This is a genomic window from Lewinella sp. W8, from assembly GCF_004375085.3.
Classification (GTDB): Bacteria; Bacteroidota; Bacteroidia; order Chitinophagales; family Saprospiraceae; genus Neolewinella.
In genome coordinates this window covers 1-57,671 of record NZ_SNAQ03000018.1, presented here as the reverse complement: position 1 = coordinate 57,671, position 57,671 = coordinate 1, and the positions used below count along the sequence as shown (strand labels likewise).

Sequence of the window (57,671 nt, the reverse complement as noted above, 5' to 3'; positions counted from 1 at the left end):
TTGACCGGATAATATCCCTAGCGAAAAAAGAACTACCCAGCCAAGAGACCTTTATGGCTTCTTACCTACCCGTCAAAAGCGAAGAGCTTTACGAGGTCGACTTCCGTGGTAACGAAGGCGAGGAGGTGACCGCCGCCGTCGCTGATGCTTCCGTTTGCACCGTCATTGGTCGTACCCGTAGCGTGGATAAAGTGTTTCTGGTCGAGATTAAGCAGCCTCAACGACCCTGCCGGGTAAACTTGAGTTTAACCTTTGGCCTACAAAAATCCATCGTTATCCCCGCGACACAAAACCCAACTCGTGAAAGTGAGGAGGATGAGGTTCCGCTACCTCCAACGCCACAGAGGGATTCCATCTCGGTGGATATTTCTACGGATACTGCTTCTGGCGCACCCGTACTCGGCGGTCTTCTGCTGAAAATCCTTTTTGGTCTGGGCGTGGTGGCTGCGGTGCTGTATGGCGTTTATCGGTATACTAAAATCTGAGAATGATTGCTAAATTTAATTTAGATATGGTAAAGTTGAAAATGCCTTTATTGCTGCTTTTTGCGTTAGGACTGTTTGGCTTATCCGCACAAAGTGATAACTCTCAAAAAATTTATCAACCGATAGCAGGGAATGAATTTCAGGTCAAGTATATGTTAGTGCCTGATAATGGAGGTGTGGCGACGTCTCTCAGTAGATTTAATGGCGAGGTTGATTTAAGTCTTTATCCGAATGCCGAGATTCACATAAGAGTTGATGCACTTGAGCTTATGCCTGGTCACACTATCAAGATATGTAATAGTTGCTACGGAAGTGAGCCAAATGTTGGACCAACTAGGACAGTAAACTTGACGCTTAGACGGGAAGGAAAGCACGGCTCAATAATCTTTGGCCCCTTGAATAACGTATCCGGTCAAATTACTTTGAAAGTAGATGTGCAACTTTATAAAGGGGCAACTAAAGTGGGCAGGGAGATTCATTCCGATTATCACTTTAAGATAAAAGAGACCGGTGGCGGTTCTACCATTAAAGACATCGCTACTGGAGGAACTGAGGTAGCCGACCCACCTGTAATCGATGATTCTATAGGGTCCACCCCTGATCCTATGGACGACCTTGAAAAAAAGAAAAAAGAGGCCAATGACTACTGGAAAGAATATTATCTTGAGGGGGAAGTAGTTTTCAACAGAGAAAGCAACCAGAAGGACATTGATGGCCTCAGAAGACACCGGAAACGTTATAAAAGCTATCTGAAAAACTTTAAGGGCATCAATCCGGAGCGGGATGCTCAAGCGGAGAAAACGCTTCAAAAGACAATTGAACGTCTGACGGTATTGTTGGGCGAAAATGATGAGCATCAAAAACTAGCCGACAACATCCGTCGCAACTTTAGGCTCCTACCAACAAAAATTCTTCAACAGGGCGAGAGGTATGAAGTAGGATACAAGGGTAATGCTGGGAAAGAAGTCTCCGCGGTTTCGAGAAACAATAGAGCGTGTCAGGTGGCAAAGCAAAACATTGGTGCTGTTGAAGTGAAGATAAATGACCGGAATATTCCTTGCCGGATAATCCTCACGGTAGTCGAGTATGACGTCGAGGACGAGGTTGAGATCGATGCGAAAGCTTTACCGCCAGTAGTAGAGTTCCGACATAGTAACGATTCCATGCGAATTGTACACAAAAGCGGGGGCGAAGGACCATTCAATCTGGTTTTTTCTGATAAAGAGATTCCTGAAATTGCCACGATAACGGTACCGTTTTCCGAACTTAAGCCAAATAAAAATGGCGAGGTGGTTCTGAGCACTCTGCCCGAAAAGTATACTGCTGGCCTAGTTCCCGGCAAAGAGTACATCGTAGATTTTGTCGATAACAACAACTTTTCTGAGAGTTCGGAGAATAGCCAAGTGTATTACCGGCATACTGGACGTAGTAGTATTTGGGTATTCCTTCTTATTGGCCTAATCACCCTACTGATCGCCGGCTTAACCTACTATTTTTACCTCCAAACCCGGACTGGTAACCAACTTACTCCCGAAGAACAAGCTGCACTCGAAGAGCGCGGCGTTAGAATAGATGTACCCGAAGAATCAGGCGCAGCATCTACCAATCCTAAACGCCCCCAAATCATTATTGGTGGTAAAAAGAGTGCGGCCTTGGCCAAGCCCGCCCTTGCTGTGGCTGCAACTACGGGCGCCAACGCTTTCGCTGCTGTGGGAACAAGTGAAGTGGTGGACAAACTGCTCATCAGCAGTCGGAGTGACTACAAACTTGTGGACTTGAAAAATTTCTGGGGCAAGGACAAGACTATCGTGGATGAAATCTATCTGCGTAACCTTTTCGTCCGTTCCGTCCACGAGTTCGTTTTCGACCACCGGGAAATCCTCCAGGGGCGGGGCGATCAAGTACCGGAAATTGGCGGCTTCATCCTAGGACGTCATCAACAGAAGACTGAGAATGGTCATTACCGGCTGACGTTCGAGCGCTTCGTTCCCGTGGAAAAGGACGTCAATAATTCTACTACCCAACTCGTATTCGACAGCAAAGCCTGGGACGCTTTGGAGACGGCCAAAGATTACTACGGTCACCAGCAGTTGGAGATGGTTGGTTGGTTCCACACCCACCCTGGCTGGGGTGTATTCCTCTCCGGGGAGGACATCAACACCCACGAGACAATTTTCGTCAAAAAGTCTTTCTATGTAGCCATGGAACTTGAAAGCCTCAAGTCCCCCTATGACGTTGGCTTCTTCACCCGATACCAAAAAGGGAATGAATTTAAGCTGAATACCCGCAGCGACAACTATCACTCCTGGAAAAAACTAGCTGCCTGGATAGGGAAACGTCTAGAATAGTATGAAGGACCGACCGCACATCATTATAAAACAGCGCCGTTCCACTTTGGAAAGAACCCCTCCCCTTTCTTCTGAAGAGTACCGGTGCGTCAATCTCCGCTCGCGCTGGCAAAGTACTTACGTGACTGCTTGTCATTTTACCAACGAAGCGGCGCATGCCATTGGTGACTGGGCGGCGCAAAGTGTCCGGGAAGACGGGGCCTCGCCGGAAGTGGGTGGGCTCTTGCTAGGCTACGTTGCAACTAGCGATGACTGCGTGGTGTACGTGGACCGCTTTCAGCCCTTCAGAGAGGTCGATTTTGCCAACAATTCCCTTTTGGTCGTTAGCGACGCAATACGTCAGGCCTATGAGGCAGGAACTTCCGATCGGCCTGGACTCATCGTCGGGTGGTTTCATACACACCCCGGTCATGGACCATATTTGTCCACAACCGACGTAAACCGCACGCATCTGCCATTTTTTCGTCATCCGTACCAGATAGCGCTCGTATTGGATCCACATACCCCTCGTTGGGATACGGGAATTTTTTCCACACTGGCCGACCAAACCGGCTTGAACACCGGGCGAGATACTGCTCAATTTTATTCCTCCAAAGAAGTTGCAACGGGTGCGGCCGTAAGTGCCGTATTTTCCTGGAAAGACCTGCTAGCTTTCTTCTCTTGAATCAATTTATTATGGGACATTTCAGAAGCCATTTTCGTCTAAGCTTTTTAGTACTCATTATATGGACCATCGCCGCTGGTCCTCGTTTGTCCGCCCAGAGCGATACCCTTGAGATCATCAAAATTACCCCACACGAAGAAAATAGAACCTTACAACTCGACCTGCGCGCATTCGATAAGGACGGGTTCAATCTATTTAAAACAATGCCACAGGTAGGGAAGACGGACAGTTTTTTATCAGTGGTTTTTAGCGAAACAGGAACTGTTGACTACCACCGTGCTAAATGGCAGTCTCGTAACTTGCAGGCAATTGACGCCACCGGTGAGGCGGAAATCAGTGGCTCCAAAAAGGAGGCACCCCTTACGGTACTTTTCTTACTCGACCTCAGTGGCAGTATGCACTCCCAGCCCCTGGAGGAGGCAAAAGCTGCCATGGAAGCTGTATTGAAAAAGGATTTTCTGCAAAATGCGGATACGCGTTACGCTTTCTTCCATGATAGCGTCTTTGCCACCCAACCGGTGACAAAGTATAATTTCAAAGCCCGTATCGGCCCGGTAAAGGCCATGCTGCCAAACGGGACATCCTTCGATACCGATCTTTACCGGGCTGTAGTGGAAAAAACTACGGAATTGGGAGAGCTTCCGGGTCAAAAGGTATTGGTACTACTGACCGACGGTAAGAACGATGTGAAACGCAGTAACACCAACTACTATGGCAATAACCCTATTTACAGTCTGCTTTCAGCGCAAGAGGTGTATGACCACGTAGCGAGATACGATTCTACCTTGCAGATATATCCCGTGGGATTCGGTCAGGGAGTTGATCGTCATTTTTTGCGAGAACTAGCCAGCGCAACCACCAACCAAGATGACGCCAGTATGTATGGTGAGTTACCCTCTTCCATCACTCGCATGTTTGAGGCCGTGGCCCGCAGAATATCCGGACCAAATTATTCACTTACTGTGTCTCCAAACTATCTTTTTGGACCGGAGAAAATAACCTTCAGGGTAACGGACACCCGGAATGGAGCAAATAAAATTTTTGCCACGAAGGATATCGTTCTGGGGTCTTCCATCAAGCCGCTCGATTTGCGGAATAAGCAAAATCAAACTCAGTCTTCTAGTTTTACGGTTGGCTTACTGATTGGCCTGGCCATCCTAGTGCTAATTTTCATGGTTATTTCCTTCCTGATCCCGATTTTGAACAACTTGAGTTTTAAGCGAAAACACATTCGACCCTACCATACGGTCAAACAAGAAAATCGGGTAATGCGAGACCCGCTAACCCACGACGAATACGAGGACCATGATATGGTCGTCATCAACGAAAAAGGTGACAAGATGATGAGCCTTCAGTCGTGGAAATATTATAACGCCACCGAAGCCCGACGGGGGCACGTAGCCGAATACGCCGAGCTGTTCCAGCTACAAACCAAAGCTGGGAACATGTTTGCCTCCAGCTTTAATTTCCCCAAAATGCGGTGGTTGTGGTTCGGGGCTTTCGGGGGCTTTCTGGCGTGGTTATTTCAGGCATATCTCACTTCCTTCGATCTAAGTAGTTACACCGACTTCATCGTTGGGGTGCTGGATAAGGACCAGGATTACTCCATCGCCAACTCAGTGGTTAACCAGACGAAAGTGGGGGTTTGTCTCGGCGTAGGAATCATCGGAGCCCTGGCAACCGTGGAAGAAATGGGCCAGTCTCGTAAATTCAATCTTGGCCGGATTCTTATTCGGGTATTGATCGGGATGGTCTTGAGTTACCTGATATTCTTTGTCGAGTCTACCTTAATTGCTAAGTTCATTCCCATCAAATACATCGGAGAACTGGTGAGCTGGATGATTTTCGGTACTATGATGGGGCTAGTGGTCAGCCTTTTCTCCAGTATCGAACTTATGGGCGGAATCCTGGGTGGGGCTCTGGCAAGTGTTGTGGCCTTTCACGTTTATTTTGCCATCCGTACTTTTTTGCCGGAATCTTTTCCGGCAGACTTGATTTTGGTGATCAGCTACGTATGCTATGGAGCCATCCTTGGCTATACTTTATTTGCGGTGGTTAGCCACCTGAGTTCCTATGAGTTACAGTGTCTCGCTCCAGCCAAATTTTCGGCCTGGGTGAGTCCACTAAGCAAATGGCTCAAAGACTCTAATATCGACTATATCCTGATCGGTAGCCACCCGAAAAACCGAGTGTACATCAAGTGGAGCTACCAGGACAATTCCATCATGGAGCACCACGCCCGGCTATACTCGGAAAGGGGAAAAGTGTATATTGATCCACAGGATGGCGATGTGCAGGTCGAAGGACGCTGGATTACTGGCCCGGCAGCTCTCCGCAACGGCAACGATATCGTACTAGGTAAAAACAACTTCACTCGCCTACGCTTCGTGTCTAAAACCGAAGAAGAAGAGGCCTCCGGTAATATCACCATCAATAAACCGGGGGCGAAGAAGGTTACCCGATCGGCCCAAGAAACAGCCAAAATTCGTAACCAAATCACCATCACTCGGAAATAAATAAGGACAATGATTTATGTTAAACAGCTCCACTTTAGTTGGGTATTGATCTTATTAGTTGGCTGTCTGACCCCGGCACCTGCTTTTGCCTCGTTTACTGTACCGCGAGATTCGGTGCCGGTCGATACCCTTGTCCATCAGGAAAAAGCACTAAAGCCGAGTTCCTCTGAGCAGGAACAGCTGGATGCAAAGCGAAAAAGAAAAGCCAGGCAGGCGGATAAGTCAGAGAATAAGCTTTCCGCAAAGGGGGCAGACGTTGAAACAGAGGTGGTCAAACCTGTCTCTCCTAACGGTTACTCCTTTCCTCAATTCTACAGCATCAGTCTTAAAGACCCAAGCGATACTCAAAATGGAGTTGAAATTGACGAATTTGTCGCACGAATAGGCAAACTAATCAACCATCTGAATAACCCAGATTACTTCCAGGTCATGGCTATTTCCGTCAATTGTCGAATCGACGAAAGTCGATTGAGGAGACAACCAGCCAACTTTAAGGTGACAGGTTTAAAAAAGGACATTATTCTTCGTTACACCTACAACGGAATTGATATTGAGGAAAGAAAGTTTGGCGTGGACGAAGTATTGGAAACTAGACTAGACGAGTCATTGTACCGGCTGGCCCGCATTCAGGATAGATTAGCCAATCACGATAGTGGTCTGTTTAACCAAGGCACTGCGAGAGTATTATTTAACTTTCAAGAAGTTAAGAATAATACCGGTCCTCCAGGGCCACTTTTGGAGTATAAAATTTCACTCGACTTTCCCGAGAACTACTTGCAAGTATTCGACGTGATGCCAGAAATTAATGACAAGATAATCCGCTTCGGGAAGGATGAAGAGTGGAACGATTTACTTGGGGTAAAAGCCGTAAAAATGGAGGACGGAAATGTGCGCTTTTCTTTTACTGACTACGGCTATGACTATTTAATGGAGAATGCCCCAGAGGTTCAGCGGTTTACGCATCTGGTAAGTGATATTCTGGTCCCATTACTCAAAGAGCAAAAGGTCGAGCACGTCACCCTGCGCCACACGACTTACGAGGAGATCTCCTATTGGTCAGAAAACATCAGTACTGAGTTTGTTGCTGATAAAAAGCTTACGCTGGAATACTACGATGGTACCGGCCAAAGAAGCCAGCGAAACCCACCTAAAAAGGAAGTGATTGAGTCGGGGCAAATGACCACGCGCAAACTGGAACTAGCTAAACTGAAGGCCATCAGTGATGCGCTGGGCTTACAACAGGCGGAATTTTCTTTCGAAATCATCAACGATCCTAACGTTGAAGACCTGCGCACGGACGTTATCGTACGACTTAAAAATTAGACCACTATCTATGAAGCACCACTTAGGAAAAAGTTATATGCTGGTCATCGCTATTGATCGTTACCGTGATCATAGGGTGACGCCATTGCGAGATACGGTGCAAAACGTAAAAAAGCTTGTTAATTTTATCACCAAGCACTATACTTTCAACGATGCTGACATTACGGAGCTTTACAACGAAGACGCTACCGAAGAAGCCATTGATCAGGCTTTTCTCCAGTTGCGTAATCGGCTTAAGGCGGAGGACAGTTTGTTGATTATTTTCAGTGGGCAGAGTTTTTACCGCGAGGTCAATAACGAATCTTACCTGATCCCATACGATGGTTCTAGTGAAGGGATTAGCCATAACATTAGTAGCACCAACCTGGCCACTATTTATCTGCGGGATTTGAAGGCTGAAAACGTCTGCTTGCTGGCAAACGCCATTATTACCCCCTCCATCATTCAACAGCTCCGTAGTTACCAGGATAACGGTATCAATACTTTTCAACTCCTGACCACTGGGTATAGCCATGGTTCCCAAACCGACGAAGAAAAAGCCTCCCATCATTTCGTAGACCCGCTGATTGATTATCTGAAACGCCACGCCCGTGAACGACTTAGCATGCGGGAATTGCTCCAAAGTGGGGTGGATTACCTGGGGCAATACTACCGAGAGCTGAAACCTGTCTATTTCGAGCTCAACGATAACGACTGGATCATTGAGGGGGTGACGGAAGAAGATTTGATGTGGCAGCACATTTCTGCTAAACCTACCAAGGCGTCCTTGCTTAAGTATATGCTCGATTTTCCTGACGGTAAATACGCCAGTACGGCTCACATGATACATTCCACGCTTCTTTCCGAAGCTGCATGGCATGATGCCCAGGCTGAAGACACGATCAGAGCATACCGGAACTTTATCATTCTTCATGAGACCAGCGCCTACGTTGAACAGGCTAACCAACGTATCGAGGCCATTCGCCAGGCTGCAGATCGGAAGACTAAAGGGGGCGGAGAAAGCACCATCATTAGCCTTCCCGACACTTCTAATATTCCCACCTCTAAATCTCCGTCAAAAAGAAGGCTTGTCATTCAACCCGATGCAAAGGATTTATCTAAAGAAGACATTCGATCCCAGATTATTATTAATAAGCCGAAGACGGCCAAACCTCTTTATATGCAGGAGCCCAATGGGGGAGATGATAATGACGAATTGTTGAACGGAAAGTTACTTTGCCAGATTCCTCGTCGCATGCAAATTGGCCAAGGCTACACCTGTGAAATAAGAATTGCTCCGTATGAGCTGAAACAAGAAATTCTCTCGGTGGGAATGGATCTCGAGTCTTCTGACAGCCACGACATCAAAATTAGTCGAGTTATGGTTGTTGCTTTAGAAGAAGTAGGCGGGGGTAGTAATTTCAAAATCACTTCAGAAACAATGGTCGAACAGTTGATCGCAACCCGGGACTATACTTTCTGGCGATACAATATTGTTCCCCAAAGAATCGGGCAGTATAAGCTACTCGTGAAAGTGACGGCCAAAATTAATACCGAGAATTTTGGTGAACGGCAAAAATCGATCTGTGTATGGGATAAGGAAGTGCAAGTAAAGAACGAGAATGTTGAGATAGAGAACGTTTTCGATATTGTAAAAATGAACGACTCCCACGAAACTATAGATTTGGAACGCATGCGAGAACTTCTTGCCGAAGATCGGATACAAGAAGTCATGGACGAGTTAAAATCCTTTCTTAAAGGATTTGATCTGAATCTCAATAGCCAATTAGTGCTAATAATGCAGAGGTTCCGTGCCATCAAAAACCAATATGTTGGTGGAATTATCCAACCCGAACGCTACTCTACCGCACGGACCTACATTACACATCAATTGATTGGCCTCATAGATCAAATATCGGTCAAGGACCAAACAATTGTTTTTGCCGGAGTTAACGCGGATGGCCGGGGTCAGGTTTTCGATCGGATCAAAGATTATTTAGATGATTTAGTGTAATTCGGCTTTAAAACTAAAACTTCTTGAATATGAACGGAAAGAATTACCTTCTTATCATCGCTATTGATCAGTACGAGCATCATCCGCGACTAAATAATTCAGTCCGTGACGCAGAAGAAGTAGTAGATGTATTGACTACTCTTTATCAATTTAATGCGGACTGCGTTCATCGGGTCATCAACGGTGAGGCGACCGAGGAAGGTATCGATGCTAAGTTTGTTGAATTAATCAAAACTATCGAAAAGGAGGACAACCTGATAGTTTATTATTCTGGCCACGGTTACTACCGAGAAGAAGTTAAGGAAGGCTACTGGGTGACGGTAGACGGAAGAATGGGAAAGGTCACAGATTATATCTCTAACTCTAATCTGATTAAGTATATGCATCAAATCAAGGCGCACCATCTCTTTTTGATGGTGGACTCTTGTTTCTCCGGGGCCTTAGTAGAACAGATTAGAGGTGAAGGGCACGGATATGCTTATCCTTCGCGGCGTGTTTTCACCTCCGGACGAATTGAAAATGTCGTCGATGGCCCGCAAGGAGAGAATAGTCCTTTTGCCAAGGGAGTTATTGATTTTCTTAAAGGGAATATGGAAGAAGAAGTAAGCGCAACCGCAATGATTGCTGACGTAAGTAGGACGGTTCGTCACTTGGGTAAGCAACAGGAGCCGATGGAGGGTCGGTTGCGCAATTCTCGAGACAATGGTGGAGAATTTTACTTTCGCCGGAAACTCAGCGAAGAGGATCTTTGGAATGGAGCTCTAGCTAAGGGTGAAATTGAGGACTTGGAGGAATACATTAAAGTATACCCCAACGGGAATTTTATAGCCGACGCTCGGGAAGCAATTAGAAGAGTGCGCGCCCGGAAAGCTTGGAATGTTGCTCGCCGAAGAAATACGCTAGACGATTACGAAATATTCATCACCCATCACGGAGAGAGCGAATTCGCCAATAATGCCCGAGCCAGAATCCGGCAAATCCTTAATCGGCAAAAAGAAGAACTGGAGGACCGAAAAAAACGTGCAGAGCACGAAGAAATGGTTGATGAATGCCGTATGAATTATGCTGCTGCCTACAATAAAGCGATTACGCTGTTGCGTAAAGAAAAATACAGACAAGCGCAAGTTGAGTTGAGGAAGTGTCAGCATAACTATATCCCTAAACATCCCAACTTCATCCCAACAATCGAAGAGATTGAAAAGCAAATTGATATTTGTAACCGAAAATTGAACTTTAACTCTTTCCTGAATTTGGGGAAGGAAGCCTACAGGATTCGGGATTATCGTACCGCTATTACTCAACTAGCCCAGGCTCACCTACTGGATGCGGAAAACCAAGAGGTAAAACGATTACTCTCGGCAGCCAAAACTGCGGAAGAATCTGGGCGAGTAGTAAAAATTCCAGATTCCAAAAAGAGAACCAATGACCCACCACCACAAAAAAAGCAATCTACTGTAGAAGTAGTGAAGGGGCCGGAAGACAGAAATAAGATCGTCATTAAACCAAGTAAGAAGAAGGTTTCGCCCGGGGTTCAACACACCGGTAGTCGCAAAAAAGCAACGGTAGTTCTTACTACTAATACTAAAAAACTGGAAAAAAATGTCAACTTCGACAAGAAAAAAGTTACAGTAACATCACCGTCACCATCGGTGAAGAGAAAAATCAGTGATAAAGAAAAGCGGGAAAAGCGAAAAGTTGCTATCCTTGCTACCATAGGTATGGTACTGCTTTACATTTTTTTATGCTTTTTGTTTGGTGTTTTCTAGCCAAGATTAATTACATCCATCGCATTCATAGAAACCTTCAGAACGTGTCAATATCCCGAAAACGTCTAATTTGAGACTGTCTAAAGTTAGGGAAGGCTACATCAGGATATAGCCATTCTCGCGCACTTTCTATACCTCCCGACTTTTTTTGTCGATACGAGAGTGCAGATTACCATAGTGGGAGCACTGATCTACTCACGTGCCTCCCGAAGACCATTCAGGCTCCGGGCCAGCCCCCCGCCTCATCAAACATCGCCCTACCCATAACCACCGCACCTGCGCCCCCGCCAAAATTTTCGGACTACTGGTCGTTGGTTGTCCTTCCCCTCCGAAATCAGCGGACCTGCGAAGACACCCAAAACCATATCCACTCCCCACCCGTTTCCATGGCACAACCCCCAAGTGCATGATCGGCTGGCGTTTCAGACATTATTTACCCGGCGAAGGAGAAGAAACTACCTTCGATAAACTGCTGCAACTTTTCCAGGAGTTGGTGACCCACACGAGTGGCAACGTAGGCGAAGCCCTGCAGTGGCTGACCCAGCTCGACCGTCAGTACGAATTGACGAACGACGATTACTCCATCGCGGATTTTATCCAGGAGTTGATCGACAAGAACTACATCCAGCCGGGGGACGGCCCCGGCCAGCCTCCCTACGTGCCCACCGCCAAGATGGAGGGCGAACTGCGGCAAAAGGCCCTGAAGGACATCTTCGGGGAGATCAAAAAGTCCAAGCGGGGCAACCACAGCACCCGCTACTCCGGCCGGGGAGACGAGCACACGAGTGAACGCCGGCCCTTCGAGTTCGGGGACAGCCTGGACAAACTGGCGGTTTCCGAATCCCTGCGCAACGCCCAGATCAACCACGGCATCGACGGCTTCAAACTGACCCATGACGACCTGGAGGTCTACGAAACCCACTACCAGGCCCAGATGAGCACGGTGCTGATGATCGACATCAGCCACTCCATGATCCTCTACGGGGAAGACCGCATCACGCCGGCCAAAAAGGTGGCCATGGCCCTGAGTGAGTACATTACGACCCGCTTCCCCAAGGACACGCTGGACATCATCGTTTTCGGCAATGACGCCTGGCCGGTGGAGATCAAGGACTTGCCCTACCTGCAGGTCGGGCCCTACCACACCAATACGGTGGCCGGCCTCGAACTGGCCATGGACATCCTGCGGCGGCGGCGGAACCCGAACAAGCAGATTTTCATGATCACGGACGGCAAGCCCACCTGCATCAAGCGGGGCAAACGCTACATCAAGAACAGCATGGGGCTGGACCGGACGATCGTCAACCGCACGCTGAACCTCGCCGGTCGGCTGCGGAAGTTGTCGATCCCGGTGACGACCTTCATGATCGCCCGCGACCCCTACCTGGTGAAGTTCGTCGAGGCCTTTACGGAAACCAACCAGGGCAAGGCCTACTACAGCGGCGTGCAGGGACTGGGCGACTTCGTGTTCCGGGACTACAAGAACAACAAAAAGAAACGGTGATGAGCGGACGATTCCTCCTGAAGTGGTGCCTCCTCGCGGGGCTATTGATCGTTTTGGGCGCGGACGCAGGTGCCCAGTCCTTCGGTCGGGCCCGGCAATCCACGTTCGGACAGGAAGTCCCCCCCTTCCTGCGGGAAGCGCCTCCCGCCCAGCGGGTGATGGTGGACGGCCAGGAGCGACCGATTCCCCGCTTCGGTAGTCCGCTGAATCCCCGGTTCTACAACCGGCTGATGCTTCCGCTGCGCACGGATTTTTTGTCCGACTACGTCTCGGTGATGCAACTCAATCTTCCCCTCCCTTATCCCTACCTGGATAACTTCGGCGACGCCCCGAATGCTATGCCCATCCTGAGTGGCCTGCGGACGCCCGCCGAAAACTATCGGCCCTTCAATTTCCGGCAGACGGCCCCCCACCTGGCCTTCTTTTGCCGACTGGAAATAAACGAAGCGGCCAACTTCGTGATTCCGGCCAAATTCCGCCTGGGGGGGCACCGCTACTGGCAGGACGAGCTGCCCAAGCGGGAATAGCTTTTGGTCACCACCACCAAAATCTCACGCAAATGATTGCCCATTCCCACGGCTACCTTCGTCCGTTAGATCCCGACGACGTGGAGGAGTTCATTCGGTTACGGCGCGAGGGTTTCGCAAGTGCCCCGCTTTCCTTTGAGCAGTCCCCCGATGACCCGATTGATCCGGATCTCTGGCGGGAGCGCCTGGGCGCTGATCCCGCCAATAATGTCACCCTGGGGTTCTTTTTGACGGCCGCCGGCGACGAGCGGGAAGAACTGGTGGGGATCTGGGGCGTCAAACGATATGCTGCCCCGAAGCGGGCCCACCGGGCCATGATGTGGGGCGTCTACGTCAGCGACCGCGCCCGGGGACTTGGGGTAGGACGGGCCCTGATGCAGGAAGCGCTGCGGCGCTGTCGGGAGATGCCCGGCCTGGAGCACGTCATCCTGACGGTCTCCCACCACGCCACGGCGGCCATTAAGCTTTACCGGGAGGCGGGCTTTGTGGAGTTCGGTCGGGAAATTGGGGCCGCGAAAACCGGAAATACCTACATGGATGAGGTGTACATGCGGCTCGATTTAGGGTGAAATCGAAATAAAATTTGCCAAAATCGCACAAAATCAAGGAGTTACGGGTTACAATAGTAAACGCTTCTTATGACCAAGTCAGACTCCAGTCCTACAGTATTCAACGAACTCGAAAAATCCAAGCAGTTCTATCGAAATCTGTGGGGGGGCGACGACTTGCACGTCGGCATCTACCGGCCGGCCAAATTATCCCCTACGGAAGCCGGTCGTAAGACCACCGATAAAATGCTCAAGCTGCTGCCCCGCTTGAAGCGCGCCTCGAAGGTGTTAATCATCCAGTCGGGTTTCGGAACCGCGGCCCGCTACATTGCCACCAAGGGAAAGTGTAAGGTGGAATGCCTCAACGACGACGAGGTGCAAAATGCCTTCAACGAGCAGCAAATCGCCGAGGAAGGCCTCGAGAAAATGGTTAAGGTAACGCTGGGCGACATCGACTACATGCCCTACGCCCCGGATACCTTTGACGTGGTCATCGCCCAGGACAGTTTCAGTATTACCTCCAAGAAACGGGCCATGTTCCGGGCCATTCACCGCGTGGTGAAACCGGAAGGTCGCCTGATTTTCTCCGCGCTGATGCGCGCGGAGAACGGTTGTGATGCTTCGGCCGAGCAACTCATCGAGCAGCTTCCCGTAGAAGAATTGATTTCGGAAGAGGACTACCAGAATGATGCCCGCCGTGGTTTTTTCCAGCACGTGTATTCCCTGGATCTTTCGGACAACCTACCCATCCATTTTGAAAAACTCCTCGGTACGCTGGAGTCTGAACGCGAAACCTTCGTGGAGCAGATTAGTAAGAAATTTGTCCACCAGCGCGTCAAGGCTTATCAGGGATTCGGAGAGTTGGCCGATCGCGGTTGTCTCAAGTGGGGCATTCTGATGTTTCAGAAAATGAATGCCTAGCCAAAGGAAAAGCAGCTGGTTTTCGGATGTAGGTCGGAAAACAACCGACAAAAGGAAGTTTATCGCCATACCGGATACGGGGGAAAGGCCGTATTTTCGCCTCCCCCAAAATATTTACAGATGAAAGTAGCTGTTGTTGGTGCCACCGGCCTGGTAGGAAGTGTAATGTTTCAAGTGCTCCGGGAGCACAACTTCCCGATTACCGAACTCTACCCGGTAGCCTCCGCCCGTTCCGTTGGAAAGAAAATTCAGTACGAGGGTAAGGAGTATACCGTCATTGGTATGGAGGACGCCATTGAGCGTCGTCCCGACGTAGCTATTTTCAGTGCCGGCGGCAGCACCTCCAAAGAATGGGCCCCGAAATTTGCGGAAGTCGGCTGTGTAGTGGTGGATAACTCCAGCGCCTGGCGCATGGACCCGGACAAGCGGTTGGTAGTTCCCGAAGTGAACGCGGATCAGCTGACCGAAAACGACCTGATCATCGCCAACCCGAACTGCTCCACCATCCAGATGGTACTGGCCCTGGCGCCGCTGCACCGGGCCTTCACCATCAAGCGACTGGTCATTTCTACCTATCAGTCCTTCACCGGCACGGGCGTACCCGCCGTGCAACAATACGAAGCGGAGCGCCGTGGAGAAGATACCTCCAAAACGGATCGCCCCTACCATTACCCAATTTTCGAAAACTGTATTCCGCACTGCGACATCTTCCTGGACAACGACTACACCAAGGAAGAGATGAAGCTGGTGCACGAAACGAGAAAAATTCTTGGCGATGACAGCATCGCCATTACCGCTACTGCCGTGCGGGTGCCCGTACACGGCGGCCACAGTGAATCGGTAAACGTGGAATTTGAAAAACCCTTCACCGTCGAGGCGGTGCGGGAACTTCTGGCCGCTACACCCGGGATTATTGTTCAGGACGATGTTCGCAACAATGTGTATCCCATGCCGTTATTGGCTAAGCACCGTGATGAGGTCTTTGTGGGCCGCATCCGGCGTGATGAATCCATCGAAAATGGTCTTAACCTCTGGATCGTGGCCGATAATTTACGGAAGGGCGCAGCGACGAATGCGGTGCAAATCGCGGAGTACCTCGTCGCCCAGAAACTGATTGGAAACAATACCGCGGTGGGGGCTTAACGGAGCCTTTGCCGCACTGCATAATTTGATGGGTTCCGAAGGACCCTACTTACAATCTCTGACTGACATGAGAAATCGAATTGCCGTCTGGGGGCGTGACGCCCAGGAAAAACGTGTACTGATCACGATCGAACTTCAGGTTGCCGACAACATCGTACGCATTCAGACTTATCCTGAGAAAATCGTTACGGACGAAGTGTACCAGGCATTTATGGACAAGTGGCGCAAGGGTCAGGAGGCCGAACTTCCGGAACCGGACCGCGTCATCGCCCGTGAACTTAGCGTGTCGGAAGGTTTGTTGCCGGAGGACCTGAAGGCGGAGCAGACGGACATGATTCTGCGGGCACAAACCGAGTGGCATTTCCACGTGCTCAGCGAAAAACTTGCCCAGACCTACAAGGCGGAGTTGGCTGAACTGGAAGACCGCATTGAGCGAGCCGGAGAATACTCCTCCGACCTTTGGAACCAGGCCAAGAGTTTCTGGCAGAAAGTACAGGGCCAGTTACAAGACAAGACCCTACTGCGGGAACAGGGCAACGACATCCGTAAGCAGGTCGATAAAACCTTCGCTAAGCTGAAGGAAATGCGGGAATCCCTCAACGCGAAATACAAGGAGGAAAGCAAAGAACAGGTCGCCAAGTTCGGCGAACTGCTCGAAGACGCCGAAAAGCGGATTGGTGAGGGAACTCACCTCAACAAAGTTTTCAACGATCTCCGGGATATCCAGCGGAAATTCCATGGCGTCAAGTTCACCAAGGAAGACCGGGACGCCATCTACGGCCGGATCGATGCGGCCTTTAAGGCGGTTAAAGAGAAGAGGGGGCAAAAAGGAGGCGGAGCCTCCAATGCGCTCGGCCGTACGGAGTCCCGCTTGGAGGGCCTACTCAAGGCCATTGATCGGATGAAGTCCAGCATCGGCCGTGACGAAAAGGACCTTCAGTTCGAGCACCGCCGGATTGAGCGTACCAACGGTCAGTTAGAAAAACAGATCCGGGAGGCTAAGGTGGTGATGATCGAAAGTCGGATCGCCTCCAAGCGCGTCAAGCTGGAGGACATGGAGAAAACCAAAGTGATGCTGGAAAAGAAGATTGACCAGCAGAAGAAGCGCGCGGAAAAGGACGCCAAGCGCGCGGCCGAAAAAGCGGCGGCGGAAGCCGCTAAGGCCAAAATTGCGGCCACCATGGCCGAGCAACAGGTTTCTCCCGAGGAGCAGGCCAAATTAGAGGCCGCCGCTGCCGCCATTTCGGAAGGGAAGAAATCGGCCGCCAAGGCAAAGAAAGCTGCTGAGCCTCAGGAAAAAGATGACCAGATCGATAGCATGGTCGCCTTCAGTGAGATCACGGGCCCCCAACCTTCCATGGCCGAAAAAGCGGGTGATGCCATTGCTACGGCCATCACTACCGTATCCGACGCGGCGGACGAGGTCACCCGGGAAGGAGGACTGCTGGATCAGGCCGGTGACTTCATTGCCGCTGCGGCCGAAACCATTGGCGAAAGTCTCGAAGACGTGGCCGACACGGCCAAGGCCGTAGCCAAGGTTGCGGGGGACAAATTGGAGTCGACCGTTGATGAGTTAAAAAAATCCGGTAGCGAAGAGGAGTAAGTGGATTGGTTTTTGTCACGAATTGAAATTGCAAAATCCTGTTTTACAGATGATTAAGCAGGTTTAACCGTGATTATTGATTCACAATTACCTCAATCTGTTGTTGTCCTTGCTGCCCGAAGATTGCACTTTTGTATTGTGAGCGGGGGAAATGTCCTCTATACAGCTCCAAATTAATCGATAGATTCTGAGATTACGTTTGTTTGTGACTATTGCATTCCGGCCTTGTCTTCCCTCTATGGCCGGAATGCAACTCACTTTTTCCGCAAGTTTTCTCAGCGAAAAATATATGTTCATGGGATTATTGAAAGCCGATCACCACTGGGGTGATCGGCTTTTTTTATTTTCCAATGGCAGTGGATCCTCTTACCTTCGCGGCCATGAAAGTGCCGATCATATTTGAGGATGAACATCTCCTGGTAGTCAATAAACCGGCGGGCCTGCTTACCGTCCCGGATCGCTACGATCCCGGGATCGGGAATCTGGTCCACTACCTGGGCACGCGGTACGGGGACCCTATCCTGCCGGTCCACCGACTGGACCGCCCCACGAGTGGGGTAGTGGTGGTGGCCAGAACTCCCGCCGCGCATAAGGAGCTCAATCGGCAGTTCCGGGAGCGGGAGGTCGATAAGATTTATCACGCCCTCGTGGAGGGCGTGCCGGCGGCCGAGGAAGCAGAAATCGATGAACCCATCGGTCCCAATCCCGGTAAATCCGGTCAGATGATGGTCACGGCCCGCGGTAAGTACGCCCTGACGCTGTACAAGGTCATGGAACCCATCGGGGATCAATTCAGCCTGGTTGGCGTACAAATATTTACCGGACGAACGCACCAGATCAGGGTCCACCTGGCCTACATCGGCCATCCGCTCGTGGTTGACCCCTTCTACGGGAAACGTACGGAATTCATGCTCTCCGAAATCAAGGGGAGAAAATACCGACTGGGCAAACACACCCATGAAGAGCGTCCCTTACTGAATCGCGTACCCCTGCACGCCCATCGTCTGGCCTTCACCCACCCGGCCACCGGTGAACGGATGAGCTTTGAGGCCGAACGCCCCAAGGATATGCGGGCGGTGCTCAATCAGCTGAGGAAGCTGGTGGGGGGAGGTTGAGGTTTAAGGCTACAGGATTTAGGATCCAGGATTAAGGCTGAACACCCGGAAGAGGCTTGCTCCCCGCCCCATTGATGATTGGTCGGGTAAGCGCAAGCCGGTCGGGCAGGGTAGGATTGAGGTTTAAGGATTTAGGATCCAGGATTCAGGCTGCGCCCCCCGGAATAGGCTTGCTCCGCAAGCCGGTCGACAAGTCCAAGGAGGCTGAGCACCCCAAACCGGTCGAGGCGTTCCACGCCGAGCCATCTGCAAAGCTGAACATGATTCCGGAACAGGCTCGATCCCCGCCCCATCGACGATTAGTCGGGTAGGCGCAAGCCGGTCGAGCAGGATAGGATTGAGGCTTAAGGATTCAGGATTCAGGCTGAACACCCGGAATAGGCTTGCTCCGCAAGCCGGTCGCCAGGGCTAAAGGTTGCCACTTCACGGTGTAGTAGACGTCGGGCCAAAGGCCCTCCCTTCGCCGGATAAATCCGGCGCTACGGGATCACTAAACGGTTTTGGTAAGTTGTTGGCCGCGACCTCGAAGTGCACCCAACGCTCCGCATCGCGGAGCGCTTGGGTTCCTTTGAGGGTCGCTTCCGGGCAAGGGTAAATTGGCTAGCCAGCCTTCCCTACCGCCGGCGACCTTTTCCACGCCCGGGCTTGAAGTTCCCCTGCATGCCCGCCATGGCGGGGTTGTTGGACATCTTGTGCATCATCTTCCGCATCTGGTCGAACTGCTTGATGAAGCGGTTCACGTCGTCCATGCTCTGGCCGCAACCGCGGGCAATGCGCTTCTTGCGGGACATACTCATCAGTTCCGGTTGTGCCCGCTCCTGCGGCGTCATGCTCTGGATGATGGCCTCCACCTTGCTGAAGGCGGAGTTGTCGATGTCGATGTCCTTCATCATTTTCTTCATCCCCGGGATCATGTTCAGCAGGCTCTTGATGTCCCCCATCTTCCGGAGTTGGTTGAGCTGGCCGAGGAAATCATTGAAGTCGAACTTGTTCTTCTTGATTTTCTTTTCCAGCCGCTTGGCTTCCTCCTCGTCAAACTGATCCTGGGCGCGTTCTACGAAGGAGATGATGTCACCCATGCCCAGAATGCGTTGGGCCATCCGGTCGGGGTGGAACACGTCCAGCGTGTTCATCTTTTCTCCGGTAGAGACAAATTTGATGGGCTTCTGTACGGTGTACTTCACCGAAAGGGCGGCACCACCGCGGGTGTCACCGTCCAGTTTCGTCAGTACGACACCGTCGTAGTTGATCCGGTCGTTGAAGGCTTTGGCGGTATTGACGGCATCCTGACCCGTCATGGAGTCCACGACGAAGAGCGTTTCGTTGGGGCTGATCGCTTCCCGCACCTCGCTGATCTCCTGCATCATCTTCTCGTCGACGCTCAGTCGACCGGCGGTATCGACGATGACGACGTCGTACTTGTTGTCCTGGGCGTGCGCGATGGCGTTCAGCGCAATTTCTACCGGGTTCTTGTTCTCCGGCTCTTTGTAAATGCCCGCTCCCACCTGCTCGGAGAGGACCGTCAGCTGGTCGATGGCGGCGGGACGATACACGTCACAGGCCGTCAGCAGGACCTTGAGTTTCTTCTTTTCCTTGAGGTGGAGCGCCAGTTTACCGCTGAAGGTCGTTTTACCCGAACCCTGCAGGCCCGCAATCAGGACTACGCCCGGATTGCCCTTGACGTTGATCCCCACGGACTGTCCGCCCATCAACTCCGTGAGCTCATCCTGGACAATCTTAACCATCAACTGGCCGGGTTTGACGGCCTTCAGCACGTTTTCGGTGCCCAGTGCCTTTTCCTTGACCTTATCCGTAAACTCCTTGGCAATCTTGTAGTTGACGTCCGCGGCAACGAGGGCGCGCCGGATCTCTTTGATGCTCTGGGCTACGTTTATTTCGGTGATCTTGTTATCCCCCGTCAGGGTTTTAAAGGCACCTTCAAGGCGTTCACTTAAACTGTCAAACATGCTGCGATAAATTTCGGGCTGCAAATATACTTCAGGAGGCTGGGAAAAACGGGATGTGCGACCATTTGGGTCCCTTCATAAATTCCGATAGTGCCGTGCTTCATTTTGGCTAAAGCAGGTGCCATGATATTTCGGAGGGGCCGTGTCGTGGGATTACGAACCGTTATGCCCCCGATTTTCGCCAGCTACATAACGTCGTCCGGGCCTTTTTGGGTTGACAAAAGCACCGGATTGTGACCAAGTGAAGGCGATTGCCGTCATAGAATACCGAAGGGATAACCTCAGGCGAAATGTCGTTCGGGGCCCGTCGGGTACCTCCGCGAGGAGCTTATGGGGGGAAGAATGAGGATTATCGGCACCGAAACCACAGAAAAAGTGGCCTTTACGCTTACCTTATCACTTCATATGACTAAATTGGCTTGAGATTTTACCCCCTCAACGGAGGAGGTTGCCAACCCCGAGAAAAACCAGAAAGTAAAAATAAACTGGGCGGCTTTCGCACGGAAGAAAGGCGCCCCTGAAGATCATTATTCACTACACCCACCATCTATGTCCACACTAATGCGAATTTTAGTGATGTTTCTGGTGTGGTTGGCCTTTACCGCCGTCACCTTTTACACCTGCGTTCAGCCGCAGTGTTGTGGTGATGCGGACGTCATCACGAACACTGACGAGACCACCCCCGCTGAAGTCACCAATAATTATGCTGTTGTTTCGAGCCTTGGCTCCGCGGATGTATTGACCGGTACCGAATGGCCAGCGCTGCGCCAGCGACTACTCGACCAGTACAACGCCAACCCCAATCAGTTATTAGAAATATATGGCCATTACTATCCGAGCGAAGCCGTTCCGGATGGTTACGAAAACATGGGCTTTTTGCGTGCCGATCGCATCAAGGACCTGTTAGTCCCCGATATTCCCGCCGACAAAATCGTAACCCTTGCCCGCCGGATGGACGGCGCTACTCCCGCCGCGGAGGACAAGTGGCAGGCCGGAACCTTCAATATGAGTGAGCCGCAGCGGGAAGATGAGCCCGACAAGGCAGAAATCGTCGAGCTGGACCAGAACGAAATCATCGTTCGCTTTCCCTTCGGCTCCGCGACAAATTCCCTGGACCAGGAGGTAGAAGACTACCTTGAAAAGCTGGCGGACCGCCTGAAGGCAACCGAGGAAAACGTCACCATCATTGGCCATACCGACAGCCGTAGCTCGGCTGAATTCAACATGCGCTTAGGGCAGCGACGGGCAGACTTCCTTAAGGATGTCCTGGTGCGCAACGGAGCCCCGGCGGATCGGATTACTACCGAATCGGAAGGGGAAACTAATCCAGTGGCCACCAACGATACGGATTCCGGAAGACAACTCAACCGGCGTGCCGTCGTCAAACTCATCCCCTAAATCACCTTTCTTCCAACGCAACACACATTAACCATGAGTAATATTTTTCTTCAAGTAGAGCCAACGCTGTGGGGTGCCTGTTTTTGGTACTGGCTATGGACCGGTCTTGCCTTTCTGCTGGGCTGCCTGATCTGCCGACTTCTCAGCGGAGGAGGAGATAAGCACGACGATTACGAGGAAGTAAAGGCTGACCGTGATCGCTACCACGCCGCCGCCACGAAGTGGGAGACGGATTACCAGAGCATCAAGTACCAGCTCGAGGAGAGCCAGAAGGCGGAGGCTGACCTCCGCGCGGCCCTGCAACGCTGTGAGTCCGATAAGCACATGCTGCAAGTTCAGGTCGATCAGGCTTCCACCGATGACGGAAGTACCGCCCTGGGAGTTGCTGGCGGCCTCGCCGCCGGATCCCTGACCAGCGACGAAAGCGCTGGCGGAGGTTCCGTCTACGCCGGACTCTTCAACAACGATAACTTCCAGATCATCGAAGGCGTCGGGCCGAAGGTGAATCAGGTACTTATTGACGCGGGCTACAAAACCTGGGATGACCTGGCTAAGGCCGACGCCGATGACCTCCGTAAGCACCTGGATGCAGCCGGCAAGCGCTTTGCCCTCTGCGATCCTACCAGCTGGCCCCACCAGGCGTCGCTGGCCGCCGCCGGAGACTGGGACGAACTGATTCGCTACCAACGCTTCACGGACGCCGGCCGGGAAACCACCGGCGACTTCGAAACGCCCTCGAAGTTTGAGAAGCTGGCCACCAAGAAACTTGGGTTCAGCAGCGTCAAGCCGGAAGACCTCAAGGTAATCGAAGGGGTAGGACCAAAGATTGAAGGACTCCTGAAGGAAGGAGGCATCAACAACTGGTCCGAACTGGCGAACACCTCGGTAGAGCGTATCCAGGAAATCCTGGACGCTGCCGGTCCCCGCTACAAGCTGGCCAATCCCCGGACCTGGCCACAACAGGCGGCGCTGGCCGCCGCCGGAAACTGGAGTGCCCTCAAGGCACTGCAGGACGATCTCCAGGGAGGTGTATAACCTTCTTTGAGACTAGTAGATTGCTGAGGTATTAACCTCAAATATTCCGGCCCCATCTCCTTCGGGAGGTGGGGCCGCTTTTATGTAGGGTCAGGGACGTGGGAGTTGTGGAGACTTCGGGAAAACTTCCCGTAGTTCCCGTCGTTATTCCTTGCATGAAATGGTTACGTCGATTAGGATACGTTTTGGTGGGTGGCTACGTATTGATCTGCATCTTGCTTTACGCCGGCCAGGAGCGACTGCTTTTTCACCCCCGGGCGCTGAACGCGGATTACCGTTACGAAAATTACCAAGAGGTTTGGGTGCCCACGGACGATGCTACTCGCCTGCACGCCCTGCACCTGCGCGCTGCGGCCAATACGGACCCTGCCGCCCGCAAAGTCGTGCTCTACCTGCACGGTAACGTGGGCAACAACCGCAGAAGCCTGCACCAGACCCGGGCGCTGCAGCAAATCGGCGTGGACCTGCTGCTGATTGACTATCGGGGATTCGGAAAAAGTGAAGGGGCCCTGACGACGGAGGAGCATCTGACGGAAGACCTTCAGGAGGCCTACGATTACCTGCGCGAGGAGCTGGACTACGCCGAAGAAAACATTACCGTGGTGGGGTATTCCCTGGGCTCCGGCCCGGCAAGCTATTTGGCGGCGGAAAATAATCCCGGCAACGTGGTCCTCGTGGCCCCCTACACCAGTCTGACGGACATGAAGAATGAGTTTTTCTGGATGTTCCCTGACTTTCTGATGCGGTATCCGATGGACAACGCGAAGCGGCTGCGGGAAAGCAATGCTCCAGTGACCATCCTGCACGGTACGGCCGATGAACTGATTCCCTTCCGGATGGCCGAAGAACTGGTCTCCATCGACCCCCAGCGGATTAATCTGCGACCGCTGGAGGGGCAGGGCCACCGGGGCGCCATCCTCAGCCGCACCTTCGGGGAGGTAGTGGGCGCGATTGCCATGGGGAAGTAACAATTGCAAGTTTAACCACCGAAAATTGGTGGGCAAGTGCACCGACTAAATCGCTACCTTAGCACGGCAAACCACCCGCTAATGACCATGTTTCGTGCCCTCGCACTTAGTTTACTACTGGGAACCCTTATGAGCTGCCAAGAAACCCGCCCCGTATACACCAGCCTTGACGAGTATCCGATTTATCCCCACGGCGATCTCGGCGCGAAGTACACCACGGAGGCAACAACCTTTAAACTCTGGTCTCCCGCCGTGGACGCCGCCCGGGTGAAGCTCTACCGCGAAGACAGCGGTGACCTGGCCCCCATGCGGGTACTGGACATGGAAGAGATCGATGGGGCCTGGACGGCCATCGCGGAAGGCGACATGGACGAGATTTACTACACCTTCCAGGTAAAGCAAAACGGGACCTGGCAGGAAGAAGCCACCGACCCCTACGCCCGCGCTGCGGGAACCAACGGCACCCGGGGACAGGTGATCGATCTGGCGGACACCAACCCCGAGGGCTGGGCGCAGGACACCGCGCCGCCGCTGGCGGCGGCAACCGACGCCATCCTCTACGAACTGCACGTGCGGGACATCAGTCTGGACCCCCGGGCCAACATCGAGCATCCCGGAAAATTTCTGGGGCTCACCGAGCGCGGAACGGCCACCAACCAGGGAGACGCCACCGGGCTGGATCACCTCATCGAGTTGGGCGTCACGCACGTCCACCTGCTGCCCTCTTTCGATTACCTCAGCGTCAATGAGGCCCAAACGGAGGAGGCCCAGTACAACTGGGGCTATGACCCCCAGAACTACAACGTTCCGGAGGGCAGTTACTCGACGAACCCCCGCAACGGAAAAGTGCGGGTACGAGAGTTTAAGCAGATGGTCAAGGCATTGCACGATGCCGGTATCCGGGTGGTCATGGACGTGGTGTACAACCATACGGGTAAGAGCGCCGACAGCCATTTCCAGCATCTGATTCCGGATTATTTCTACCGCTTCAACGAGGACGGAAGCTTCAGCAACGCCAGTGGGTGCGGTAACGAAATTGCCAGCGATCGGCCGATGGTGAGAAAATACATCCGGGAATCCCTGGAGTACTGGGTGAAGGAATACCACGTCGACGGCTTCCGCTTTGATTTGATGGCCATTCACGACATCGCCACGATGAATGAAATCAGCCAGTCGCTGCACGCCCTGGATTCCACCATTCTCCTGTACGGGGAAGGCTGGACGGCCGGAGACTCGCCGCTGCCCGTTGAGCAGCGGGCCCTCAAGGCGCATACCCCGCAGCTGGACCGCGTGGCGGCCTTCAGTGATGACCTGCGGGACGGACTCAAGGGAAGTGTGTTTAACCACGAAGAGCAAGGCTTCGTCAGCGGTGCCCACGGACGGGATATGTCGATCCGTTTCGGCATTGTTGGGTCTACCTTTCACCCGCACGTGAACTACGACAGCGTAAACTACTCCAATGAGCCCTGGGCGAAGGAACCGGCCCAGTGCATCAATTACGTCAGCTGCCACGATAACCATACCCTCCGGGACCGACTGGCCATTTCCAACCCCGGAGACCCGCCGTCTTACCGCTCCCAGATGCAGCGCCTGGCGCTGGCCATCGTCCTGACCTCCCAGGGCATTCCCTTCCTGCACGCCGGATCGGAAATGGAGCGTACCAAAAACGGAGACGAGAATAGTTACAAAAGTGGTGACGGGGTCAACGCCATCCGGTACGCCGGAAAACGGGCCAACAAGCTTACCTACAATTATGTCCGGGGGCTCATCGAGCTGAGAAAACAACACCCCGCCTTCCGACTGGGCAGTACCGAAAAAATTACGGGTCACCTGGAGTTTGCACAAACCAACGATGACCAGTTGGTGGTCTATCGTATTCAGGATGCTCCCGGTGATGCGTGGAGCGACATCCTCGTCGCCTTCAACGGCAGCGGGCAGGCCAAGCGCATTGAGCTGCCCGAGGGCAGCTGGACGACGGTCGCCAACGGCCGGGAAGTGAACCCGGAGGGCATCGGCGGGGAGCGGGAGGAATGGACCTACGTAGACGGGAGAAGTGCGCTTATTTTGGTGCGGTGAATTTTTCACCTCTCCCCAACCCCTCTCCGGAGGAGAGGGGCTATAAAAACGCGAGGCGTTTTTTATAAATGAAAAACATTCCTTTAATCCTTTATATGGAGGAAGGGGGCTATAAAAACGCAAGGCGTTTTACTACCAAAATCGTTAAATTGCTCCCCTCTCCAGCGACATTGGAGCGGTACGGAGAGGGGCTGGGGGAGAAGTTGAAATCATTATTGATGGACCAAATATTACCGCCTAACCCAGACCAATACATTACCAAACCCGAACCATGAAATATTTAGGTATTCTCCCCTTATCCCTCCTTTCCCTGCTGGTCTTCGCTCAGGATCCGGTTGGTCCCGTTTTTGAAAATGGGGAGGCACAGATTGTCCCCGAATTTGAAGATCCCAAAGACTGGCTGCGCCATGACTTATGGGTGGAGACGGAGTTCGATACGGACGGAGACGGACAACCGGACCGGATGCACGTGGCGGTCACCCGTCCCAAGCAAACCGAGGAGGGCCTGAAGTTACCCGTAGTGTATAATACCAGCCCCTACTTTGCCGGCGTGGCCGGCAATGCCGAAGGCCTTTTCTGGGACGTCAGGCACGAACTGGGGGAGAAAGCCAAACCACGCACCCACGTAGAGGTGGTCCGGCGTGGCGAACGGCCGATCATTTCCAACGGACACATCCGGGATTGGGTGCCGCGGGGCTACATCGTCGTCCATTCTTCATCCCCGGGAACGGGGCTTTCGCAGGGCGCCCCCACCGTGGGCGGAGATAATGAATCGTTGGCCCCCAAGGCGGTAATCGACTGGCTCAACGGACGAGCGAAGGGATACACCACCCCGGATGGTGACGAGGAGGTGGATGCCTACTGGACCACCGGAAAGGTGGGCATGACGGGCACTTCGTACAACGGAACGCTGCCGCTGGCGGCGGCCACCACCGGAGTGGAAGGCCTGGAGGCCATCATTCCCGTAGCGCCCAACACCTCTTATTATCACTACTACCGCTCCCACGGACTGGTACGCTCTCCCGGTGGTTACCTCGGGGAAGACATTGACGTGCTGTATGACTTTATCCACAGTGGCGATGAGGCCAAACGTCCCTACAATAACGCCACGGTGCGCGATAAGGAAATGGCCGCGGGAATGGACCGCGAGACGGGAGACTACAACGAGTTCTGGGCCGGCCGGGATTACCTCAACGACATGGAGCCCATGAAGGCCGCCCTGTTGATGTCCCACGGCTTCAACGACTGGAACGTAATGCCAGAGCACAGCTACCGGATATACAAAGCGGCGAAAGAAAAGGGGCTTCCCGCCAAAATTTACTACCACCAGAACGGCCACGGTGGGCCACCGCCCTTCTCCATGATGAACAAGTGGTTTACCAAGTACCTGCACGGAGTAGATAATGGAGCGGAAGAGGGGCCCAAGTCGTGGATCGTTCGGGAGAACGATGACCGGCAGGACCCGACGGCCTATCCGGATTACCCACACCCGGACGCGGAGATGGTCACCGTTTATCCGTCGGGGGCTGCGCCAAAAGTGGGCGGTCTGGGCATGGATGCCGGCATGGCGAAGGGTAAGGAAACCCTCGTAGACAATTACTCCTTCTCCGGTTCTGCCCTGGCGCAGGCCGAGCATACGGAGCACCGGCTGCTCTACCTGATGCCCGAGTTGCAACAGCCTGTGCACCTCTCCGGGGTGCCCGAGATCACCGTACGGCTGGCGAGCAATATGCCCGCCGCCAACCTTTCCGTGTGGTTAGTTGCCCTTCCCTGGGAGTCCGGTCGGCGGAGCAAAATCACCGACAACATCATCACCCGTGGTTGGGCGGACCCCCAGAATCACGCCTCCCTCACCGAGAGTGAGCCCCTGAAGCCGGGCAAGTTTTACGACGTGACCTTCACCCTCCAGCCCGACGATCAGGTTATCCCCGCCGGACAACAAATCGGTCTGCTGATCTTCTCCAGCGACCGGGAATTCACCCTCTGGCCGGAGCCGGGTACCGAGCTGACCGTAGACCTCAAGGGCACCAGCCTGAAACTTCCCGTGGTGGGGGGTAAGGTGATGTTGGAGCAGGCGCTGAAAAAATAGGATGACGATTGTTTCGGGCGAGGGGCCGCGGGTGCCGGGTAGTTTGGTGGGGCTATGGTAATTGTAGAGCGATCCTAATCCCCGTCAATGTAGATCACAGTGCGGTGTCCAAACGTACCTGGCCTTTCTTGATCTACTTTGCACCTGCGCTCCGCCGCCGTGAGGAGGATTGAGGATTAAGGCTTCAGGATTAAGGTTTTGGAATCACGCTAAATCCTTCGTCCTCAATCCTCAATCCTAAATTTTCCTTCCTACCTTCGCGACATGTCCAGTAAATACGAGAAAAGGGGCGTTTCCGCCACGAAATCTGAGGTACACGAAGCCATTAAGGGGCTCGACAAGGGGCTTTACCCCAAAGCCTTCTGTAAAATTCTTCCGGATGTGGTTGGCGGAGATGCCGACTGGTGTAACGTGATGCACGCCGATACCGCCGGCACCAAGACCAGTCTGGCGTATCTCTACTGGAAAGAGACCGGTGACCTGAGTGTCTGGGAAGGGATCGTGCAGGACAGCCTGGTGATGAACCTGGATGACATGGGCTGCGTTGGGGCGGTCAACGACGTACTGGTCAGTTCCACCATTGGCCGCAACAAGAACCGTATTCCCGGGGAAGTCCTTAAGACCATCATCCAGGGGGCACAGAAATTTGCCGACCGGATGGCCGAAGAAGGCGTGGCCCTGCACATGACCGGCGGCGAAACCGCCGACGTGGGGGATATCGTGCGCACCATCGACGTGGGCTTCACCACCTTTGCCCGCCTGCGCCGGGATGAGCTGGTCATCAATGACATCAAGCCCGGAAACGTAATCGTCGGGCTGGCCAGCTACGGACAGGCATCCTACGAGGATGCCTACAACGGTGGGATGGGCAGTAATGGGCTCACGAGTGCCCGCCACGACGTGTTCCGGCACGAGTACGCAGATAAGTATCCGGAGAGCTTTGATCCCGAGGTGCCCAAGGAAGTAATCTACACCGGTTCCCGCTCCCTTACCGAGGAAATCATGGTGGACAACGGACTGATGATTCCCGTGGGGAAACTGGTCCTGAGCCCCACCCGAACGTACCTCCCCGTCCTTAAGGTATTGCTGGACGAGCTACGGCCAAAACTGAACGGACTCATCCACTGCACCGGAGGAGCCCAGACCAAAGTGGTCAAATTCATCGATCGGGTGCGGGTGGTCAAGGATCAGCTGTTTGATGTGCCCCCCTTGTTTGACCTGATCCGCGGAGAGAGTGGCACCGACTGGCGGGAAATGTATCAGGTCTTCAATATGGGCCACCGCCTCGAGGTATACCTGCCGGAAGAGGAAGCCCAGACGGTAATTGATATTGCCACAAAGTTTGGGATCGACGCCCAGGTGGTCGGACACGTAGAATCCGCGGATCGACCTACGGTAAGCTTGCATACGCCCGGTGGCGTGGAGGATTACTTTGAATAGTAATGTAGGCTGAGGCTAAGGAGTAGGCTTGCTCCGCAAGCCGATCGCAAAGCATCAGAAAGAAATTATGAAAGCAGGCTTGCTCCCCGTCCCACTCAAAATTGGCCGGACAAGCGCAAGCCGGTCGCCCGGTCGCAAAGCATCAGGCAAAGTGAAACGCTTTCTCTCTCTTCGACCTGGAAGGCCGTCCCTCAGGTGGAGCAAGGTTTGCCGCCGTTCACTGAACGGCAAGGGCCTTGCGACCGAAATCCTCGGCGCAAATATGCCTTCTCCCCGATGGAACTCACCTATTCTACCCCGGAAACATCCCGGCCGTAACCGGTAATGGTTTCCCCCAGACCCGTTCATCGGCTAAGAGGCTGAAGATCGCAGTTGGAGTGTCCAGCTGATGTTCCCGAATGGCGGTGATGGCCCGGGCGTCGTCCCGGAGAATCGCAGAAGGATCCTGATAATGGGCGATCATGCTCTGGAAGGCCTGCATCAGCCGAGGAGGGAGTTTTCCCATTTTTTGATGATAATCCACGATGGCTGGCCAAATCCGGGTACGGATCTTAGTCAGGGAGTTGAGGGAGATGTCCGCCAGATGGTGATGAAGGTAGGGGTTGGCCAGTCGATCGAGCATTGCCCGGACGTATGCTTCTCCGGGCTGGTCTTCCTCCGACAGGCTGGGGTAGAGCTCTTCATTAAGGAGTTCCCGCACCCAGTCCGTCCATTCAGGATCGGTCAGGAATTCCCGTACCGTTCGAAATCCTCGGGGAAGTCCCATGGCCACCATTGACGTGTGGGTGGCGTTCAGTAGTCGCACCTTGGCGTTGCGTATCGGTTCCAGCGAAGACGTGAAGTTGACTAAGTGGGAAGGGGCTTCAAAAATCGGTTCCGGACTTTTGATGGACCACGAAAAGTAGGGCTCAGCGCAAACGGCCAAGGCAGGCTGGTCTTTGGTATTTGCCGGACACTTACCGGTCACGATGCGGTCTACCAGGCTGGAATGGGAGGGACAGTGATCGGCAAGCCAGGTAGAAAAGGCATCCCCCAGCTCCCAGATTTGGGCGTAATGAAGCAGCTGTGATTTGAGGAGGGGACCGTTATCGTCTACCAGCTCAAGGGGCAACAAGGTCACCCCGGCGGTAGCAGCCCCGCGGAAGTGGGAGAACCGGTGGTAAAGCCACTGGGTAAGCTTTCCGGGAAAGGTGGCCGCGGGTTGTCCTGAAGGAAGGGGCTCGTCCGCTATCTGAAGACCCGCCTCCGTGGTGTTACTGACTACGAACCGAAGATTGGGTAAGGATGCACTGCTCAGAAAATCGTCAAAATCTTCCCAGGGATAGACTATTCGGTCGATGCGATCCAGGAGGGTGTCTTGGGAGAAAGGTTGGCCGTTTTTTAGTCCCTGGAGTCGACAGGTGAATTGGCCCCGGGATTGTTCCAGGTTCGTGTAGGGGCCACCATTAGTTGGCCGGATCAGGACGCAGTGGTTGTTGCCCCGGTGTTCCGGTAATTGCTCGAGTAACCAAACGGTGAAGGCCAGTTGAAAATTTCCACCTCCAATCAGGGCCCATCGTGCCGCTGAGTTATCCCGGATGATCATTTCGACCTGTTTTACTTCCGCCTATTTCTCCTAGGACAGACGGATGTCGGTGTAGGGCTGCAAGCGACTGCGGAGGAAGATGAGATTTCTGCGCATGTGGGTCTCGATGGTTTTCTGGCTTACCCCGCAGTTCTTGGCGATTTGTTGGTAAGTAAGTCCTTCAAACCGGTTGAGCCGGAAAATGTGCTGGCCTTTGGGCGGGAGGTCGCTGATGGCCTTTTCGATCAGGTCATCGAGTTGGTTGGCGGTAGTGCATTGGTCCGGAGTGGGGGAGGGACAGGGACGGTGAATGGGCAGCTCTCCCGTGATGGTTCGCTGGCGGTTTCGCTTGCGCAGATAATCGATGCAGCGATTCCGGACGGCGGAGCGCAGGTAGGCGGCGGTATTACTGTGAATGCTCAGGTCGTTGCGCTGTTTCCAGACCTTGGTGAATACGTCCAGTACTACCTCCTGCGCCTCATGGGGGCAACCTAATGTCCGCTGTGCGTTGCTCAGCAAGGGGGAGAAGTACTGCGAGAAAAAGGCGTTAAATTCCTTTTCGTCGGTGGGGCCATTGGTGGTAAACCCAGAGGTACGTAATGGCGATAGGCTCATGATCAACTGTTTGAATGATTGGGGTTAAGGGAGGAAGCTCGAACAATAACTTTGGGAGAGATAACCAGCCGATTGGCGGTCTCTGCCTTCTTTTTCTTCTGTTTCAGGGATTCGATGGTCCGCCTCGCCGTCTCGCGGCCCATCAGGAGGGTACACTGATCAACGCTGGAAAGGGTGGGGGTTAATAATTCGGTAAAGGGCTCATTGGCAAAGCCGATGAAGGCCAGTTCTTCGGGGACCTTTACCCCCAGTGTCTGGGCGGCCTTCAGTCCGCCCGCAGCACTGTAATCACTGGCGCTGAAAATGGCATCGGGGCGTTCGGGGAGGCTCCACAGCTTTTTGAAGGCCTCCTTGCCACTGTCCAGATGGGAAACAATATCCACGACGAACTCCTGGCGAACCTCCCGGCCGGCGTCCGCCATGGCGTCGAGGTAGCCCCGGTAACGATCCCGGTAAATGTGGAGGTGTTGTGGCCCACGAAGGTGAGCGATAAGTTGGTAGCCCTGGTCGATGAGGTGGGTGGTGGCCAGGTAGGCCCCCTGAAAATCATTAATCACCACGGAAGCGGCGTTCAACCCCTGGGGTACATTGTCGAAAAACTGTACCGGGATGTTGGACGAGGAGGTGATCTGCTCGTAAAACCTACTGTTGTTTTCGCCGTCCTTGGCGGTGGAGATCATAATTCCATCTACCTGTAGCCGGCGGAGGGTTTCCACCATTTCGCGCTCCCGGGCGGAGGAATCGTAACTCTGGCAGACAACCACCCGGAACCCGGACTCGTCCGCTTCTTCCTCAATGCCCCGAATAATACTGGCAAAAAACGTTCGGTCCGCGGCGGGAATGATGACCCCCAGAATGTTACTTCTGCCCCGTCGGAGGGCCGCCGCAATATGGTTGGGTTGGTAGTTGAGTTCCCGGGCCTTGGCGATTACCAGTTCGCGGGTACGTTCACTCACCGCCGGGTTTCCACTGAGGGCGCGACTAATGGTCGAAGCATTCAGGCCCAGTGCACTGGCGATATCATGAATGGTCGTTCTGGCAGGCGTTTTACTCAAAATTTGTGCAATCGTTTGCGGTCCCTCGTTCTCTTTGATGCGAAATTATGCATTCAAAGGATTGCCGTAAATATAGTAGGATTTGCGACTTTAATTCGCACTTTTTGTTACGGAAAAGAATAAAATTTGGAAAATTTAGGAGCTGGTACGCTGGGTAATGTTTCCGGCAGAAAAGGAGGTAAGTCGCTAATTTTGGGACTAATTACCTGATAAACTGATAGTTAGATTGGGGGCGTATTAGACTGATATTCTTGGGATTGTAGATAAATTCGGGGTCTCAGTTCACGGGCAAAAGGTGACGGATAAAAATCTTCCGGCAAGAACGGAAAATTTTGCAATCGATTGCAAAATGATTAGACGGTGAATTTCACGCGTCTTCACTGAGGGGGGCTGGCTTAGCTAAGGTTGGTGAAGTAGACGTGTGTTCTGGGGTTGAAGTCCAAAGAATGAGGTGATTAGTACATTAATTAGTCTTATCGGTGGCAAAAACCGCCTTCGGAGTAGGTCAACCAAAAATCCTGTTTACTTTTGCGCCACTCCTTAAGGGGGGATTCTTTTGTCGGCTGACTTACCCGCCCAGCCATAGGGAAAGAAAAATCCCGTTTGTTGAGTCACATTTGTATGATAGCTGGTTTTCCTATTTTCAGGACCAGTACTTAGTCAAACTGCTCCGGTATGAAAAGAATTTTACTTCTCTTTTTACTCCTATCTATTTCCGTTGCGGCCTTCGCCCAAACTGCACTTTCTGGTAAAGTCATCGATGTTGACTCCGGAGACCCTTTGCCCTTTGCTTCCGTTTCTCTTTTTAAGGAGGGAGCTTTCTACCAGGGTACCAATACGGACATTGACGGTAACTACTTCTTCTCTAACATTGACCCGGCTACCTACGATATTAAGGTAGACTACACGGGCTACCCGCAAACTCAGTTGACGGGAATCCCGGTCAAGGCCGGCCAGACCAACGTGGCCGACGTTGAGGTAACCGCCGACGGCGGGGTTAACCTTGACGTGGTGGTAGTAAAGGACTTTAAGGTCCCGCTGATTGAACAGGATAATACGACCTCCGGTCAGACGGTGACCTCAGAACAGATTCGGAGTCTACCTACCCGGAGCATTAACCAGATTGCCTCCATTACGGCGGGTGCCTCCTCTACGGATGAAGGTGGAGCAATCAACATTCGGGGCTCTCGGTCCAACGCCACGGACTACTTCGTGGACGGTGTGCGGGTTTCAGCCACCAACCTGCCGGAATCAGAAATTGAGCAGCTCCAGGTAATTACTGGTGGGGTAGAAGCACGGTACGGTGACGTAACGGGCGGTATCATCTCCATCACCACTAAAGGACCAAGCAACAAGTTCAGCGTCAACGCCGAGGCGGAGACCAGTGAAGGCCTGGATGCTTACGGCAATAGCCTGGTTGGACTGGCCATCAATGGTCCCATCTTGCGAGACAACCAAGGAAGTTCCATCCTTGGTTTCCGTTTGTCCGGCCGCTACACCTACCGGGAAGATGATGACCCGAGTGCGGTGCCCATTTACCGCATCAAAGAAGACAAACTTGCCGAATTGGAGGCTAATCCGGTATTTGCAATCTCGAGACAAGATGGTGATGATGTTTCAATTGTAGCGGCTGACTTTTTGACCAACGACGACGTCACGGCCCTCGAAACGCGGCCCTTTGAAGCCTCCGACAACCTGAACCTGAACGGTCGGATTGACGCTCGCCTCAGCGACGCCATTGACGTTTCGCTTTCTGGCTTTTATGGCAACTCTAGTAACCAATTTACGCCATCTGAAAACAGTGGTAACAGTTGGCGGTTGCTAAATGCTCATAACAACCCTACCTCCTTTGGCGATAACTACCGGGCCAACTTCCGTTTCCGCCACCGTTTGGGTGGTAATGGGGTGGCCGGGGAAGGTGCCGGAAAGAGTCTGATCCAGAAGGCCAACTATACCCTGCAGTTTACTTACGAAAACAACCGCTCTGATGTTGAAGACCCCCGCCACGGTGATAATTTCTTTGACTACGGCTACGTCGGTTCATTTGATGTAGATTATGTTCCGGTTTATGCAATTGTGCCCGATTCAAACGGGGTTTTTATTCCCATCCATACCGATTACCGGGAAGTATTGAGAAGTTTTGACCCATCAACTTCGCGAAATCCCGTTTTATCCAATTACAATTTAGGAAACCCCTTTGCAACGGGGCCTGATATTGATTACAGTAATGGTTTGAATTATGGAATTCTAAACAATCCCTCTTCTTCGGAGCAATTTCGAGAGGATCCAATCTCAGTTGATCGGTTCAGTGTGATAAATGGAAGGACATTAAACTTCTTGAATAATAGTTGGAATTTCCACCAGAATGTGGGGACCGTCTATAATCTCTATCGAAAAACTGATAGTGATTTAATTACTTTTCAGGCAAATGCAGGTTTTGAAATCGTTCCCGGTAGTTCGGATAAGAGTCGTCACAGCATCCAGTTCGGGGTGATTTATGAGCAAAGGGCACAGAGATCATATTCCTTAAACCCAAGGGGACTTTGGACACTTGGTCGACAATTGGTTAATTCTCACATTCCGTCAGTAGCACAGACAAATACTGTAGTAGATTCTGTCTTTATTGATTTTGAGGGCAGCAGTAATTCACTTCCGTACCAAGGGACAGCATTGGTTCTTTCACCTACTGTAGACTCTGGCCCCGTAGAGGCAGGGAAATTCATCACATCCTTGCGCGAATCATTGGGAGTCCCTTTGAATCAACACGTTAACATTGATGGGCTGAGTCCGGATCAGTTAGAACTTGAAATGTTCAGTGCAAGGGAGCTTACCCAAGCTGGACTTTTAAACTACTTCGGCTACGACTACCTGGGGAATGAATTTGACGGAAACTTTGACGACTTCTTTGCCCTGGATCCAATTACCGGACGCCGGACCTTTAACGTTGCGCCCAACCGCCCAATCTACGCGGCGGCCTACCTACAGGATAAGTTTACGATCAACAAGATGATCTTCCGCCTGGGGGTACGGATTGATCGTTACGACGCCAATACCCGGGTACTCAAAGATCCCTACAGCCTTTACGAAATTATCGGTGCGGGAGATTTTCACGATCAGTTTGGTGGGCAACAACCCGGAAGCATCGGTGATGATTACGCCGTGTACACCAGCGAAGACAACGGAACCGAAGTGCAGGCGTACCGCCGCGGCGATGACTGGTTCCTCCCCGACGGTACACCCACGAATGGCCCCCAGGAGATCGACGGTATTCGTTCTGGTCTGGTTTTCCCCAAGTACGCGAACCCCGCCGTCCACGACGTGGCCAACTTCATTAAGGAAGATGACTTTACCGTAGAAACTTCCTTCCAGGACTATGAAGTCCAGTTTAACGTCATGCCCCGTTTGGCCTTCTCTTTCCCCATTTCGGACGACGCCAACTTCTTCGCGCACTACGACGTGCTGCTGCAGCGCCCGCCGAGCAATACGCTGGCGACCGCGCTGGACTACTTCTTCTTCGTGGAGCGTGCCGGCGGCCTGATCAACAACCCGAACCTTCGTCCGGAGCGTACCGTAGACTACGAGGTTGGCTTCAAGACCCGTTTGTCCAACTCTTCTGCTCTGACCATTGCCGCGTACTACAAAGAGATGCGGGACATGATTCAGCAGCGGACTTATTTCCCGGTCCCACTGGTTAACCAGTACACCACCTACGATAACCAGGATTTTGGTACGACCAAAGGGTTTAGCCTGACGTACGATCTGCGCCGGACGGCCGGCTTCCAGGTCAACGCCAACTACACCCTGCAATTTGCCGACGGTACGGGATCCAACGCTAACTCTCAGCAGGGTTTGACCAACCGGGGTAACCTCCGGACGCTGTTCCCGCTGAATTTCGATGAGCGTCACCGCGTCAATCTAGTCATTGATTATGCTACGGGGAGCAATTTTAACGGTCCGCCCATCTTCAAAAACATCAGTGCCAACCTGCAGGCATCCGCCGTTACCGGTCGTCCTTACACGGCAACTTTCCTCCCCTCAGAACTGGGTGGTTCCGGTACCCGGGGTGGTATTAATGGCGCCCGCAAGCCGTTCACCTTCGTCCTTAACGGACGGGTCAGCAAGAACATTCAGGTAGCCAAAGGATCCTTCGTGAACCTTTACTTCCGGGTCAGCAACATTCTCGATCGCCGGAACCCATTGTTCGTATACTCCGTAACGGGATCCCCCGAAGATCCGGGCTTCCTGCAGTCCAGCTTTGGTCAGGATCAGCTGCGCAGCCTCGAAGGCGGTACCCGTCCCGTAGAAAGCTACCTGGCCTCTTACCAGTGGCGCATTCTGAATCCGAACTTCTTCACGCTTCCCCGTCGGATGTTCGTAGGTGCCATTTTCAGTCTTTAAGTCTTCTCGCCGTTATTCAAAATTTCAATTATGCGAGTTCAACAACTCATTGCAACGCTAATTATCTCGGCGGGCCTACTGGCTCCCAGTGTAATGTTTGCGCACAAGGGGCCGAACGCCGAACGGCCAGCCAACCGATCGGAACAACAACGCATTGATTTTCGCTCCAACTGTGACAACGCAGTAGCGCAGATCGATCAGGAAATCAACAACGTACGCGCTCGTCTTACCACCGGTGGTGACGTTTGGTGGGACGGTACTAACGGTCGCTACGTCGTGCCCAAGCCGCCTCCCGGTGTGCCGGAAGTAAGCTCCATTTTTGCCGGAGCCGTCTGGCTGGGTGGTCGTGACCCAGGGGGTGGACTTAAGGTTGCCGCCCAGGATTACGGCCGTAGTGGCGGTAACTTTGACTATTACCCCGGCCCCCTGACGGACGATGGTACCACCTCGCGCGATACCTGTGCACGCTGGGACCGCTTCTTCGTAGTTAGTGGAGAGAGTATCCGCCAGGTGCGCGCCGCCTACCAGCTGGCGCTGGAGAGCAATAACCTGCCGTTGGACCCCGCCGATATCCCCGAAGACGTTCTCGGGTGGCCCTCCACGGGGAACCCCTTCTTCTTCGAGCAAAACGGATTTGACCTTCCCGAAACGAGCCAGGGACTGGCCGGTTTCTGGGACGAAGACCTCGACGGACTTTATGATCCCACCCTGGGGGATTACCCCATCATTGAAATCCGGGGTTGTGGTGAAACGCCCCAGTTCCCGGAAGAAATGGTATTCTGGATCTACAATGACGCCGGTAACGTGCACCGTCAATCCGGCACACCACTGCAGATTCAGATGGAAGTCCAGGTACAGGCCTTTGCCTATACCACTTCGGACGACATCAACAGCATGACCTTCCAGCGGTACAAGCTGATCAACCGGGCCCAGGAGGATATTCTGGACACCTACTTCGCCATGTGGGTAGATCCCGATCTTGGGTGTTTTACCGACGATTACGTGGGCTGTGACACCGTTCGCTCCCTCGCCTACGTATATAACGAAGACGAACTGGACGGTGCCACCGGATGTACTTGTTCTGGTGGGGTAAATACCTACTGTGATGAAATTCCCATTCTTGGGGTAGACTACTTCCGTGGTCCTCGTGCCCCGATCTTCGACGCCAACGGTGTGCAAATCGGCGAGGAAGAACTCGGCATGAGTTCCTTCATTTACATTAATAATGGTGGAGTAGGTGGTCCTGCCCCCGCAACTACCGACCCTTCCACGGCAGAGGAGTACTATCTTTACCTGCAGGGACGCTGGCGCGACGGTTCCGTACTCACGGATACCGGCGATGGCTACGACGAAGCAACCGGAAATCCTACCCGTTACGCTTTCTCCAGTGCGCCAAATGACCCTGCCGGGTGGTCAATGGTTACCGAAGAACTTCCCTTCGGCGACCGCCGAACCATTCAGGCTTCCGGACCCTTTACCCTCCAGCCAGGTGCGGTAAACGAACTGATTATCGGGGTAGTCTGGGTTCCGGACCAAACTTATCCGGCCCCCTCCATTCAGCGTCTGCAGCAGGCTGATGACCTGGCACAATCTCTCTTTGACAACTGCTTTGACTTAATTGATGGCCCTGACGCACCTGATGTGGACATTGTAGAGTTGGATCGCGAAGTGATCTTATTGTTTAGCAATGACCGTGCTAGCAACAACTTCAACGAAGCCTACCAGGAGCCCGGACTGGGAGTGCCCACTGGCTTCGATAGCCTCTACCGATTTGAAGGCTACCGGGTATTCCAATTGGCCGGACCAGACGTAACCCTGGCGGACATCGAAGATCCCGATCGGGTACGGGAAATCGCACAGTTTGACGTAGACAATGGCATCACCAAGGTATTTAATTGGGGACCGGTCAATGAAGCAGATAACCCGTTGCCGGATCCATTCCTCGTTCCCAGCCTCCAGGTAAATGGAACTGATAACGGAATCCGCCACAGTCTTAGCATCAAGGAGGATGCCTTCGCCAGTGATGGTGATACCCGACTGATTAACCACCGCCGTTACTACTTCACCGTAATCGCCTACGGATACAACAACTACAAGGAGTACGATCCGTTTGATCAGGATAATCCCGGCCAACCTAAGCAATACCAACCCTCGAGTCGTAATATTGGAGATGACCTTACTGGTAATGATTACTACACCGCCATCCCACGTCCGATTCTTGACAAAGAGTTATTTGCCGAATATGGTGAAGGTGCCGTAGTAACCCGCTTAGCCGGTCAGGGTAACAACAACAACTTCCTTGACCTGTCCGCCGAAACGGTCGAAGAAATCGAAGCAGCATTCGCCAACGGTGAAACGGTCGTACCCGAACTTACTTATGCACAGGGTGCCGGACCGATTAACGTGTTCGTCGCCGACCCCCGAAATATCGTCGACGGTGAATACGAGATCACCTTCATGGATGAGGATATGAGCAACGAAGACCTCGATGCTCCCGTGCTGTGGACCCTGCGTTGTCTTGATGACTGTGGCGTACCCACGATCCTCAGCGAGCGTCCGATCAGTGAGAACAACGAACAGATCGTGCCTGAATTCGGCTTCTCCGTACAGTTAGGCGATGCTCCGGAACCCGGCGATGACCCCATGGGCGCCAACGGCGCCATCGGTGCGTCTATCACCTACGAAGACGCAAGTGCTGATCCCTGGCTGAGCTTCATTCCCGATAATCTATTATTTGGTGGAATACCTATTCAGCTAGCAAATAATCTATTTGACTACGTAGATACCGAGTTTATGGATCAGTTCGAGGACGAAGACCCCGAGCAGCAGTATAATGACCTATTCCCCGGCATTTACCCCTACCAGCTCATGTACTGGGAGGAGAAGGAAAACGGTATTCCCTTCCTGTCACCGGTCTGGTTGACGACCACCCGGACCAACAGCAGCGCGGCCCGCTTCTTTAGTATGCAGGATCTGACGAACGTTGACATCGTCTTGACGTCCGACAAGTCGCTGTGGACGCGTTGTCCGGTAGTGGAAACCTCCAACTACTTCTACGAAGACATTATCATCAACGGCCAGCAGGTTAAGCCCGATGATGCTCCCGTAATGTTTGATCTTCGCAACACTCCGTCAGTAACCCGCGAGGCGGACGAAAACGGCCTGCCCGCCGAGGACGAAAACGTCGATCCGGATCAGGAAAATGGTATGGGATGGTTCCCCGGCTATGCGGTGGACGTGGAAACGGGACAACGACTTCAGGTATTCTGGGGAGAGAACAGCCTGTATGATAGTACGGAATACAGTGACAACTTTGCTCTGGAACATAATGGTGCGGACATGATCTGGAACCCTTCCAGTGTCCTGTTTGATAAAGTACCTGATGCCCCCTTGAGTCTTTTAGATTTCGTGGCTGGTGGACAACACTTCTTCTACGTGACCAAGCTGCCCTACGACGAAGGAGAATTCCTAGAAAGTCGCTTTGAGCCCCGGACGAACCTGAACCGTAAGGTGAACGGCGTGCGGGAGATCATCTGGGCTGGTTTCCCCGTGCTTACACCGGGTGCCGAGTTACTCTCCTACGAGGATGGCATCATCCCCAATGACGTTCGCATCAAACTGCGGGTCAGCAATAAGTACGGATTCGCCGAGGGAACCGACGACACGAATGGTTACCCCACCTATCGCTTCACTTTCGATGGGAAGTCCGCTAACCGAGACCTGGACGATGTGGCTATCAACCGTGCGCTGGACATGATCAACGTCGTGCCCAACCCCTACTATGCCTTCAGTTCGTACGAAGACTCTCCGTTCGAGACCAACGTGAAGATTACCAACCTGCCCGCCCGGGCAACGGTGACGATCTACAGTCTGGACGGCAAGTTCATCCGGAAGTACGAGCGGGACGAAGTTCCGGTAGGTTCACGAGAAATCTCTCCGGCACTGGAGTGGGATTTGCGCAACTACCGCCAAATTCCGGTCGCCAGTGGTATCTACCTGATTCACGTACAGGCCCCTGGTTTAGGAGAACGGACCCTGAAGTTCTTCGGCGTTCAGCGTACGTTTGACCCCGCAGGCCTTTAATTAAAATTAATCAGGCGAAAACGCAGGTGCAGGGTGGATTCGGAAAGAGCCATGCTTTACCGAAACACTTTGCACCTGCGACCTCGCCCAAAAGTAGCCACGGTCCTGACCGTTGCTTCCCCAAAAAGCTCCGTTGTGGAGCACCATAATTCCTTCGGAATGAAGAAAATCTACCTCTTTTTCCTCTGCATTGGGCTGTTCTCCGCGACGGCCTTCGCCGGAAACCCAGATCGTCAGGGAGAAGCCGGTGCCGCTCAGCTTCTGATGAACCCCTGGGCGCCTTCCGCCGGACTGCACTCCCTGAATACCTCCAGCGTCATTGGTGTGGAGAGTATGCGGATCAATCCGGCCGGATTGTCTCGTCTGGGAGGCACCGAAGTAATGCTCGGATACGCTAATTACCTGGCAGGCACTGGGATTTCAATGCAAGCTATTGGTGTGGGTACCCGAGCTGGTGAGAACGGAGCATTCGGCTTCAGCCTGATGAGCCTGGACTTCGGCGACGTACCGGTAACGACCACCGCCCAGCCGGAAGGTACCGGAGCACTGCTGAACCTGAGCTTCATCAACATCGGTATCACCTACAGTTACGTATTTGACAACAAGGTTTCCGTGGGTTTTACCCTGCGGGGTGTCAGTGAAGGCACCAGCGACGTAAGTGCCTTTGGCTTTGCCATCGATGCCGGCGTGCAGTACGTTACCGGCGACAACGATGAATTCAAATTCGGCCTCAGCCTGCGGAACATCGGCAGCCGGATGGCCTTCGGTGGACAGGGGTTGGCCACATCCGCTCCTTCGCCAGACCAAGCAGATGATTTTAATTTAACCTATGATCAGCGAGCAGCGGGCTTTGAAATGCCCTCCGTGCTCAACATTGGTGCCAGCTATGATCTGCTGGCCAATCAGATTGATCACCGGGTAACGGTTATCGGTAACTTTACGGCGAATTCCTTCAGCCGTGACCAACTGGGCGGTGCCGTGGAGTATGCCTTCCGCGAGCAATTCATCGCCCGGGCCGGATACCGGGCGGACATGGAAACCGACGACCTGACCGAGGTGCCCCTTTACGATGGCCTCAGTGCTGGCGCCAGTATCCGCGTTCCCTTCAAGAAGGGAGACCGGAGCCGTCGTTTCAGCGTTGACTACGCCTGGCGGAATACCCGGATTTACAACGGGACGCACAATATCGGTCTGGGGCTATCCTTCTAGGACGCTCCGTCCGGGATGGCTGATGCCCCCCGTCGAAATTGACCCAGAATACGGATGAAAAGCCGTATATTTGAAACTAAGCATAATCAGGAAGCGTTTCTACCGCAGGTAGGAACGTTTCTGTTTTTGCCCAAGAGGGAAACTCGTAGTTCCCCACTAAAACCATACTTGGTGGCTATTTACGTGGGTGTTATCAACCCCCAAGCCCCGATTTTACCATGAGTAAGTTGGATCTTCACTACTTCCCTCGGGGAGGAGGGAGGATTTTCTGCTTTACTAACCAAAAACTGAATCATGTCGAAAACGCATTATCTTTCTCAGGAGGGCTTCGACAAACTGAAAGCCGACTTAGAAGAACTGAAGACTACCGGCAGAGCCGAGGTGGCCGCCGCCATTGCGGAAGCCCGGGAAAAGGGTGACCTGTCCGAGAATGCAGAATACGATGCCGCCAAAGACGCGCAGGGCCTGCTGGAAATGAAGATCAATGAGCTGGAAAAAGTAATGGCTAACGCTCGTGTCCTGGACGAAACCCAGCTCGACACCAGCAAGGTCACGGTAATGAGCAACGTTACCATCCGCAACGTTAAAAACAAGCGGGAAATGACATACAAGCTAGTTTCCGAATCCGAAGCTGACCTGAAGTCCAAAAAAATCTCCGTCAATAGTCCGATGGGGCAGGGCCTGTTGGGCAAGGCCGAAGGAGACCTGGCGGAGGTCAAGACGCCTAACGGAGCCATTCAATTTGAGATCGTAAAGATTTTTATCTAGTATGGCTTCCATCTTTACCAAGATTCTCCGGGGAGACATTCCCAGCTACAAGGTGGCGGAAACGGAGGAGTTTTATGCCTTTCTGGACATTCGTCCGATGATGGAAGGCCATACCCTGTGTATCCCCAAACGAGAGGTAGATTACTACTTTGACCTTTCCGAAGAAGAGATCGCCGGACTGGCCGTTTTCAGTCGGCGGGTAGCCCGAGCCATAAAATCGGTGGTGGACTGTAACCGTATCGCCACGGGGGTGCTGGGCCTTGAAGTTCCCCACGCGCACGTACACCTGGTGCCCGTAAATACGGAAAAGGATTTCCGCTTCGGTCAATCCGTGGAAGTGAGCCCGGAAAGAATGCAGGAACTGGCGGCGGCCATTGGAGCCGCCTACGAGCGGGGGTAAGGCTGGTCAAAGAAATTGACGTAATTTAACCAGGGGGCGTTCCGGCAGGAGCGCCCCCATCTTGTTTAAAATTTGGGAGGCATCAACTCCTTGAAGTGCCCGTTGAGTTGTGCCCGGGCCTTGATGTTGGATTTTTGCTCAATGGTGGGCTTGATGCTTCGCAGGTGATCCAGCAGAAAGGATTGCCGTTCTTCACTATTGATCAGGGTGAGGAGTTCGTATTCCTGTTCGAGGGTCAGTCCTACGTAGTGAGCAATGTCGTAGGTCGTGAAGCCGGCCCAGGGGTCCCGTACTTCTTTTTCCACCTGCAGTAACTCGTAGATTTCCCGGGTAAGGAATACGATTTCTTCGTTGATGCTCGGGTTTTCGGCGGCGTCTAATTCCAGGAATCGCACTTCCCCGCCGGGGTAGAGCTTATTGGGAGAGACTTTATGAAAATTTTCGATGAGAAAAATGCGTTCTCCCATCGTGCGCACGTCGGACTCTCCGGAAGGGTAACGCTTGGCTACTTCAAGTAATTTAACTTCCGTGGCGATGGGCCGCACGCTTCCGTTAATGACGGTAGGAATCCCAAAGGTGATTCCAAATTCTTCCGCATCACTAATGAGTTGACGGTAGCGTGGCTCAAAAATATGGAGGTTGACGCCCTCGCCGGGGTAAGCAACCAATTGGAGGGGGAATAAGGCCAATTGCTCCGTCATGCTGGAATTATTATGAAGCGCTTAATAACTATCTGAACTAAACATTCAGGAGCCGTGGATTTTTCTTGAGGAGGCGCGGAAATTGGAGAATAGCCAAAGCTACCGGACAATTTTCGCAACGAAACTAAAGCTAATCTGCGCTCGGATAAGGTTGCGAACGAAAAGTTTAAACCGCTTCAAAGAAGAATGAGTGTCATAGGTAAGCACTGAAACCTTATTTTGTTGTCAAAACCACCCATATACCTATGCTCACCCGCAAATTCTTGGCATTCTTGCCGGTTTTCGTACTACTCTGCTTTTTATTCCCCGGCTGTAAGGGGAAAAAGAGTGAAGCCCGAACCATGGAGGAAGCCCAGGCCATGCCAGCGGTACTTTTGGCCCATACTTCCGGGGTGATTGGCCGGCTCGATCCCCTCTACGTCACTTTTGATTCCCTTCCCGACGGCGTGGATGCAGAAAAACTCATCACGATTACGCCCAGCGTAGCGGGAACCGCCAGCCTTCAGGGAAACTCCTTCACCTTCACGCCCAGCGAAGGCTGGGCCTCCGGGACGAAATATACCGGCCTGCTCCGGCTATCCTCCATTTTTGAGGAAGCAGATTATTCCTTCTCCTTCAGTACGCCCGCCCGGCGAGCGGAAGTAATCTCGGAAGGAATCTACGTCCCCGCAGACCGGGTTGGTGCCGTTGAAATCCGGGGTAGGGTAGTCACTAATGATGGCGCTTCGCTGGAAGAAATTAACCAGATGCTCCGGGCACAACAAGACGGGAAATCCCTCAACGTGTCCGTAGAAGCAGAAGAGGGAGGCCAGGCCTTTACCTACGTCATCCAGGGACCCAATCGGTCGGCTAACCCCAGTCCGGTGACCATTTATTACGACGGCTCCAGTCTGGGTTTCGAAGAGAGCAAGGGTGAATTGAGCGTGGAAGTTCCCCCCGCCGGCACCTTCCGGGTGGAAAGTGTAGACGTGGATGACCTGGGAGATGGTGCCGTGGTCGTGCGCTTCAGTGATGCCCTGGACGCCCGCCAAAACGTTAACGGCCTGGTTCGTTTTGATCCAAGTATCGCCTACACGGCCAGCATTGACGGGAACCTCCTGAAAATTTATCCCAAAGGGAGCGACAACGGAGAGGCGAGTCTCTCCGTTTCCACGGGCATTAAAAATGCCAGGGGCAAGAACCTTAATCGGGAAACGGCCTGGTTGCTGAACCTGGGCAGGACGGAGCCCATGCTGAGAATGGTGGGCAGCGGTGCCATCATGCCCCACCAGGGGAAACGCCTGTTCCCCTTTGAGGCCATCGGACTGGACGCCGTCCAGCTGGAACTCTTTGAGATTTACGCCGATAACGTTCAGCAGTACCTCAAGGATAACAGCATCAGCGATGAGTCCGGAGACTGGACCCTACGCCGGGTGGGAAAGATCGTGGCCCAGGAGCGAATTCCCCTGAGCCGCCTGAGCGGCTCGGTTAACCCCACCCGCTGGAGTCGGTACGCCATCGACCTGAGCAAGTACATCGGTGATAAAACCGGATCGATTTATCAGGTCCGGCTCGGCTTCGCCATGGAGGATGCGGCGGCCGGCTGCGATCTGGCGGCCGAAGATTTCGGATTGACCACCTTTAGCTTTACGGATACTCAGGAGGACTTCAATATCGGATTTTCCGAAACCAACAGCAGACTGGGTGACTACTACGGTGTGTATGGTTATTACGATGAATTCGACTGGGACGATCGGGACGACCCCTGCATGCCGGCCTATTACAACCGCGACCGCTTTGTCACGCAGAATATCCTTTCCTCTAACCTCGGGCTGATCACCAAGCGGAACCCGGACCGGTCAACGGTCGTCTTCGCCACCGATCTGATTACCGCGGCGCCGAGAACCGGCGTAACGGTTACGGCCTACAGTTATCAACAAAAAGAACTCTTTCGGGGGACGACGGACGGAGACGGTAAGGTGAGGATGGAAACCGAAGAACGCCCGGCGGTGATCATTGCCAGCTCCGGTGGCGATGCCGCCTACCTGGATTTGTTCCGGGAGGGCGGACTAGCCCTCGCCCGCTTTGATGTGGGGGGCACCAACGCCGCCGGAGGCATCAAGGGGGCTTTCTACCGGGAGCGGGGCGTCTGGCGGCCCGGCGATTCGGTATACCTGCACTTTGTGCTGGAAGACCGCGATGACCGGCTCCCCGACGCCTACCCCGTAGAATTTACCCTGACCGATGCCCAGGGCAGGGTAATGGAGCGCCGTACGGTACGACCGGCATTTGAGATGGGACTTTATCCCCTGGATTTTGTCACTGATGAAGGTGACGTCACGGGGGAGTGGACGGCGACCGTTACTGCGGGCGGGCAATCCTATCAGTGCCCGCTGATGATTGAGACCATCAAGCCGAACCGATTGGATATTGACCTGCAACTTCCGGATGGCGGACTGGGGAATGGCGCCCGCACCGCACGGCTGAGCAGCAAATGGCTCTACGGTGCACCCGCAGCCAACCTGGAAGCAACCGTCGATATGAGCGTTTCCGCGCGAAGCCCGAATTTTCCTAAGTGGACCAACTACCAGTTCCACGACCCCGCCCGTGAACTGGAGCGGGATGCTCCCCGGCAAATTTTTTCCGGGACCCTCAACGAATCCGGCGTGGCCAACTTTGAGCTGCCTTCCCTGGGCAATCAGCTTTCCGGCCCCCTCAACGCCAGCATGAGCACCAAGGTCTTCGAGCCCGGAGGGAACTTTAGCATTGATAACCAAAGACTCCCCCTCGATCCCTACGGCGTTTACGCCGGCCTGAACATCCCACTCGATGAATGGGGAACCAAGCGGGTGGCCCTGAACGGCGGCAGCACCATCCAGCTGGCGGCCGTGAACACCAAGGGGGAAGGCACCGCCGGACGCCGGCTGAGCGTCGGGGTCTACCGCGTGAACTGGCGCTACTGGTGGCAGGACAACTACGATAACGTGGCCCGCTTCAACGGCACCCAACACCGGGAGGCCATCGGTACTTACTCGGCGATCACCGGCGCCGACGGCGCCGCCCAGCTAAAGGTGGAAGTCTCCGACTGGGGCCGCTACCTGGTGCGGGTATGTGACGAAGGAGGGCATTGCTCCGGCGACTATTTCTACGCCGGCTATAACCAGGAAGAGGAAGACCGGGAAAGCGCCTCCCTGCTCCGACTGAGTGCCCAACGGGATCAGGTGAGTGTCGGAGAAGAAGTGGTGGTCCGGGTGCCCACCAGTGCAGGTGGTAACCTGTTGGTGAGCCTGGAAACCGGGGCGGGGACCCTCAAGCAGTTCTGGGTGCCGGCCGCCGCCGGACAAACGGAAATCAAGTTCCGGGCCGAGGCGGATATGGTGCCGACGGTTTACGCCAACGTAAGCTTGCTGCAACCCTACGAACAGACCACCAACGACCGACCGGTCAGGTTATACGGCGTACTTCCCGTCGAAGTGACCGACCCGGCAACGGTGCTGGACCCCAGCCTCACCCTGGCCGACGAATGGCGCCCGGGAGAGAAGGTTTCCGTCTCCGTGAAGGAATCCGCCGGGAAATCCATGGCCTATACCCTGGCCGTGGTGGACGAAGGGCTGCTGGGGCTGACGCGCTTCCAGACGCCGGACCTGCACGACCAATTCTTCGGAAAAGAAGCCCTTTCGGTGCGCACCTACGACCTGTACCGCTACGTCATTGGCAGCCTGAACGGCGCCTTCGGAAAGGTACTGGCCATCGGTGGAGACGGAGCCGAATCCGGAGAAGAAGAACCAACGGCGAATCGCTTTGAACCCGTGGTGCGCCACCTCGGACCCTTTTATCTGGAGGGCGGCAAGACCGGTCGCCACGAGATTCAGCTGCCCAACTACGTGGGGGCCGTCCGGGTCATGGTGGTGGCCACCGGAAATCGGGCCTACGGAAGTATTGGCCGCCGGGTGCCGGTCCGGCAACCCCTGATGGTGTTACCTACGCTACCCCGGGTCCTCGGACCGGGAGAAACCGTAGACATGCCGGTTAACGTTTTTGCCATGACGGATCAGGTGAGGAACGTCGACGTGGCCGTCGAGGAAAGTGAAGGCCTCGTCCGGGTGAACTCCGCAGGACAGCCCCTGAACTTCCGTGCGGCGGGCGATCAGCTGGCGTACTTCCCCCTGCAGGTGGGCGAGCGGGCTGGTGTCGCCAAATTCTCCGTAACCGGCCAGGCCAACGGAGAACGAGCCAGCCAGGAGATTGAGATTGCCGTGCGCCACCCCAATGAGGTCGAAACCCGCACCCGAACGGTCAGCATCGCCCCGGGAAGCGAGGAGACCATCCCTTATCAGCAGTTTGGCCTTCCCGGCACGCGCGAAACCATTCTGGAATTGTCGGCCCTCCCGGCCATGAACCTGGACAAGCACCTCAAGTACCTCCTGCGCTATCCCTACGGCTGTGTGGAGCAAACCGTTTCTCCGGCCTTCGCGCAACTGTATCTCGATCAGATGACCGAGCTGACGCCCGAGCAGGATCAGCGTCGCCGCGCCAACGTCGTGGCGGGCCTGAATGCCCTGAGAAAGTTCCAGACCAGTTCCGGAGGAATGGGCTACTGGCCGGGTAACCGGGATGCCCACCCCTGGGCCTCGAATTACGTGTTGCACTTTCTGACCGAAGCGGAACGCGCTGGATTCGGCATCCCCTTCGACCTTAAGAACAGCCTGATCCAATTCCAGACCCGCGCGGCCAGCAACTGGCGGGTCGACGGGGAAGTTTTCTACACTTCCCGCGAGCAACTGATGCTCGACCAGGCTTACCGACTCTACGGACTGGCCCGGGCCGGAAAGGCCGACATCGGGGCCATGAACCGACTACGGGGACAGGCTGCAGAACTGCCCGCTCCCGCCCGCTTCCAACTGGCGGCGGGATACGCAGTGCTGGGCCGCCAACAGGTAGCCAGTGAGCTGATCGACGGAGTCAACACGGTAGGGAAATCTTACCGCGAGTTAGGCTACACCTTCGGTAGTCAACTCCGCGATATGGCCATGATCCTGGAGAGCCAACTGGCCATGGACGACAAAACGGCGGCGGACCGCCAGGCTTTCCGCCTGGCCGAACGGATCGGCAAGCGGGGTTGGCTGAGCACCCAGGAGGCGGCCTTTGCCTTCGTGGCCCTGGGTAAGGTGAACGCTTCCGCCGGACAACAAATCAGCGCTGACTTTACTTCCCCTACAGGAGCGCAGTCTGCCGTAGGCTCTAACTCGGGCGTCTACCAGATCGAACTCCCGGCGGAAGGAGCCGGAGGCACCTTCGCGCTGAAGAACACCGGAACGGGAACCCTGTACGCTACGGTCATCATCAGTGGTAAGCCGGGACCGGGAGAGGAAAAGGCCGCTAACGAAAACCTGGTGTTGACGGTCACCTACACCGACCTGAACGGACAGGAACTGGACGTGAGCCAGCTAAAGTCCGGTACGGACTTTGTGGCCAACTATACGGTTCGCAATCCCGGGACCCTGGGCATGAACTACCGTCAGCTGGCGCTCCGTAGCCTGTTGCCCTCCGGATGGGAGGTGAGTAACGAACGCCTGAGTGGTACCGACGGTGCTCAGGAAGGACAGTTCACCTACCGTGATTACCGGGACGATCGAATTTATACTTTCTTCCACCTGAACCGAGGAGAAACCAAAAACTTTGCGCTACGGATGACCGCTACCTACCCGGGCCGGTATTACCTGCCCGCGCAGACGAGCGAGGCCATGTACGCCGACGACGTGCGTGCGGTCGTAAAGGGGCAGTGGGTACAGGTAACCCGCTAGTGACTCACCCGGTCAAATAAGCGTTGGGGACCTACGTCCTGAATTTTCCGTGGGCTGGTGGTGCGTGGCACCATCGGCCCACGGTCGTTTTAGGGATCATATTGACGCGTGCAAGTGGGGCCATATTGCGGTAATTACCGCCCGACGTGGCTCCTGCGGCCTGAACCCGGCACCTGCTTTAGCCATAAGTAATTGCGCTACAATCTGGGGTAATGCCGGCTGTCGTGAAATGGCTATCGCGAATGATCTTTTGGGCGTAACCGCGGGTGCCATGCTTTTCCGGGAGCCATCAATCGGGGTCCGCCAAGAGGTTACAACTCAGCACCGTCAGGGTGAGCATGAGGCCCGGAAAGACGGCCATCCACCAGGCGGCGGGGTGGTCGCGCGACTGCTTCAACAGGCTGCCCCAGGTAACCTGGTCGGCCGGAATGCCGACACCCAGGAAGGACAAAAAGGACTCCAGCAGAATGGCGGCCCCCAGACCAAAGCTCGCCACGATGAGCAATGGACCAATGGCGTTGGGTAAGGCGTGGCGAAATAATATTCTCCAGGCCGGGATGCCACTGACCTTCGCCCCCTCTATGTAGGGAAGGTGACGGATGCGCAGCAATTCCGCTCGGAGGTAACGGGCCACCGATGGCCACCGCAATACCCCGATGACCAGAATGACCACGCTGATGGAGGGTTCATTGATCACCGCCACCAGGGCGATGAGCAGCACCAATCCCGGAATATTGACGAAAAGCTCAATGCCCTGCAGCACCATACTGTCGGCGGGCAAGGCGGTGGGCTTCCGCAATCGGGGAATCAACTTCAGGAGTGCCTGCAGAGCCCACCCGCCAACCACGATGGCCGCCACGCAGAGGAAGAAGCTGACGAGAAAGCCCGGATAATTGAAGTACGGGCGCAGGGAAACCAGGGCATACAACATCCCGCATCCGCCGCCCACGATCCATCCCCACCAGTAGTACCGGGGTGCCCGCAGTCCTCCGTTTCCGAAGAAGCCCGCAATGCTTCCCAGGGGAATGCCCAGGAGCAAAGAGAGCAGGGTACTCCCGAAGCCCACCAAAACCGCCACGCGACTGCCGTGAATGAGGCCCGCCAGGACATCCTTCCCGAGATCGTCCGTGCCCAGGTAGTGGCGGGCGCGATCCCCCGTATTTTGCTTGCCGAAGGGAGAGATGTATCCACCATTTTTCAGGTCCGACTTTCCGGCCGTGTAGGGAATCGGTGGCCACAACGCCCAGTCTGGCGAAGCCCGGTACCAGTTGCGCACTACGGGGGCGTAAGGATCCACCAGCCCGAGGGCCTCCCCGTATTCGTGCAGCACGGGGAACCGCGTTTCTCCTTCCATGATGGCGATCAGGGGGCGGTCATTGGCCAGGAAATCCCCTACCAACGCCAGAATGCCGAGGAACAGCAGCCAGCCGATGGCCAGTTTTTTTGATTGTGTGCGACGTCCGATCATTCCCCTCCGGATTTAGGCACGCCACCCTCGCCGAGTTGAACGCGGGGATCCGCCAGTGCGTAGCCGAGGTCCGCCACCAATAAGCCGAAGGCCGTCAGGATGCCGTTGAGCAAGACCAGGGCGATGACCACGGGCCAGTCGCGGTTGATGGCCGAGTCGAAGAGGAGCAGCCCCATGCCGGGGATATTGAAGATTTTTTCGATCAGGACACTTCCGGCCAGCAGGGCGGGGAAAATGCCCCCCAACAGGGTGATGATGGGAAAAGAAGCGTTGCGGAAGACGTGCCCCCACAAAATCCTGGAGGTCGGCAGTCCCTTTAACCTGGCGGTCGTTACGTACGCCTTTTTCATCTCGCCCAGGGCCGAACGACGCAAGTGCCGGCTGACGTAGGCCCAACTGGGGTAGGCCAGACAGAGGACCGGAAGAAAAAGGTACTTGGCCTTGGTGGTGATGACCGTCCACAGCCCCGATCCTTCGGGGGCATCCCCGAAGCCCATGCTGGGAAACCAGTCCATTCCGTAGGCCGGCGTGGTAAAGAAATTGGCCAGGAGGGTAGCGATCCAGAAACTGGGCAGCCCAAACAGGATGAACAGCCCCACCGTGGACCACCGGTCAAACCGACTCCCCCGGTATCCGGCGGCGTAGAGCCCCAGGGGCAGCGCGATGAGGTAGACAACCAGTAGCGTAATGCCGTTGAGCAGGGCCGTGCGCCGGAACGCCCGTTTGATCTGTCCGCTCACCGGTCGGCGACTGAGGTACGAAAGACCGAAATCTCCGCTGAGTATCCTTCCGGCCCACCGGTGGTACCGATTGGCGGTCCCGTGCAACTGAAAGGTGGGCAGGAGAAGCTTCGCCCGGGTCGCCCCCTTCACCATGTTTGCATGAGCGGCCACCAAGTCCAGTTGCCCGTGCTTCTCCTCAAGGGCGTCCACTTGCCGCTGAATGCGGTCCGGGTCATCCTGAAACAGCAGCCTCCGCAGGCTGGCCGAAAGGTCACCGGGAAGGTCCGGGTTCCACGAGCTTCGCCGGAGCGTACGGTAGTATTCCTGCACGAGGGGCCAGTTCCCGTAGCGGAGGGTAAGGGCGCGCAGCCCCGCGCGCTCTTCGGGACGAACGATTCGGTGGAGGGTGTCCGGAAGCGCCGCGTTACGGATGCTGAAGTAGAAGGGGGGCAGATCGTAGCCCAGGGAAGCGGCGGCCCGTCGGTAGGTTCGCTCGTAGATTTCGGGGTCCGTTTCGGCGGTGCGGATGGAGGTCTCCGGCAAGAGGTGGTCCACCGGGTCTCCTGGGGTGATTTGCTGCAGCCCAAAGCAGACCAGGCTGAGCAGGAAGAGACTCAGCGGAAGGTAGGTCAGCCGTCTAAGGGCGTAGCGCAGCAAGGGTAAACCGGGGTTTTCGTGAGGGTTGCCGGGTGAAGATAAGGTTTTGTCTGTTTAGCGGATGGTCGGCTTTACTCCGTTACCCGGAGGGATACCGTGGGGCTGAAGTATTCCGCCTGGAGGCTCACCTTGAGCTGTGGCAGGCTGTCCCGGTAGAGTTTTTGCTTGATGAGGTAGAATTGGTAGTCGCCGGGGGCAATATCCGCCAGTACGTGCCGGGGTAGGCTGACGTTTCCGGTGCTGGTGGGGCCCTGCACGAGGATTCTCCGCGGATCACTCCCGGCGACCTTGGGCTCAAAAAAGAGGACCAGGTTTTCGTTGTCGTTTAGCCCGGAGGTTGCCACCGGAAAATTCTGGGAATTGGCGCGGGACATGACCGGCGGCACGGAGTCGATGAAGGGGGCGGCCAGGGGGAACTCCACCGTCTCCGATTTTCCGTTGCCGGCCGGCAGGGAGAACCGGACGCTGCCCGGAAATTCCATCGGGCGGTAGGCCTGAAATTGCTGCCCCGTCTTATCCTGCACCAGCGGGTCCATCACGCTGCCGTAGAGGGTCGGGACGCCCAGTTGCAGGGTGCTGTCCGTCCGGGACAGGGCGAGGTTGGCCCGTAGGGTTTGCTCACCGGCCTGGTAGCGGACGGTGCCGGCCGCCACGATGGTGCCCGTTTTGGGCGACGGCGCGCAGGTGCAAAGCAGAAGGGAAACCAGCAGGCTGAGAAGGATGCGCATGAAGGGCAGTTTTGGCCCGCAAAGGTACTCAGGACGGATGGGTAAAGCGGGGCTTGGAGCGCAAATTTGTCGTTTCTGGGTGGGGGATTTTCTGGTGAAGATTACCCCTCCACCCGCCAGTCGATGGGACTCTTCCCGTGTTGCTCCAGGTATTCATTCGCCCGCCGGAAGTGATCGTTGCCGAAAAAACCACGGTCGGCACTGAAGGGAGAAGGGTGGGGGCTTTCCAGGATCAGGTGACGGGAATCATCGATGAAGCTTTTCTTGTTGCGGGCAAAGGCTCCCCAGAGCATGAACACGACGTGGTCCCGCCGTTCACTGATTGTACGGATGGAAGCATCGGTGAAAAACTGCCAGCCGGAGCGTTTGTGGCTGCCGGGCTGGTTGCGCTCCACGGTCAGCATCGAATTCAGCAGGAAAACGCCCTGTTTGGCCCAGTGGGTCAGATCGCCGTGCGGTGCGGGTGGGATTTCCAGGCTGGTGTGAATTTCCTTGTACATGTTCCGCAGGCTGGGCGGAATGCGTACGCCCTTCGGTACGCTGAAGCTCAGGCCCATGGCCTGTCCGGGATTGTGGTAGGGATCCTGACCGAGGATGACCACCTTCACCCGATCAATCGGGGTAGTGTCGTAGGCGTTGAAGATCAGCGGTCCGGGTGGGTAGATTGTTTTGCCGTCGGCCTTCTCCTGCTTCAGGAAAGCGACCAGGTTGGCGAAGTAGGGTTTCTCAAATTCCGGGGCCAGGGCCTCCTTCCAGGAAGCTTCAATCTTTACGTTGGGCATGTAGTGCTTGCTTATGCCTCAAGAATACGGGAAATTCGGGAAAAGGTTCGGGAGGGCAGGAGGTTGAGACCATGGTGTAGCGTTGAGATACGTTAATTCCAGGATAATCCTTGGTACTGTGCCCGGTCGCTGTGTACATTTATGTCGATTTTCGCCCGGAATTGGTGGCGCCGTTTATAATCTCTGAATTAAAGACCAGATTAATGAGACAACCTCTACCCTTAGCGGCCGTTGGCCGTAAGTGGCTTTTGGCGTTCTGCCTGAGCCTTTTATCTGTTGTGAGCTTGTATGCCCAACCAGCAAATGACCTTTGCGAAAATGCCGAACCCATCGAGATCGGAGAGATGGTTAGTGGCAATACTTCCGGTGCAACATTTTTACCATTACCCCCTAACTGTGGAGAAACGGGAATCAACCTGGCCCCCGCAGTTTGGTATTCCTTCGTGGCCCCCGCCGAGCCAGTCAACGTGATTCTGATGTCGCCTACCAGCAGCATTCGGGTCTTTAGTGGGACTTGTGATGCATTGGTTTGTGAAGGAGCCCAGATCGGAGTATTTGGTAGCCCCTCCGTCAATATGCTTGAATTGGTTGAAGGAGAAACCTATTTGGTGGCGGTTACCGATCCGGCCATCTTTGATTCTCCCCAATTCATGATTGAGGCCTGTACGGATGAACTCGCCTGTAACGACTACACGGTCGAACTTGACGAGAATGGTATGGCGTCAATCGATCCCATTACACTGGCCATGGCCACTTGTGATCTTGACGACATTACTGCTTCCCAAACGGACTTTGATTGTTCCGATGTAGGTGAAGTAACGGTAACCGTAAGCCAGCCCGGTCAGGACGACTGTACATCCACGGTAACGGTAGTTGACCTTACTACTCCCGTACTGGAATGTGAGGAAGCCGTCACGGTGGAACTCGGCGAAGACGGCACGGTGACTTATCCCAACGATATCGCCCTGATCAGCATCACGGACGATAACTGTCCTGGACTGGACTACCTCAGTGGTCCCTTCACGATGGGCGGCCCCAGTGCCCGCATGTTTGACTGTGCCGACGTTGGTCTCACTTTCGAACGCCGCATGGTCTACAATAACTCTAATGGCGGTGGTGAGGTAGTAGGCTGTGACTACACGGTCACGGTGGTCGATCCCACGCTACCCGTACTGGAATGCGAGGAGTCCGTCACGGTAGAACTGGACGAGAACGGCGAGGCGGAGATGCCCAACGACCTGGCGCTGATCAGCATCACGGACGACAACTGCCCCAACCTGGACTACCTGAGTGGTCCCTTCACGATGGGCGGCCCCGCTGCCCGGATGTTCGACTGTGATGATTTGTTTCCTGAAGAGCCGATCATGCGCCGTCTGGTGTTCAACAACCCCAATCTCCCCGGTCCGAACCGCGAAGTGGTGGGCTGCGATTACGAGGTGATCGTTGTTGACGAGATCGATCCGGTGCTGGAAAACTGTGAAGACATTACAGTGCAGCTTGACGAGAACGGCGAGTACCGGGTACGGAACCGCGACCTGATCTTTGAGGCCAGCGACAATTGCGGTGGCGAAATGAATATGGAGCTGCTCGGCCCTTTCTTTGGCGGCAGTGAGATGCGTGACTTCACCTGTGCCGAGGTTGGCGACAATGAGCGGACGATCCGCGTACGGGACGCCTCGGGCAACCGTGCGACCTGCGATATCATTGTAACGGTGGAAGACAACGTTGATCCGGTGGCGGTTTGCCAGGACATTACGGTAGAACTTGACGAGAACGGAGAGGCATCGATTGCCACCGACGGTGGTGGCATGGGAGCTGCTGACCCGATCACGCAGGTTACCGGCTCGCTGGATGATACGGACCCTCAGTTTGAGCGTCCCAACGGCAATGGTACTACGTGTACGGTCAATACGGGTACGCCCGATCACTTCTACGACGTGCTGGAGTTCAGCATTGACCAGGAGGACATGTACACCTTCATGATGGAGGACATTGTTGGTCCTGACTTCTACTTCTTACTGTACGAAGGTGGCTTTGACCCCAACGCTCCCTGTGATAACTTCCTGATCGGCAACGACGATAGCCCGCAAGGGGGTACGACGGAGCCGGAGATCATGATCCAACTGATGTTGGTTCCCGGTGAGTACAGCCTGGTGACGACGGCCTTCTTTAGTGGAGCCGGTCCGCTGGGTCCCTACACGATCAACATCAGCAGCGACGGAGGCGGCAACGTCCTTCCCCGCGGTGCTGGTGGCGGCTCCCTGATCGACGGCGGTTCTACGGACGCCTGTGGTATTGCCTCGTTCAGCGAGGACATCACGGAGTTCACGTGTGCGGAGGTAGGTCCCAACACGGTTACGCTGACGGTTACGGACGTAAACGGCAACGAAGACAGCTGTGAGGCTACGGTGACGGTAGAAGACAACATCGACCCCGAGATTACGACGACTCCCCAGACGATTGTGCTGGACGAGAACGGTTTTGCGAGCCTGACGGTGGCCGATCTGGCCAGCGCCACGGACAACTGCGCGGTGGCCAGCCTGACGGCCAGCCAGCTGGAGTTTGGCTGTGAAGACATTGGCGAAGTGCCGGTTACGATCACGGCCGAGGACGTAAACGGCAACGTGAGCACGGCCGAAGTAATCGTGACGGTGGACTTCATCCAGCCGCTCTACGCCTGCGTGGGTGAGCTGAACCTGACGCTGAACGAGAACTGCCAGGCGCTGCTGATCCCGAGCATGGTGCTGACGGGTACGGAAGCGTGTCTGGAGGTATTCGCCTTCGACATTACGGTCATGGACGACGATCCGAGCAACGGACCGATCATCGACGGTTGCGGTAGCTTCCAGTACATGATCAGCGCGGCCAGCCTGGGTGACGAGCCCACGCTCGGCTTCACGGGTGACTTTGCGCCGGAGAACTGGACCGAAGAACTCTTCTTCCTGGACGGCTTCCCGATTATTCCCGAAGATGCAGGCATCGAGTTTACCGAAGACGAGATCGTGATCAGCACGATCGGCGACGACTTTGGCGTCAACCTGATCGGTCAGGTGTCCTACACCTTTGCCGAAGACGGCGAGGTAGGCTTTGACTACGACTACAACGGTATTGACATCGTTGCGGGTACGGAAATCGGCTTCGACGACGCCTTTGTGGTCTACACCTTCGAAGGTGCGGTGGTTGAGGTACTGCTGGATACGGACATTGCCGCTACGGGCCGTCTGGAGTTCCCGGTAGAAGCCGGCTTTACGCTCTTCATCGGCATCGACGACGATGGCTTTACGCCCAGCCTTTCGGACAACCCGGATG

35 protein-coding genes and 1 pseudogene (1 of these 36 running past the window's edge) are annotated in these 57,671 nt (G+C 54.4%); 27 read left to right on the top strand and 9 right to left on the bottom strand.

All coding sequences use genetic code 11. From position 1 onward, the window contains the following. The 14 genes from E1J53_RS18290 to E1J53_RS18225 all read left to right on the top strand — a co-directional run. On the top strand, positions 1 to 485 hold the 3' end of the coding sequence (locus E1J53_RS18290; RefSeq protein WP_134270668.1) for a hypothetical protein. It extends 790 nt beyond the left edge of the window; only the last 485 of its 1,275 coding nucleotides appear in the window; its start codon lies off the left edge, out of view; its stop codon occupies positions 483 to 485. A gap of 2 nt (positions 486 to 487) precedes the next feature. Beyond that, positions 488 to 2,833 (top strand): hypothetical protein, encoded by a 2,346-nt coding sequence (locus E1J53_RS18285; protein WP_134270667.1) that lies wholly within the window; start codon positions 488 to 490, stop codon positions 2,831 to 2,833. A gap of 1 nt (position 2,834) precedes the next feature. Further along, the gene (locus E1J53_RS18280; RefSeq protein WP_134270666.1) at positions 2,835 to 3,497 is read left to right on the top strand and encodes a Mov34/MPN/PAD-1 family protein; all 663 of its coding nucleotides are present in this window, start codon (positions 2,835 to 2,837) and stop codon (positions 3,495 to 3,497) included. Next, the gene (locus E1J53_RS18275; protein ID WP_134270665.1) at positions 3,494 to 6,013 is read left to right on the top strand and encodes a VWA domain-containing protein; all 2,520 of its coding nucleotides are present in this window, start codon (positions 3,494 to 3,496) and stop codon (positions 6,011 to 6,013) included. Before E1J53_RS18280 ends, E1J53_RS18275 begins: the two co-directional genes overlap by 4 nt. A gap of 9 nt (positions 6,014 to 6,022) precedes the next feature. Beyond that, on the top strand, positions 6,023 to 7,336 hold the full coding sequence (locus tag E1J53_RS18270) for a hypothetical protein (protein ID WP_134270664.1): 1,314 nt from the start codon (positions 6,023 to 6,025) through the stop codon (positions 7,334 to 7,336). 10 nt (positions 7,337 to 7,346) lie between these two features. Then, positions 7,347 to 9,329: a caspase family protein gene (locus E1J53_RS18265; RefSeq protein WP_173021554.1), complete on the top strand. Its 1,983-nt coding sequence runs from the start codon at positions 7,347 to 7,349 to the stop codon at positions 9,327 to 9,329. A gap of 29 nt (positions 9,330 to 9,358) precedes the next feature. Then, entirely contained in the window at positions 9,359 to 11,095 is a 1,737-nt protein-coding gene (locus E1J53_RS18260; protein WP_134270662.1) for a caspase family protein, read from the top strand. Positions 11,096 to 11,501: 406 nt separating this feature from the next. Next, complete coding sequence (locus tag E1J53_RS18255; RefSeq protein WP_134270661.1) at positions 11,502 to 12,599, top strand: VWA domain-containing protein; 1,098 nt, start codon at positions 11,502 to 11,504, stop codon at positions 12,597 to 12,599. Further along, positions 12,599 to 13,126 (top strand): hypothetical protein, encoded by a 528-nt coding sequence (locus E1J53_RS18250; protein WP_134270660.1) that lies wholly within the window; start codon positions 12,599 to 12,601, stop codon positions 13,124 to 13,126. Before E1J53_RS18255 ends, E1J53_RS18250 begins: the two co-directional genes overlap by 1 nt. Before the next feature lie 32 nt (positions 13,127 to 13,158). Next, a complete protein-coding gene (locus E1J53_RS18245; protein WP_134270659.1) occupies positions 13,159 to 13,695 on the top strand; it encodes a GNAT family N-acetyltransferase in 537 nt (178 codons plus the stop codon). A gap of 69 nt (positions 13,696 to 13,764) precedes the next feature. Next, positions 13,765 to 14,595 carry a class I SAM-dependent methyltransferase gene (locus E1J53_RS18240; RefSeq protein WP_134270658.1) on the top strand — a complete coding sequence of 277 codons (831 nt, stop codon included), beginning with the start codon at positions 13,765 to 13,767 and terminating at the stop codon, positions 14,593 to 14,595. A gap of 120 nt (positions 14,596 to 14,715) precedes the next feature. Next, positions 14,716 to 15,738, top strand: a complete 1,023-nt coding sequence (locus E1J53_RS18235) for an aspartate-semialdehyde dehydrogenase (protein ID WP_134270657.1) — start codon at positions 14,716 to 14,718, stop codon at positions 15,736 to 15,738. A 67-nt stretch (positions 15,739 to 15,805) separates the two neighbouring features. Further along, positions 15,806 to 17,341, top strand: coding sequence for a hypothetical protein (locus E1J53_RS18230; protein WP_134270656.1), 1,536 nt, complete (start codon positions 15,806 to 15,808; stop codon positions 17,339 to 17,341). Between the two features lie 380 nt (positions 17,342 to 17,721). Continuing rightward, on the top strand, positions 17,722 to 18,456 hold the full coding sequence (locus tag E1J53_RS18225) for an RluA family pseudouridine synthase (protein ID WP_134270655.1): 735 nt from the start codon (positions 17,722 to 17,724) through the stop codon (positions 18,454 to 18,456). A gap of 614 nt (positions 18,457 to 19,070) precedes the next feature. Here E1J53_RS18225 and ffh read toward each other — a convergent pair. Further along, positions 19,071 to 20,423, bottom strand: coding sequence for a signal recognition particle protein (gene ffh / locus E1J53_RS18220; protein ID WP_134270654.1), 1,353 nt, complete (start codon positions 20,421 to 20,423; stop codon positions 19,071 to 19,073). A gap of 549 nt (positions 20,424 to 20,972) precedes the next feature. On the opposite strand from ffh, the gene E1J53_RS18215 reads away from it, so the two are divergent. The 6 genes from E1J53_RS18215 (at position 20,973) to E1J53_RS18190 (ending at position 29,429) form a co-directional block, all read left to right on the top strand. Continuing rightward, positions 20,973 to 21,821 (top strand): OmpA family protein, encoded by an 849-nt coding sequence (locus tag E1J53_RS18215; protein WP_134270653.1) that lies wholly within the window; start codon positions 20,973 to 20,975, stop codon positions 21,819 to 21,821. A 33-nt stretch (positions 21,822 to 21,854) separates the two neighbouring features. Beyond that, entirely contained in the window at positions 21,855 to 22,856 is a 1,002-nt protein-coding gene (locus E1J53_RS24010) for a helix-hairpin-helix domain-containing protein (RefSeq protein WP_173021553.1), read from the top strand. Positions 22,857 to 23,011: 155 nt separating this feature from the next. Next, the gene (locus E1J53_RS18205) at positions 23,012 to 23,824 is read left to right on the top strand and encodes an alpha/beta hydrolase (protein WP_134270652.1); all 813 of its coding nucleotides are present in this window, start codon (positions 23,012 to 23,014) and stop codon (positions 23,822 to 23,824) included. Between the two features lie 129 nt (positions 23,825 to 23,953). Beyond that, on the top strand, positions 23,954 to 25,900 hold the full coding sequence (gene pulA, locus E1J53_RS18200) for a type I pullulanase (RefSeq protein ID WP_253932073.1): 1,947 nt from the start codon (positions 23,954 to 23,956) through the stop codon (positions 25,898 to 25,900). 271 nt (positions 25,901 to 26,171) lie between these two features. Then, on the top strand, positions 26,172 to 27,989 hold the full coding sequence (locus E1J53_RS18195) for a Xaa-Pro dipeptidyl-peptidase (protein WP_134270650.1): 1,818 nt from the start codon (positions 26,172 to 26,174) through the stop codon (positions 27,987 to 27,989). Positions 27,990 to 28,253: 264 nt separating this feature from the next. Beyond that, positions 28,254 to 29,429 (top strand): AIR synthase-related protein, encoded by a 1,176-nt coding sequence (locus tag E1J53_RS18190; protein ID WP_134270649.1) that lies wholly within the window; start codon positions 28,254 to 28,256, stop codon positions 29,427 to 29,429. A gap of 292 nt (positions 29,430 to 29,721) precedes the next feature. Here E1J53_RS18190 and E1J53_RS18185 read toward each other — a convergent pair whose 3' ends face one another. The 3 genes from E1J53_RS18185 to E1J53_RS18175 are packed head-to-tail and all read right to left on the bottom strand — an operon-like array spanning position 29,722 to position 32,663. Further along, the gene (locus tag E1J53_RS18185) at positions 29,722 to 31,014 is read right to left on the bottom strand and encodes a hypothetical protein (RefSeq protein ID WP_134270648.1); all 1,293 of its coding nucleotides are present in this window, start codon (positions 31,012 to 31,014) and stop codon (positions 29,722 to 29,724) included. A gap of 30 nt (positions 31,015 to 31,044) precedes the next feature. Then, positions 31,045 to 31,608, bottom strand: coding sequence for an RNA polymerase sigma factor (locus E1J53_RS18180; protein ID WP_134270647.1), 564 nt, complete (start codon positions 31,606 to 31,608; stop codon positions 31,045 to 31,047). 2 nt (positions 31,609 to 31,610) lie between these two features. Continuing rightward, the gene (locus tag E1J53_RS18175) at positions 31,611 to 32,663 is read right to left on the bottom strand and encodes a LacI family DNA-binding transcriptional regulator (RefSeq protein ID WP_134270646.1); all 1,053 of its coding nucleotides are present in this window, start codon (positions 32,661 to 32,663) and stop codon (positions 31,611 to 31,613) included. A 675-nt stretch (positions 32,664 to 33,338) separates the two neighbouring features. Here E1J53_RS18175 and E1J53_RS18170 point away from each other — a divergent pair. The 5 genes from E1J53_RS18170 (at position 33,339) to E1J53_RS18150 (ending at position 43,521) form a co-directional block, all read left to right on the top strand. Next, positions 33,339 to 37,061, top strand: a complete 3,723-nt coding sequence (locus E1J53_RS18170; RefSeq protein WP_134270645.1) for a TonB-dependent receptor — start codon at positions 33,339 to 33,341, stop codon at positions 37,059 to 37,061. 30 nt (positions 37,062 to 37,091) lie between these two features. Beyond that, the gene (locus E1J53_RS18165) at positions 37,092 to 41,144 is read left to right on the top strand and encodes a hypothetical protein (protein ID WP_134270644.1); all 4,053 of its coding nucleotides are present in this window, start codon (positions 37,092 to 37,094) and stop codon (positions 41,142 to 41,144) included. 159 nt (positions 41,145 to 41,303) lie between these two features. Further along, positions 41,304 to 42,353 carry a PorV/PorQ family protein gene (locus E1J53_RS18160; protein WP_134270643.1) on the top strand — a complete coding sequence of 350 codons (1,050 nt, stop codon included), beginning with the start codon at positions 41,304 to 41,306 and terminating at the stop codon, positions 42,351 to 42,353. A 294-nt stretch (positions 42,354 to 42,647) separates the two neighbouring features. Further along, positions 42,648 to 43,121, top strand: coding sequence for a transcription elongation factor GreA (gene greA / locus E1J53_RS18155; protein ID WP_134270642.1), 474 nt, complete (start codon positions 42,648 to 42,650; stop codon positions 43,119 to 43,121). Between the two features lies 1 nt (position 43,122). Next, positions 43,123 to 43,521: an HIT family protein gene (locus E1J53_RS18150; RefSeq protein ID WP_134270641.1), complete on the top strand. Its 399-nt coding sequence runs from the start codon at positions 43,123 to 43,125 to the stop codon at positions 43,519 to 43,521. Between the two features lie 65 nt (positions 43,522 to 43,586). On the opposite strand, the gene E1J53_RS18145 is transcribed toward E1J53_RS18150, so the two are convergent. Further along, positions 43,587 to 44,222 (bottom strand): LON peptidase substrate-binding domain-containing protein, encoded by a 636-nt coding sequence (locus E1J53_RS18145; protein WP_134270640.1) that lies wholly within the window; start codon positions 44,220 to 44,222, stop codon positions 43,587 to 43,589. 245 nt (positions 44,223 to 44,467) lie between these two features. Between E1J53_RS18145 and E1J53_RS18140 the strand changes: the two genes are divergently transcribed. Further along, the gene (locus E1J53_RS18140) at positions 44,468 to 50,005 is read left to right on the top strand and encodes an Ig-like domain-containing alpha-2-macroglobulin family protein (protein ID WP_134270639.1); all 5,538 of its coding nucleotides are present in this window, start codon (positions 44,468 to 44,470) and stop codon (positions 50,003 to 50,005) included. Positions 50,006 to 50,294: 289 nt separating this feature from the next. Here the strand turns inward: E1J53_RS18140 and E1J53_RS18135 are convergent, their stop codons facing one another. The 4 genes from E1J53_RS18135 to ung form a co-directional block, all read right to left on the bottom strand. Then, positions 50,295 to 51,473 carry an ABC transporter permease gene (locus E1J53_RS18135; RefSeq protein WP_134270638.1) on the bottom strand — a complete coding sequence of 393 codons (1,179 nt, stop codon included), beginning with the start codon at positions 51,471 to 51,473 and terminating at the stop codon, positions 50,295 to 50,297. Further along, positions 51,470 to 52,852: an ABC transporter permease gene (locus E1J53_RS18130; protein ID WP_134270637.1), complete on the bottom strand. Its 1,383-nt coding sequence runs from the start codon at positions 52,850 to 52,852 to the stop codon at positions 51,470 to 51,472. Before E1J53_RS18130 ends, E1J53_RS18135 begins: the two co-directional genes overlap by 4 nt. Positions 52,853 to 52,923: 71 nt before the next feature. After that, entirely contained in the window at positions 52,924 to 53,580 is a 657-nt protein-coding gene (locus E1J53_RS18125) for a hypothetical protein (protein WP_134270636.1), read from the bottom strand. A 101-nt stretch (positions 53,581 to 53,681) separates the two neighbouring features. Next, entirely contained in the window at positions 53,682 to 54,362 is a 681-nt protein-coding gene (gene ung / locus E1J53_RS18120; protein ID WP_134270635.1) for a uracil-DNA glycosylase, read from the bottom strand. 284 nt (positions 54,363 to 54,646) lie between these two features. Here ung and E1J53_RS18115 point away from each other — a divergent pair. Continuing rightward, positions 54,647 to 57,671: pseudogene (locus E1J53_RS18115) on the top strand (hypothetical protein); the annotation flags it as partial.

Coding starts and splice junctions, on each gene's coding strand:
- E1J53_RS18235 (WP_134270657.1), top strand. CDS start 14,716: ATGAAAGTAGCTGTTGTTGGTGCCACCGGCCTGGTAGGAAGTGTAATG.
- E1J53_RS18195 (WP_134270650.1), top strand. CDS start 26,172: ATGAAATATTTAGGTATTCTCCCCTTATCCCTCCTTTCCCTGCTGGTC.
- E1J53_RS18285 (WP_134270667.1), top strand. CDS start 488: ATGATTGCTAAATTTAATTTAGATATGGTAAAGTTGAAAATGCCTTTA.
- E1J53_RS18205 (WP_134270652.1), top strand. CDS start 23,012: ATGAAATGGTTACGTCGATTAGGATACGTTTTGGTGGGTGGCTACGTA.
- E1J53_RS18280 (WP_134270666.1), top strand. CDS start 2,835: ATGAAGGACCGACCGCACATCATTATAAAACAGCGCCGTTCCACTTTG.
- ffh (WP_134270654.1), bottom strand. CDS start 20,423: ATGTTTGACAGTTTAAGTGAACGCCTTGAAGGTGCCTTTAAAACCCTG.
- E1J53_RS18170 (WP_134270645.1), top strand. CDS start 33,339: ATGAAAAGAATTTTACTTCTCTTTTTACTCCTATCTATTTCCGTTGCG.
- E1J53_RS18240 (WP_134270658.1), top strand. CDS start 13,765: ATGACCAAGTCAGACTCCAGTCCTACAGTATTCAACGAACTCGAAAAA.
- E1J53_RS18245 (WP_134270659.1), top strand. CDS start 13,159: ATGATTGCCCATTCCCACGGCTACCTTCGTCCGTTAGATCCCGACGAC.
- E1J53_RS18140 (WP_134270639.1), top strand. CDS start 44,468: ATGCTCACCCGCAAATTCTTGGCATTCTTGCCGGTTTTCGTACTACTC.
- E1J53_RS18270 (WP_134270664.1), top strand. CDS start 6,023: ATGATTTATGTTAAACAGCTCCACTTTAGTTGGGTATTGATCTTATTA.
- ung (WP_134270635.1), bottom strand. CDS start 54,362: ATGCCCAACGTAAAGATTGAAGCTTCCTGGAAGGAGGCCCTGGCCCCG.
- E1J53_RS18180 (WP_134270647.1), bottom strand. CDS start 31,608: ATGAGCCTATCGCCATTACGTACCTCTGGGTTTACCACCAATGGCCCC.
- E1J53_RS18215 (WP_134270653.1), top strand. CDS start 20,973: ATGTCCACACTAATGCGAATTTTAGTGATGTTTCTGGTGTGGTTGGCC.
- pulA (WP_253932073.1), top strand. CDS start 23,954: ATGAGCTGCCAAGAAACCCGCCCCGTATACACCAGCCTTGACGAGTAT.
- E1J53_RS18185 (WP_134270648.1), bottom strand. CDS start 31,014: ATGATCATCCGGGATAACTCAGCGGCACGATGGGCCCTGATTGGAGGT.
- E1J53_RS18250 (WP_134270660.1), top strand. CDS start 12,599: ATGAGCGGACGATTCCTCCTGAAGTGGTGCCTCCTCGCGGGGCTATTG.
- E1J53_RS18255 (WP_134270661.1), top strand. CDS start 11,502: ATGATCGGCTGGCGTTTCAGACATTATTTACCCGGCGAAGGAGAAGAA.
- E1J53_RS18145 (WP_134270640.1), bottom strand. CDS start 44,222: ATGACGGAGCAATTGGCCTTATTCCCCCTCCAATTGGTTGCTTACCCC.
- E1J53_RS18225 (WP_134270655.1), top strand. CDS start 17,722: ATGAAAGTGCCGATCATATTTGAGGATGAACATCTCCTGGTAGTCAAT.
- greA (WP_134270642.1), top strand. CDS start 42,648: ATGTCGAAAACGCATTATCTTTCTCAGGAGGGCTTCGACAAACTGAAA.
- E1J53_RS18265 (WP_173021554.1), top strand. CDS start 7,347: ATGAAGCACCACTTAGGAAAAAGTTATATGCTGGTCATCGCTATTGAT.
- E1J53_RS18150 (WP_134270641.1), top strand. CDS start 43,123: ATGGCTTCCATCTTTACCAAGATTCTCCGGGGAGACATTCCCAGCTAC.
- E1J53_RS18160 (WP_134270643.1), top strand. CDS start 41,304: ATGAAGAAAATCTACCTCTTTTTCCTCTGCATTGGGCTGTTCTCCGCG.
- E1J53_RS18125 (WP_134270636.1), bottom strand. CDS start 53,580: ATGCGCATCCTTCTCAGCCTGCTGGTTTCCCTTCTGCTTTGCACCTGC.
- E1J53_RS18230 (WP_134270656.1), top strand. CDS start 15,806: ATGAGAAATCGAATTGCCGTCTGGGGGCGTGACGCCCAGGAAAAACGT.
- E1J53_RS18165 (WP_134270644.1), top strand. CDS start 37,092: ATGCGAGTTCAACAACTCATTGCAACGCTAATTATCTCGGCGGGCCTA.
- E1J53_RS24010 (WP_173021553.1), top strand. CDS start 21,855: ATGAGTAATATTTTTCTTCAAGTAGAGCCAACGCTGTGGGGTGCCTGT.
- E1J53_RS18190 (WP_134270649.1), top strand. CDS start 28,254: ATGTCCAGTAAATACGAGAAAAGGGGCGTTTCCGCCACGAAATCTGAG.
- E1J53_RS18135 (WP_134270638.1), bottom strand. CDS start 51,473: ATGATCGGACGTCGCACACAATCAAAAAAACTGGCCATCGGCTGGCTG.
- E1J53_RS18260 (WP_134270662.1), top strand. CDS start 9,359: ATGAACGGAAAGAATTACCTTCTTATCATCGCTATTGATCAGTACGAG.